Origin of the sequence: Bacillus cereus group sp. Bc010, from assembly GCF_027716745.1 — a bacterium.
Lineage (GTDB): Bacteria > Bacillota > Bacilli > Bacillales > Bacillaceae_G > Bacillus_A > Bacillus_A pacificus.
Genome location: NZ_JAQFUY010000003.1, coordinates 173,015 through 230,685, shown reverse-complemented (window position 1 = coordinate 230,685; position 57,671 = coordinate 173,015). Strand labels below are relative to the sequence as shown.

The following is a 57,671-nucleotide window of genomic DNA, read 5'->3' as shown; positions in this document are numbered from 1 at the left end:
ATAGCTAATAGAAAAAATCCCCTGCTAATTTTAGCAGGGGATTTTTCATTTGAAATAACACATTATTTCATTGGAGGAATAAAATTATTCATTCGTAAAATACCAATTAAATGATTGAAAAACAGTTCTTTTTCTGGGAAAGTTGTGGATGGTTTTACTGTAAAGGTAGTCACTTTTTTTCCAAGTTGTTCTGCTGTTTCTTCAAATAAAAGGACGCGTTTACTTTTTTTATTTTCAAGTACAGGAATGCCTTCACGACATATGTATAATGGTTGGAAATCACCAGTAGTAGTTGGTTTTAATATTACAACAAGTGAGCACACTTTTTTTTCATTTTTAATTGTTTCAAATTGTAACATATGTGTTATACGTTCTTGATTTGCTTTGGCAATTTCGAGTAATTCATATAAATCAGAGTAGCCCTCTCCGAGTTCTATAAAGCGTTGAATCATATCTTTTCCTCCTCTTTCTTTTACTGTACCATCTCACTTTTTAAATGAAAAGTATACAAAGAAAAAAAACCCTGCAAAGCAGGGCCCTTCTTATACTAGCATGTACTAGTAAGAAGGCAAAGGGAGAGGAGAAACCGGAGGAAGAACTTATGGGGAAACGTAAGTCTTCTCCGCGGTTGGCAACAACATCGAAGGTGATGTTGTTATAATTATTTATGTCCAATCTAAATGAAGATATACATGATGAAATTAAATTTTATGTTGGGCTTTTTATTTTTCTTTTTTTTATTTTATGATAGGATAAAAAAGATAAAGTGAAACGAATAGTTCGTGTTAGCGAATGGTGAGATGAATACATAAAAATGCAGAGTGGTTATTTTAAGCTAAGTTCTTCTAGTCTTCGTTGGAAGATGAATGGAATCGTAAAGTTTGGTAGCGGTTACCGAATGGAGAAGGGCTTTCTATAATTGCTCGATAGATTGAAATAAAGGTAGTGACAACAGATGAGAGTAGTTTCAGGAAAATGTAAAGGACACCCACTTAAAGCGGTGCCAGGTAATACAACACGTCCAACGACTGATAAAGTAAAAGAATCCATTTTTAATATGATAGGCCCTTATTTTGATGGGGGTGTCGCTCTTGATTTATTTGGTGGTAGCGGTGGTCTTGGAATCGAAGCTATAAGTAGAGGGATTGATAAAGCGATTTTTGTTGATCGAGACAATAAAGCGATAAAGGTAATCCATCAAAATTTAGAAAGTTGTAGAATACAGGAACAAGCTGAAGTATATCGGAATGATGCAGAACGTGCGATAAAAGCACTTATAAAACGTGAAATGTCATTTGATCTTATATTAATTGATCCTCCATATAAAGATCAAAAAATTGTATCTTTAATTAGTGTAATGGATCAACATGGATTGCTACATAACGATGGTTTAATTATGGCGGAGCATGGTAATGATGTAGTTTTACCTGAGTCTATAGGAAGACTTGTAAAGGTGCGAGCTGAAAATTATGGCATTACAGCGATATCGATTTATAAGTATGAAGGTGAGGGGACGGAATGACAAGTATAGCTATTTCTTCGGGAAGTTTTGATCCAATTACCCTTGGGCATCTGGATATTATTAAAAGGGGAGCAAAAGTATTTGACGAGGTATACGTAGTAGTGTTAAACAACTCGTCAAAAAAACCGTTCTTTTCAGTGGAAGAGCGTTTAGATTTAATTCGAGAAGCAACAAAGGATATTCCTAATGTCAAAGTAGATTCACATAGTGGACTACTAGTTGAGTATGCAAAAATGCGTAATGCGAACGCGATTTTACGTGGATTACGAGCAGTTTCTGATTTTGAATATGAGATGCAAATTACTTCTATGAATCGAAAGTTAGATGAAAACATTGAAACCTTTTTTATTATGACAAACAATCAATACTCATTTTTAAGCTCGAGCATTGTGAAAGAAGTTGCGAGATATGGAGGAAGTGTAGTAGATCTTGTACCTCCTGTTGTAGAACGTGCTTTAAAAGAAAAGTTTCAAACCCCGTTAAAGTGAACGGGGTTTTTCTTTGTTGCTCCGAAAAAATAATAAGATGACATATACATATAAACAAAATAATGTAAATATCGGTCCGTAGTGTACAAAAGATGTCCAAATTTCATGCAGTATAGAAGAATGATTTGATAAAAAGACAGGGATATCTTTTTGCATAGGTGAAAAAGAGCTTACTTTTTCATAAAATGGTTTCCAAAATATAAAAGTAAAAATAGGAGCAAGAATACTTTGGATAATTCGTGCGAAAAAATAGGGCTTAAATCGGATGTCTGTTTCGGCTAATATGCTAGCGACTTGCGCCTGAATAGAAAGGCCGCTAAATGCTAAAATAAAGCTTGTTACCATAGCTTGCTGTAGGAGGGGTGTTTCATTTATTTGACTAATCATTTGGCTTCCGAGTGTCATTTCAAACATGCCAGATAATATTGGGATACTAAATTCGGTAGTTAGTTGGAAGAATGATAAAATATGTTGCATAATAAAAGAGAGGGATGCTGTAATATGAAATACAGTAATCATTTTATTTAAAACAGAGAATAAAATAATGAATCCACCAATCATAAGTAACGTTTGAATAGAAGAAACGATAGCGTCCCCAAGTAATTTTCCTATCGGTCTTTTTTCTTGCATACGTGTCTCGTGTAGGATTGAAAAAGGGTTTTGAAAAGGGCGTTTTTTAGTAGCATGTTTATCATGCGTGGAAATGTTCTTATTGCCATAAAAACGCATCAGTAACCCGACAGCAAAATTACTTACATAATGTGCAGCAGCTAATACGATTCCTAATTTCGGATTATTGAAAAAACCGATAGAAACAGCGCCAAAAATAAAAAGTGGATTGGATGAGTTTGTAAAAGATACGAGGCGCTCTGCTTCAATTTGTGTTAGCTGATTGCTTTTGCGCAGTCTAGCGCTTAATTTGGCGCCAGCGGGAAAGCCTGAAGCCATTCCCATTGCCCAAACAAATCCGCCTATTCCTGGAACGCGGAAAAGTGGTCGCATAAGTGGTTCTAATATAACGCCTATAAATTTTACAACACCAATACTAATGAGAAGTTCGGCAATGATGAAAAACGGTAAAAGTGAAGGGAATACAACTTCCCACCATATATTTAACCCTCGAATGGAAGCTTGTAAAGCAGCTTGGGGGTGGAGTACAAGAGAAAAGGTTAAAAAAAGTGTTGATATGGTAAGGAAAGCCGTTTTCCATTTTTCATACATGTAAGTAAATCCCCCTTTGTCCCAAAAAACGTTCATTTCAGTATACGTGGATACGTAGTGAATTTAGACCATAAGTATGAAAAAGGAACGAAAAAAATTAAAGGGTGAGAAAAGTGAAAGAACCGAAAATTGGCTTAGCTCTTGGATCTGGGGGCGCAAAAGGTTTTGCTCATATTGGTGTTATAAAGGTTTTAAGGGAAAATGATATACCGATTCATATGATTGCAGGAAGTAGTATGGGGGCTTTGGTAGGTACATTTTATGCGGCTAGTTCAAACGTTGAAAGACTGTATAAACTGGCAAATGTTTTTAAGAGGAAATATTATTTAGATTTTACGGTTCCGAAAATGGGATTTATTTCTGGAAAACGTGTCAAAGATATGATTAAAATGTTTACATATAATAAAAATTTAGAAGAATTAGATATCCCGACGGCTGTTGTGGCTACTGATATCTTAAAGGGGGAAAAAGTAGTTTTTACAAGTGGTCCAGTTGCAGAGGCGGTGAGAGCAAGTATTTCTGTACCTGGAGTGTTTGTGCCAGAGAAAATAGATGGACGATTATTGGTAGATGGCGGAGTAATTGATCGCATCCCAGTATCGGTTGTGAAAGAGTTAGGTGCCGATATTGTCATTGCTGTTGATGTATCCCCGATTAAAGTAAATGGAGAGGTTACGTCTATTTATGATGTAATTATGCAGAGTATTGAAATTATGCAACATGAGCTTGTGATAAATCGGCAAATTGCATCTGATTTAATGATGCGCCCAGCTGTAGAACAATTTAGTTCCCGGGCTTTTACAAACATTGAAGACATTATTCGAGTTGGAGAGGTAGAAGCGGAAAAGCATGTTGCAAATATTCATTTATTAATTGAGCAGTGGAAGGAGAAACATAATGTTTAAGCGTTTTCGGTTTATATATGCAATTTTAATAGGGGTTATATTGGCAATGTTACTTGTTTATGTACGCCTGCCGTATTATGTAACGAAACCAGGAATGGCTGCCAAATTAGAGCCTTACGTTCAAGTTGAAGGGGGAACAAAAGAATCTGGTGATTTTATGCTTGTTACGGTTTCAATGGGACCGGCAAATGTAGTGAATTTAATAGCGGCACAGTTTAATAAATATACACATATTTCAAAAGCGGAAGAAATATTGCAAAAAGGTGAAAGTGATGAAGAATATCAATTTCGCCAAAATTATGCAATGAAAGATTCGCAAAATGCAGCGATTTATAATGCCTATAAACGTGCAAATCGTACTGTTTCTTTTGAAAATAAAGGTGTGTTGGTTGCTGGTGTAGCGAAAGGGATGCCTTCAGAAGGAAAGCTTAAACTTGGAGATGTTATCATTGCCGTCGACGGAAAAACATTTGAAAAGACAGAACAATTTATTGAATATATGACAGGGAAAAAAGAAGGAGATACAGTAAATATTGAGTACAAGAGGGATGGGAAACAGTTAAAAGAAAATTTAAATGTAAAGACTATTCCGAATGGAAATGGACGTGTTGGTATAGGTGTTTCTATCGTTACGGAAAGAGAATTAGTGGTAGATCCGAAAGTGAAAATTGACTCTCATGAAATAGGCGGACCATCGGCAGGCCTAATGTTTACATTAGAAATATATAATCAACTGGTGGAAGATGATTTAACAAGAGGGCATGAAATAGCTGGAACAGGGACGATCAATGAAAAGGGAGAAGTTGGCCCGATTGGTGGTATTCAGCAAAAAGTGGTTGCTGCAAGTGATGCTGGTGCTGAAGTGTTCTTTGCACCAAATGAAAAAGGTGCGGAGAAATCGAATTATAAAGATGCACTTGAGGCTGCGAAAGATATTAAAACGAAAATGAAAGTTGTGCCAGTTGATACGTTGGATGATGCATTAATGTATTTGGAAAAAATGGGGAAGAAATAAAAAAATCTCTCTGAAAAGAGAGATTTTTTTATAGGAATTTTGCAGTTGTTTCATCGTAACGAATTGGGTGATGTGTTGCATCTTGTTTTAGTAGTTGTGTTCGTAATGGTTCTTGTATGATGGAGAAATATACAGAATTGGCTTTTCGATCTATGTGTAAAGTAGGATGGTCAAATGTTTTTGTATGGGTAAGGATTGGAAGCTCTATTTTTTTCTTGTTTTTTGAAAGGTACGTTTGTCCTTTTTGTGACATGCCTAATAGACGAATGTATGGTGCATGTTGCTCTATATTTGCGCAATGTATTTCTTCTTTTGTTGTATTTGTTAAAATATGTGTACAAGCTCTTTGTAATCTAGTCCACGTATAACGTTTCGTTTTTAACGCTTCCATGAATGAATGGAAGGAGGAACTGGTTTGTATTTTTGATAAAATACGATGCTCTAACCCTTCCTCAATTTCATATATATGTCGTAAGTCTTCTGGAGACATTGTCATAAGTTTGTATTTAAAAAATGAAAAGTATTGTTCCCAATTATGTAATGTCCCGTAGTTTTGTTTATAACTTGCTAAAAGAGAAGCAGTCGCTTTTGGGATGAAAGGCTCAATTTCTGTAAAGGAACTATTTTCACTAAAAAGTTGTTTGCGAATACTTGTTGCGCTTGCAATATGTTGGTCGTTAAATGTTTCATCATGATAATGAGATGCGAACCTTTTTATCGTTTGTGCTTGCATAGAACTATTTTGCATTAGAATTGCTTTTATGTATTGGAAGCCTAAAATGTTATTTGGTTGTGACATGTCTATATTTTTTTCAGAAGATAAAATGTGTAGGAAAGCTTCAGATGTAGCTTTTGCGTAACTATTACCTGCGTTCATAAATTGCTTTACAAGACGATTAAAAGTCTCTTCTTCATTTTTCTGCACAGAGATGGTGTTATAAAAATTTTCGATTTGTCCATCTTCACTGCCGAAACAAATTTCAGAAACGTGTAGGGCGTTTAAAATAGAAATAGCGCCATTTGCAAAGGTTTCGGCCTTTTGCGTTGAAAAGGCATAAGGAAGCTCTACAACGAGGTCTACACCGCATGCTAAGGCCATTTTGGTACGATACCATTTGGATACGAGTGCTGGCTCACCACGTTGTAAAAAAGGGCCACTCATAACAGCGATTGTAATATCAGAGTGTGTTAACTTTTTTGTTTGTTGCACATGATAAGCATGACCGTTATGAAAAGGGTTATATTCAACAACAATACCACTGGCTTTTATGGTAATCTCTCCTTTCGATGTAGCATCTTTTTGAAAAACGTGATACTCTATATATTATTTACTATGATGACTTCATTATAGTGTAAAGAAAAAACATTGACAAATATAAAATGGCTAGCTATAATTTTGTTTGTTGCCTTGAGGTGATATGATATGAAATGGTCCATCCATCAATTGAATAAATTGAGAAATAAAGGATTGACATTGGATGAGATGGTAGATGTAAGTGAGCTAAAAGAGGTCGAGAAAGATATTCGTGAAATTAATCCTGTTCACGTAACAGGAAGAGTTGATTTTGGCTCCGGTAAGTTTACGTTCCATCTACATATAACTGGAAGCATGGTTTTACCATGTTCTCGCTCTTTAGTAGATGTGACATTACCATTTGACATTAAAACAACTGAGGTGTTCCAAACTTCACAAGAAGAATTTGAAACTGAAGCTGAAATTCATTGTTTAGAAGGAGAAGTACTTGACTTACTGCCCGTAATCAAGGAAAATATACTTTTGGAGATTCCAATGCAAATTTTCAGTGATGATGTTTCTGGTGGAGCACCGACGCAAGGTCAAGACTGGCAAGTGATTTCGGAAGAAGACAAAGAAAAGCCTGTTGATCCAAGATTGGCAGGACTTGCAAAGTTTTTTGACAAATAATCGGAAGACTGGTTCAGGCCTTCATATGAAAATAACTATTTCTTTTAAGGAGGTGGGAAGAATGGCTGTACCTTTTAGAAGAACTTCTAAAACAGTAAAAAGAAAGCGTCGTACGCATTTCAAATTATCAGTACCTGGTATGGTAGAGTGCCCAAGCTGTGGTGAAGCGAAATTAGCTCACCGTGTATGTAAAGCATGCGGTACTTACAAAGGTAAAGAAGTAATCAGCAAGTAATTGCGGGAAAATAAACGTAGAAGATATCTTCTACGTTTATTTTTTTGTCTTATTCTTCATTTGTTGTATTCTATCTTTTCTAGTAACTGCATATGTTTAATAAAAAATGCATAGGGAGGACTAGAGAGATGGCGACAACAAGACAAGATGCTTGGACTGATGATGAAGATTTGCTTCTGGCAGAAGTAGTACTCCGGCATATTCGAGAAGGTGGAACGCAATTATCTGCCTTTAAAGAAGTGGGAAGACATTTATCTCGTACACCAGCAGCATGTGGCTTTAGATGGAATTCTTACGTTAGAAAGCAATACAAAGAACGTATTGAAGAAGCGAAGCAACTGCGTAAAGTGGAAAATTATGAAGTGAAAGAGACGAAGGTATTAGAACCTACGTCAATTACATTGAATGATGTTATTGATTTCTTGCAAAATTATAAAGATGAAAACTCTTTAGTGGTGTTGCAACAGCAAATTGAATCGTTACAAACAGAGAAAGAGAGCCTGTTGGAGCGATTATCAGTATATGAGGAAGAATATAGAACATTGCTTGATTATATCGATCAAAAAAGAAGTGTAATGGTAGCGGAAAGAAATAGCGCTCGTTCGAATGGGAAATTAGAGAAGTTAAAGAAATAAAAAAACAGCTGCTATGTAGCTGTTTTTTTATTTCTTATGCAGACTCTTCGTTTGTAACCGTATTCAAATTTGTTTCTGGGTGCCAAACGTAAAAATCACCATCAGGTACTGACACAGGTTGGAAATTTAATTTATCCCAAAAACCAGCTGAATGGATACGTGCGATCGTTTTAATTGGGAACTGTAGTCCCTTCGCATAATTTACAAGCATTTCTCCGAATCCTTGTTTTTGGAAAGTTGGTAATACTTCAAGTTTATAAAGTTCTAGGTAAGTACCTGTAATTTCGAATGGTTCCCCGCCGTTCCTTTTCATGTATAGACTCATACGTGCAATGAGTGATCCACCATAATAAATACCGTAAAATGGAGATTCACTATTGTTTTCAATAATGTTTGCTTGTAATTCTTCTAACATGGATAGTTCTTGAGCTCCGCAGCCTTTAAATTTTTTAAACTCGTCTAATGTTTTATAATTGATGAGCAAGCGCTCAACTTTTGGGAATCCCATAACATCACATCCTTTTTGTCTCATTGAATGCAGAAAAGTGAAAATATTTATAATAATATTATAACTCATTTTTTTATTTTTATGAAGATGATAGTGTATTTCTTTTATTATTTTTTGAGGATTTGCTAAACTAAGAGTAGAAGCATAGTAATAAGTAGTCTATACATATTGGAAGAAGAGGTGGCATTTGTTCATCTTTAGTTAATTATGATTCCACACGAATCGAATCGAGTGTTTGAGGAATAAAAGGGGAGGGGAAAAAGGGACTTGTGTATCGTGTTCAGATGAGTTCCTTACGTGAAAATGAAAATCGGAGTTGTGGGACCAGGAGCTATTGGTCTATTGTATACATTTTATTTACAAAAAAGTAATCAAGATGTTACGTTGTTTACAAGGACAGCTAAGCAGGCTGACGAATTAAATATAACGGGTGTAACTTGTATTAGGGAGGGGAAACGTGAAACGGTATTCCCGCCAGTATTACCAATAGAAAGTATGCTAGACCAGCAGCTAGATTATATATTTATTGCTGTTAAGCAATATCATATAACTGACATACTACCTTTTGTGCGAGGGAAATCCTCAGTAGTCTTTTTGCAAAACGGAATGTCACACCTTCATGCTATGCAGAAAATAGAGAATGAAAATATTGCAGTTGGAATTGTAGAGCATGGTGCAAAAAAAGAAGAAAGACATACCGTTTATCATACAGGGATAGGTGTAACGAAGTTTGGAATCGTGCGCGGTCGGTCTATACATTTTGAAAAAATATTTAATTGCTTTCCTTTTCCGCATTTTCCAATTCGAATAGAAGATGATTGGAAGGGTGTTATGCACAAAAAATTAGTAGTGAATGTATGTATCAATCCATTGACGGCATTATTACAGGTCAAGAACGGAGAATTGATTACGAACCCGTTTTTTAATCAGATGATGGAGCAAGTATTCCAGGAGGTCGTTTTTCTCGTTAAAGAAGAAAAAGAAATGGTATGGGAAATGGTACGTCATGTATGTGAAAGAACGTCTCATAATACATCATCTATGTTGGCAGATGTAAGGGCGAATAGACAAACAGAGATTGGTGCGATTGTTGGATATGTATTAGAAGAAGCGAAGAAACAGCAACGATCCGTTCCGACACTTCAATTTTTGTTCGATGCAATAAAAGGGTTAGAAGTAAAAGTATAAGTGTAATTCTTTGCTTTTACGTGAAACATTGACTACAATGTGGATTGGTGAGAGAACAGGATACGAAAGGAAGAATTATATGGAGATAAAAGAAATCTCTGTTCCGCAACAAGGTGTTGTAGCGGACTATATGAACGGTAAAAAAGAGATACAGTCGTGTTTTGATTATATGTTAACAGAAGATGCTTTTAAACAGCGTGTACAAGATTTGCGTGAGAGGGAGTTTTTCCGCCAAGATTTAGTAGCGCATTTATTAGAATATAATACAAAATTACAAGCGGGAGAAGCTACAATTCAAAATGTAAAAGCGCTTGGAGATGAAGATACATATGTTGTTATAGCTGGACAACAAGCTGGGTTATTAACTGGACCACTTTATACGATTCATAAAATTATTTCAGTTTTACAGCTTGCGAAGGAAAAGGAAGAAAGTTTAGGCGTTAAAGTTGTTCCTGTTTTCTGGATTGCTGGTGAAGACCATGATATGGATGAAATTAATCATACTTTTGTAACGAAGAATAAAAAAATAAAAAAGACCATTTTTCATGATCGTAATCCGAAAAAGGCGAGTGCTTCAGAGTCTGAGCTTTCTTTGGAAGACTGTAGAAAGTGGATTGAAGAAATTTTTAAAACATACCCTGAAACGAATTTTACAAAGGATGTACTGCAATTTATTGATGATTCTTTAGGGGAATCGAATACGTATGTAGATTTCTTTGGTCACCTTATTATGAAAATGTTCATAAATTCTGGTTTAATTCTTGTCGATTCGCATCATCCTGAATTAAGAAAATTAGAAGTGCCGTTTTTTAAACAAATTATAAGTAAGTATAAAGAAGTGCAAGAGGGGCTTCATAACCAACAGGAAGTAATTAAAGAATTAGGGTATAAGCCAATTATTGAAACAAAGTCTAATGCAGTACATATATTCATGGAAATTGATAATGAGCGAGTGTTGCTTGAAGATAATCAAGGGAAGTTTGTTGGGAAGGATGGGACGTATTCCTTTTCATATGAGGAATTGATTGAAGAGATGGAAAGAAGCCCAGAGCGCTTTAGTAATAATGTTGTAACGCGCCCTCTTATGCAAGAGTATGTATTTCCTACGTTGGCGTTTATTGGAGGTCCAGGGGAATTAGCTTACTGGAGTGAATTACAACAAGTCTTCCATACTATCGGTTTCCGGATGCCGCCTGTCGTTCCTCGTATTACAATCACTTATATTGAGAGGGATATAGCGACAGATTTACATGATTTACAATTGCAAGAGAGTGACCCGTTTTTAAATAACGTAGATAAGTTGCGTGAAAACTGGTTATCTAATCAAATAGAGGAACCGATAGATGAACGATTTGTAGAGGCGAAAAAAGAAATAATTGATATTCATAAGTCATTACAACAGTTTGTGAAGAAAATAGATCCTGGATTAAGTTCGTTTGCGGAGAAAAATGAGTTCAAAATTAATGAACAAATTGAACTGTTGGAAAGAATGTTGAAAAGAAATGTTGAGAAAAAACATGAAGTGGAACTAAATAAATTCCGTCGTATACAATTTGCAATCCGTCCATTGGGAGCGCCACAAGAGCGTGTGTGGAATGTATGTTACTATTTAAATCAGTTCGGTTTGGATTTCGTTGATCGTGTAATGGAAAACCCGTTTTCTTGGAATGGAAAACATCACGTTATAAAACTATAGAATCTTGCTCTTAGGAGCAGGATTTTATTTTTATCCCGTTGAATTTACTGTGAAGTGATTTTTTTCTGAATTATTAATTTTCAAAAAGCTAATATCGTAATTATGCAGGATACTTAAATATATGACAAAATAGCACAAAATGTAAACGTATTATTATCTTTTTCGACAGTTTTTTATTTAAATTCCCGCAAAAGATGATAAAATTTAGTATATAATAAAAGAAAATAGCGATTTGTATAGTATGCTGCCTTTGTAGGCAAGTTAAATGAGTCGTTCTTTCATAGTATTTCGTTCTCTAGTCGTGAAATATACGTTTAGAGGAGGAGATACATTCAACATAATTAATTGGAAAAAGAGTAGGTGCAACAATGTTTAATCACGTAACAGTGCTTTTGAAAGAAACAGTAGATGGCTTAGATATAAAGCCAGGTGGTACATATGTAGATTGTACACTGGGGGGAGGAGGACATAGTTCTTATTTATTATCCCAATTAACTGAAGGCGGAAGATTAATCGCATTTGATCAAGATGAGATAGCAATTCAAAATGCGAAAGAAAAATTCTCTTCATACGGTGAGCAGTTCATAACAGTAAAGAGTAATTTCCGTTATCTATCTGAAAAACTACAGGAATTAGGTATAACAGAAGTAGACGGTATTTTATTTGATTTAGGTGTTTCATCCCCGCAATTAGATACACCAGAGCGTGGCTTTAGTTACCATCATGATGCACCGTTAGATATGCGAATGGATCAAGATGCCCCATTAACAGCCTATGATGTTGTAAATAGTTGGTCATATGAACAACTTGTAAGAATTTTCTTCCAGTATGGCGAAGAGAAATTTTCAAAACAAATAGCAAGAAAAATTGAAGCGTATCGTGAGAATAAAGCTATTGAAACGACAGGGGAATTAGTAGAACTAATTAAAGAGGGTATTCCAGCTCCTGCTCGTAGAACGGGTGGACATCCTGCGAAGCGAGTGTTCCAAGCGATCCGTATTGCGGTAAATGATGAATTGAAAGTATTTGAAGAAGCGTTGGAATCTGCAATTGAGATGGTCAAGCCAGGCGGAAGAGTTAGTGTTATAACATTCCATTCTTTAGAAGACCGTATTTGTAAAACGACGTTTAAGCGAAATAGTACAACGCCACAATTGCCACCAGGATTACCAATTATTCCTGATGAGTTTAAGCCGAAATTAAAGCTTATTACAAGAAAACCGATTTTACCTTCTGATATAGAGTTAGAAGAAAATAATCGAGCGCGTTCTGCGAAATTGAGAATCGCTGAAAAACGATAAAAAGGGGAGAGAGGTATGAGTAACTTAGCTGTAAAGTACAAGCAACAAGCGCAAGAAGAGGTTCAGATTCAAACGCCCCCACAGCAGATGGTTCAGCCAAAAGCTAAAGCGAAGATTACAAGAATCGAAAAACTGTTGTATGTAGCGTTTATTGGCTTTTTATTGTATGCCTGTGTAGCGTTTATTGGAAATAAAGCAGGCCTTTATCAAGTTAATGTAGAAGCTGCGACAATAGAACAAAAAATTGTACAGCAGCAAAAAGAAAATCAAGAATTACAGGCTGAAGTAGAGAAGTTAAGTCGTTATGAACGAATCGCTGAAGTTGCAAAAAAACACGGGCTAGAAATTAATGCGAATAATGTGAAAGGCCTCAAATAAGGCAATAGGTGTGAAGGGAAAATGAAGAGAGATATGACTAAATTTCATACCAATAAGGGAGCAGGGTATTTTATGATTTTATTCCTCCTGCTCTTTTTGCTGTTATTAGCCCGATTTTTTTACATACAAGCGACAGGAACAGTGCATAATCAGGATTTGGATAAACTCGCTCAGCAAAAACATAGTAAAACAGGAGTTCTCGAAGCAAATCGCGGGACGATTTATGATCAAAACGGTCATGTGTTAGCGCAAGATGCAAACTCTTATAAACTTGTAGCGGAACTAAAAGGTGCGAAGCCGGTTGAGAATAAAGAGGATACCGCCAAGAAAATTGTGGGCGTACTCGGAAAAGATGAAAAGAAGATTTTAGATACGTTAAATAAAGAAGGTAGAAGTCAAGTAGAATTTGGGAATTTAGGTAAAGGCTTGACGAAAGAACAGAAGGAACAAATCGAAGCATTGAAATTGCCAGGTATATCTTTTATTACAGAAAATGCAAGAGTGTATCCAAATGGTGATTTCGCATCTTATGTTGTAGGTCATGCGAGACCTGATGATAAAGGAATTGCTATAGGACAATTTGGTTTAGAAAAGAGTTTGGATAAGTATTTAGGTGCTGCTAATGGAAAAGTAGCTTATACAGGTGACCGTAGAGGAGTATCTCTTGACGGTGGAAAAGTGAATGTAAAGGCACCTAAAAATGGAGATAATGTTTATTTAACGCTTGACCAACGTATTCAAAGTTATCTAGAAGACGCAATGAAAGAAGCGAGTAAACATTATGAACCAGAAAGCTTAATAGGAATTGTTGCGGATCCAAAAACAGGGAAAATATTAGCGATGTCTAGTAAACCTAGTTATGATCCGAACCAGGAAAATAATAAGTATTATTATAATGATGCAATTGCAAATGCATTTGAACCTGGATCAACAATGAAAATTTTCACGCTAGCAGCAGCTATAAATGAAGGTGTGTATAAGGGACAAGATTATTATCAGTCTGGTACATATCAAGTCGGGAACCGCAAAATAAAAGATCATAATGGCGGTGCTGGATGGGGATCTATCACATTTGATGAAGGGGTAGAGCGCTCTTCCAACGTAGCGTTTGCTATTTTAGGTGATCAAAAACTTGGTCCAGACCGTTTCAGAAAGTATATCCATGCTTTCGGATTAGATGAAAAAACGAATATTGATTTATCTGGTGAAGGTTCAAATACCATTTTATTCGATCAGCAAATACAGCAAGTAACGACAGCTTTTGGACAAGGCTCCACTGTAACACCAATTCAGCTTGTACAAGCTGCAACTGCTATTGCGAACGATGGAAAAATGATGAAACCTTATACAATTGATAAAATTGTAAATCCGATAACAGGGGAAGTAAAATTAGAACATAAGCCAGAAGAAGTGGGCAAACCGGTGACAAAAGAGACAGCAGCGCAAGTAAGACAGTTATTAGAACGCGTTGTTACATCGCCGAAAGGAACAGGAACTGCTTATAAAGTTGATGGCTATTCAGTTGGTGGTAAAACAGGAACAGCGCAAATTCCGGATGGAAAAGGAGGCTATATGACGGGAAGAGAGAATTATATATTCTCGTTCTTAGGTATGGCACCTATGGATGATCCGCAACTTGTTGTGTATGTAGCTGTTAAACAGCCAAAATTGAAAGATGATGAGAGTGGTGCACAACCTTTAGCTGATATTTTTAAATATGTAACGAAGAATAGTTTAGAGTATTTAAAGATTAAGCCTAATGAAGTGAAAGATCCGAAGAAATATGTGAAAGAGCAGCAAACTGCTGTTCCAGATGTAACGGGAAAAACGATGGAAGAAGCGAAAAAAGCCATTGATAAAGCAAAACTTCGTCCAATCGTATTAGGTGAAGGGAAAGTGCAGCAACAAGTACCGAAAGCAACCGAACAAACATTGAAGGGTGATCGAGTGTTCTTAGTGGGAGATCAACCTACAATGCCGAATATACAAGGCTGGGCACTTCGTGATGTTATGAATTTAGCAAAAACATTAAAGCTTAACCTAAAACCTACTGGTACCGGATATGTAACCGAACAAAGTGTACCAGAAGGAACATTGTTGCAACCTGGTACAGAGTTAGGTGTAACACTTGTACCGCCACTTGAACCACAACAAGAAGCAGAAAAGCCGTAATGGTAAAAGAGAAGAAGTTCTAATTAAATAAGTACAAGCATATATTGGAACAAGCTAGGCGTAAGGGAGGCTTGTTCCAATATGCGTGTATCAAATGTAACAGTTAGAAAACGACTTATTTTTATACTCATATCAGGTATACTTATTTTCACTATCATCGATATTCGTCTTGGATATGTGCAATTTTTTCTTGGGAATATGTTAACGGATCGTGCGAAAGATTCATGGAGTCGTAATATTACTTTTGAACCTGAACGTGGGAAGATTTTAGACCGAAATGGTGTGGAACTTGCTACGAATAAAAGTGCTCCAACTGTCTTTGTTGTACCGAGGCAAATTGAAAAACCAGCAGAGACTGCAGAGAAGTTAGCTGCAGTATTAGGTGTGGAAAAAGATGAGATTTATAAGAGAATTACAAAAAAAGAATCAATTGTAAGGTTAGATAAAGGCGGAAGGAAAATATCACATGATAAAGCGAAAGAGGTAAGAGGATTAAGTTTGAAAGGTGTTTATATCGCAGAGGACTCTATCCGGTACTATCCATTTGGCAACTTTTTATCACACGTATTAGGGTTTGCAGGTAGTGATAACCAAGGTCTTATGGGACTAGAAAAATATTATGATAAAGAACTAAATGGTGATGAAGGTCATGTGCGCTTTTTTGCAGATGCAAAAGGGCAAAGGATGCCTAATGTTGGCGATGATTTCAAAAAACCAGAAGCTGGTTTGAATTTAGGCTTAACAATTGATGCACGTATTAATAGAATTATGGAAAGAGAAATGAATATTGCAGAGTCGACATATAATCCAGATGGTATGATTGCGATTGCGATGAATCCGAAAAATGGTGAAATTTTAGGTATGTCGAGTCGGCCGAGCTTTGATCCAGCAGATTTTCAAAGTGTTTCTCCAGAAGTGTACAATAGAAATTTACCAGTATGGAGTACGTATGAGCCTGGTTCAACATTTAAGATTATTACGTTAGCCGCAGCTTTGAATGAAAATTTAGTAGACTTAGAGAAAGATACGTTTTATGATGATGGAGCAGCTGAAGTTGGTGGAGCTAGATTGAAATGCTGGAAAGCAGGAGGCCATGGTAGCCAAACGTTTTTAGAAGTAGTTCAAAACTCTTGTAACCCAGGATTTATTGAACTGGGTGATCGCCTTGGTAAAGACCGATTATTTAAATACATTCGTAATTTTGGCTTTGGACAAAAAACCGGAATTGACCTGCAAGGTGAAGGTAGTGGGATTTTATTTAATTTAGACAAAGTCGGTCCAGTTGAGCAAGCAACAACTTCATTCGGTCAAGGTGTTTCTGTTACGCCAATCCAACAAGTAGCGGCAGTAGCAGCGGCTGTAAATGGTGGGACATTGTATCAACCGTATATAGCTAAAGAATTTATTGATCCGAAAAACAATCAAGTTGTAAGTAAAAAGACACCTGTAGCAAAAAGAAAAGTTATTTCCAAGGAAACTTCAGAAAAAGTTCGGTATGCATTAGAGAATGTTGTAGCAAAGGGATCTGGTAAAGGTGCTTTCATTGATGGGTATCGTGTAGGTGGAAAAACAGGTACGGCTCAAAAAGTGAAAGATGGTAAATATTTAGAGAATAATTATATTGTATCTTTTATCGGTTTTGCTCCAGCAGATGATCCAGAAATTGTTGTATATGTTGCTGTTGATAATCCGAAAGGTGTAACGCAATTTGGTGGAGTAGTAGCGGCTCCAATTGTTGGGAATATTCTTCGGGATGCACTTCCTGTTATGGGAGTGAAACCGAGAAAAGAACAAGTTGAGAGAGAATATAAATGGGGCGATACACCAACTGTGGAAGTTCCGAATTTAATTGGTATGAAAAAGAAAGACTTACAGACGCAACTCGTCGATTTGAAGCTTGATATAAGCGGAGATGGAGAGAAAGTCATTAAACAGTCCCCAGAAGCAGGAGCTAAAGTGAAAGAAGGCTCAAAAATTAGAATTTACTTCGGGAATTAAAGGTAACCTAGTACGTTTTATGGTACAATTGGTGGAAGTGAGTTCTTTATAGAAGAGTTACTTAATTTGAGACCGCAAGAGTCTCGGTTATAAATAGGTCTATTTATTAGACAGAGTAGCACTTACCTCCTATTTTACATAATTAGGAGGTAACGTGTTGCTTATTAATAAAAGAGATAAATACACAATGTAGAGAGGGTTTAGTGAAATGAAGTTGCATACACTTGTATCATGTTTGCATGATTTTCCAGTTGTTCCAAAAGAAAATCCAGAAATCACATCTATAGAAGCTGATTCACGTAAAGTGAAAGAAGGAAGCTTATTTGTATGTATGAAAGGATATACGGTTGATAGCCATGATTTTGCTAAGCAAGCAGCGGCACAAGGAGCGGCTGCTATTGTTGCGGAAAGACCAATTGATGTTGACGTTCCAGTTGTACTTGTGAAAAATACTTTTCGTTCGTTAGCGGTTTTAGCTGATTATTTTTATGGTCAACCAACACACAAGTTACATTTAATCGGTATTACAGGTACAAATGGAAAGACAACAACATCGCATATTATGGATGAGATTATGCGCGCACATGGTCATAAAACGGGGCTAATTGGAACGATTAATATGAAAATCGGTGATGAAACATTTGAGGTGAAAAATACAACACCAGATGCACTAACACTTCAACAGACGTTTGCAAAAATGGTTGAACACGGTGTGGATAGCACAGTAATGGAAGTTTCGTCACATGCTTTAGATCTTGGCCGTGTACACGGATGTGATTACGATGTAGCAGTGTTTACAAATTTAACACAAGATCATTTAGACTATCATAAAACGATGGAAGAATATAAACATGCAAAAGGGTTGCTATTTGCGCAACTTGGCAATAGTTATAATCATAATCGTGAAAAATACGCGGTATTGAATAACGATGATGCTGTAACAGCGGAATATATGAGAAGTACTGCAGCAACTGTTGTAACGTATGGAATTGATACAACAAGTGATGTTATGGCCAAAGATATCGTTATGACAAGTGGTGGAACTACATTTACGCTTGTAACACCGTATGAGAGTGTAAATGTTACGATGAAATTAATTGGGAAATTTAATGTATATAACGTACTAGCTGCGACAGCGGCAGGACTTGTTTCTGGTGTAAGTTTAGAAACAATCATTGATGTAATAAAGGAACTAGCTGGAGTTCCAGGACGTTTTGAAGTGGTTGATGGTGGACAAAATTATACAGTTATTGTTGATTATGCACATACACCAGATAGCTTAGAAAATGTATTGAAAACAGCAAAACAGTTTGCAAAAGGTGACGTATATTGCATCGTCGGTTGTGGCGGTGATAGAGATAGAACGAAGAGACCAATCATGGCAAGTGTTGCAACACGATATGCAACTCACGCTATTTACACTTCAGATAATCCAAGAAGTGAAGAGCCAGGAGCTATTTTAGATGATATGGTACATGGTGCAAATGGAAATAATTATGAAGTAATTATTGATAGAAAAGAAGCGATATACCATGCAATTGCTAACGCAAAAGCTGAAGATATCATCATTATTGCTGGTAAGGGTCATGAAACATATCAAATTATTGGTAAAGATGTTCATCATTTTGACGATCGTGAAATCGCTAAAGAAGCAATTACAGAGCGTTTAAACAACGAAGAGTAACAACGTGAGAGGAGGACTACATGTGCTTGAGCAAGGTTTATTAGTAACGGCTGGGGTAGCATTCTTAATTTCTGTTGCCCTTTCGCCATTGTTTATTCCATTTTTAAGAAAATTAAAGTTCGGACAGAGTATTCGTGATGAGGGACCAAAATCACATCAAAAAAAATCAGGGACACCGACAATGGGTGGTATCGTCATATACGTATCTATGATGGTAACTTCACTTATTATGGCGATTAAGTTTAATCATTTAGGTGCAGAGGTATCGTTATTACTATTAGTGACATTTGGTTACGGATTGATTGGATTTTTAGATGACTACATAAAGGTAGTTAAGAAGAGAAATCTTGGTTTAACATCAAAACAAAAATTAGTAGGTCAGCTTGTTATTGCTATTGCGTTCTTTTTAATTGGAAAAGGGCAAGCGTTCCACACATACATCATGATTCCGGGAACGGATGTTAAGTTTGAATTAGGTTGGGCGTATTTTGTACTTGTACTATTTATGCTTATTGGTGGATCGAATGCAGTTAACTTAACTGACGGTTTAGATGGTTTATTATCAGGAACAGCTGCTATTGCATTTGGAGCATTTAGTATTATTGCTGTGGCACAAGAGCAATTTGGAGTAGCGATATTCTGTATGGCAGTTGTAGGAGCTGTACTTGGATTTTTAGTATTCAATGCGAATCCAGCAAAAGTGTTTATGGGAGATACAGGTTCATTAGCTTTAGGTGGAGCCATTGCAGCTGTAGCAATTTTATTAAAACAAGAATTGCTACTTGTAATCATTGGCGGAGTATTCGTAATGGAAACTTTATCGGTTATTATTCAGGTTATTTCGTTTAAAACAACAGGGAAACGTGTCTTTAAAATGAGTCCATTACACCATCATTATGAATTATGTGGTTGGTCAGAATGGCGTGTTGTTGTGACGTTTTGGTCTGTAGGATTTTTATTAGCTGTGTTAGGAATTTATATCGGGGTGTGGATGTAATTGAAAACTGTAACTGAATTTCAAAATAAGAATATTCTTGTATTAGGCATTGCAAAAAGTGGTTATGCAGCAGCTACATTGTTACAAAAGTTAGGGGCAAATGTTATTGTAAATGACGGAAAGCCTTTAGCAGAGAATGTACTTGCTGCAGAATTACAAGCAAAAGGAATGGATGTTGTATGCGGTGGTCATCCTTTAGAATTATTAGAGAGAAATATTTCTCTTGTAGTAAAAAATCCAGGAATCCCGTATTCTAATCCAATATTAGTTGCTGCGAAAGAAAAGCAAATTCCAATTGTTACGGAAGTTGAATTAGCATATCGTATTTCAGAAGCACCATTTGTTGGGATTACGGGGTCTAACGGTAAAACGACGACGACAATGCTTACATTTGAAATGCTAAAAGAAGGACAAAAGCATCCCGTAATTGCAGGGAACATTGGAACTGTTGCGTGTGAAGTAGCACAGGATGCAAAAGAAAATGAAGTTGTAGTTACAGAGCTTTCATCGTTCCAATTGATGGGAGTAGAATTGTTCCAACCTAAAATTGCTGCGTTTTTAAATTTATTTGAGGCCCATTTAGATTATCATGGGACGAAAAAAGAATATGGCTTAGCAAAAGCAAATATTTTTAAAAACCAAACAGAAAATGATTATAGTGTAATAAATGCAGATGATGCAGATGTGATGGCTTTATCTGCTTATAGTAAAGGTCAAAAAGTACTGTTCTCAACAACGAAAGAAATTGAAGATGGTGCGTGCATAAAAGATAATGCTCTTTATTTTAAAGGTGAAAAAGTTGTTGAAGTAGGTGATATCGTTTTACCTGGTCAACATAATTTAGAAAATATTTTAGCAGCGATGAGTATCGCAAAATTATTGGGTGTTTCTAATGAAGCGATTACGGCAGTTTTAAAACGTTTTACAGGTGTAAAACATCGTTTAGAATATGTAACAACTATAAACAACCGTAAGTTTTATAATGACTCAAAAGCAACGAATATGTTAGCGACAGAGAAAGCTTTATCTGCGTTTACACAACCGACTGTGTTATTAGCAGGTGGGCTGGATCGTGGAAATGAATTCGATGATTTAATTCCGTATTTCAAAAATGTTAAAGCGATTGTAACATTTGGACAAACAGCTCCAAAATTAGTAAGAGCTGCAGAAAAAGCGGGATTAGATACAATTGAAAGTGTCGATACTTTAGATGAAGCTGTAGTGAAAGCATATGCTCATTCTACAGATGGCGATGTAATTCTTCTTTCTCCAGCATGTGCAAGCTGGGATCAATTTAAAACATTTGAAGAAAGAGGAGACATTTTTATACAAGCTGTGCATAAACTTATATAAAGTAAATCAAAACATCAGTAGGCTAACACCTACTGATGTTTTGTTACATAGGGCAAAAGTTTCTGCCTAAAGAGGTGGTGTTTATGGGTAATGAAGAAAACGCCTGATTTTATTCTCATCATCGTTACACTTGCGTTGTTAACAATCGGAATGATTATGGTTTATAGTGCGAGTGCGGTTTGGGCCTCTTATAAAATGGGGGACTCATTCTTTTTTGCAAAAAGGCAATTGCTATTCGCAGGTCTTGGTGTAGTGGCTATGTTTTTTATTATGAAAATTGATTATTGGGTGTGGCGTACGTATTCAAAAGTAATTTTGCTAGTTTGCTTCATTCTTCTTATTCTCGTTCTTATTCCTGGAGTAGGTCTTGTTCGAGGAGGAGCGCGAAGTTGGATTGGAATCGGGGCATTTTCCATTCAACCGTCCGAATTTATGAAGTTTGCGATGATTATTTTCTTAGCGAAATTTTTAGCGGAACGACAAAAATTAATTACCTCTTTTAAACGTGGTTTACTACCAGCTCTAGGTTTTGTATTTCTTGCTTTCGGAATGATTATGTTACAGCCGGACCTTGGCACAGGAACGGTAATGGTTGGGACATGTATCATTATGATATTTATCTCAGGAGCAAGGGTCTTTCACTTTGCAATGTTTGGTTTGCTTGGTGTAGCAGGATTTGTAGGGCTAATTGCATCAGCACCGTATCGGATGAAACGTATTACATCATATTTAGACCCGTGGTCAGATCCGCTTGGAAGTGGATTTCAAATTATTCAATCGTTACTCGCAATTGGACCAGGTGGATTATTCGGGCTTGGACTTGGACAAAGTAGACAAAAGTTTCTTTATTTACCTGAACCGCAAACAGACTTTATATTTGCAATCTTATCCGAGGAATTAGGTTTTATTGGTGGTTCATTTGTGTTATTATTATTTAGTCTATTATTATGGCGTGGGATTCGTATAGCTTTAGGAGCGCCAGATTTATATGGTACGTTTTTAGCAGTAGGTATTGTGGCGATGATTGCGATTCAAGTAATGATTAATGTTGGTGTTGTAACAGGATTGATGCCTGTTACGGGTATTACTTTGCCGTTTTTAAGTTATGGTGGATCAAGTTTGACATTAATGTTAATGGCAGTAGGTGTATTATTAAATATAAGTCGCCATTCTCGCTACTAAACCCTGTTTTATAAGACAGGGTTTTTCGTATGTGTACGAAGAAACAATATGTATATAGAAATAAATACTGTAATAAGAAAAAGAGAAGCGGAGGAGTTAGTAGTGCGTGTATTAGTAAGTGGTGGGGGCACTGGAGGTCATATTTATCCGGCTCTTGCTTTAATAAGAGAAATAAAAAAATTAAATCCGGAAGCAAGGTTTTTATATATTGGTACGGAGAATGGATTAGAGAGCACAATCGTGCCCAAAGCAGGTATACCGTTTCAATCTATTGTTATAAGTGGATTTAAGCGTAAAATATCGTTAGATAACGTGAAAACGGTGATGCGTTTCCTAAAAGGTGTACAAGATAGTAAACGATATATTCGTCGTTTCAATCCAGATATTGTAATTGGAACAGGTGGATACGTATGTGGACCTGTTGTATATGCTGCGGCAAAATTAGGTATTCCAACTATTGTACATGAACAAAATAGTGTACCTGGTGTAACGAATAAATTTTTAAGCCGCTATGTTGATAAAGTTGCAGTTTGTTTTGAAGCGGCTGCAGAACATTTTCCGCAGTCAAAAGTGGTCATGACAGGAAACCCAAGAGCGTCAGAAGTAATGGATCAAAATGGAATGAAGGGAAAACGTTCAGTAGGTTTATCTCTTCCTAAAAAATCCGTGCTTATTTTTGGTGGCAGCCGTGGGGCTAGACCAATTAACGATGCTTTCGTAGAGGCAATTGAACAGTTTGGAAATAAAAGTTACGAAATATTGTATGTAACAGGTGAAGTTCATTACGACAAAGTGATGGATGCAGTGAAGCAAAAAGGGAATCCGAATAATGTTATTATTAAACCTTTCATTCATAATATGCCAGAAGTACTTACCGGTGTAGACCTGGTTGTCTCAAGGGCTGGAGCAACAACACTTGCAGAATTAACAGCGTTAGGTAAGCCAAGTGTGTTAATTCCGAGTCCTTATGTAACAAATAACCATCAGGAAAAAAATGCACGTTCTGTTGTCGATAAAGGAGCAGCAAAAATGTTGCTTGAAAAAGATTTAACAGCTGAAACACTTATTCGTGATATTGATGAGATTCTATTAGATGCACAAACATTACAAAATATGAAGCTTGCTGCTGGGCAATTAGGTATTCCAGATGCAGCAAATAAGCTGTATGAAGTCATGAATAAGCTTGTAAAAAAATAACGTTAGGTGAACGCCCTGCATACTACTGTAATAAGGATGCTTAGTATGGGGGAGATTGTTTATGGAGCAATTAGTAAATGAGCTTATAGAAGCAAATGTTGGTCGTGTGTTAGTGGATGAACCGTTAGCACGTTATACAACTATGAAAATAGGTGGACCAGCTGATATTTTAATTGTGCCAAAGCATGTTGCCGGTATTGAAAAAACGTTGCAGTTAGTAAAGAAATATAAAACAAAGTGGACTGTAATTGGTCGCGGTTCGAACCTTCTTGTATCTGATCTAGGTATAGAAGGTGTCGTTATTCGTTTAGGAGAAGGATTAGACCACTTAGAAGTCGAAAAACATAGAGTAAGAGTTGGTGGTGGGTATCCCCTGATTAAATTATCAACTTTACTTAGTCGTCAAGGGCTAGCTGGTCTGGAGTTCGCAAGTGGTATTCCAGGAAGTGTTGGCGGTGCAGTGTATATGAATGCAGGAGCACATAAATCGGATATATCAAACATATTCTCAAAAGCTCTTATTTTGTTTGAAGATGGAACAATTGACTGGTTAACGCATGAAGAAATGGAGTTTTCCTATCGTACATCTGTATTGCAAACGAAACGCCCTGGTATTGTTTTGGAAGCTGAGTTTCAATTACAGATAGGAGAGCGTGAGGGAATTGTAAGTGTCATGCAAAAGAATAAAGATTACCGCCGTGAAACACAGCCATGGAATCACCCTTGTGCAGGAAGTGTGTTTCGGAATCCAATTCCATACTTTGCAGGAGATTTAATAGAGAAGGCGGGACTTCGTGGTTATCAAATAGGTGGAGCTCAAATTTCTGAAATGCATGGGAACTTCATTATTAACACTGGTGGAGCTAGCGCGCAAGATGTATTATCTTTAATAGCATTAGTAAAACAAACAATCAAGGATAAATTTAGCGTAGAAATGCATACAGAAGTAGAAATCATTGGAAGATAACGGTTATTCGTTCCGCTCATTATCATTTATGTTATAATAAGAAGATAAGAACGGCATGAGGAACATGCCGTTCTTTATGTTACGTAGGGGGATCGTACATGAAAAATAGTAAAGTGATTAAACTACAGGATCGTGTACCAAAGTTAAAAAATCAACAGAAAAAAAACAAGAAAAATGTTAATCATCGGTTGATTCTATACATATCAATTTTATTTTTATTAGTGCTCTTTTTAATTTATTTTCGGTCTCCGCTTAGCAATATAAAAAAGATAAGCGTGTTTGGAAATCATTATATGACAGATGAACAAGTGATGAAGGAATCAGGTGTGACATATGATACAAGTTATTTCCGAGTGACAGCACATAAAGCAGAAGAAAACTTAACGAAACGAAAAGAAATTAAAGCAGTAAATGTAAAGAAGCGTTTTCCAAATAAAATTGACGTTCATATTGAAGAATATTTAACGATTGGTTATATAAACAAAGATGGGAAATTACAACCGTTATTAGAGAACGGGAAAACACTTGATGTACTCCCGAACGGAAAACTTCCTGTTGCAGCGCCAATTTTTGAACCTTTTAAAGAGGAGAAAATGAAGGAGTTAATTGCTGAGCTTGAAAAATTAACACCAACTATTTTAAGGTCTATTTCTGAAATTCGTTATTCACCGACAAATGCGAATGAAGACCACCTTACTTTATATATGAATGAAGGGTATGAAGTGAGCACTACGATTCAAAATTTCGCAAAACGTATGGAAGCTTATCCACTTATCTTAAAAACAATTGAGCCAGGTAAAAAGGTATTAATTGACTTAGAAGTAGGGGCGTATACGAAAGAATTAGGAGCAGAAGAAAAAAAAGAATAGAATGATAGTTTTCACTACGTTATTGTAGAAAAAACGAAACGAATGTTCTGCTTGGTGCATAGGAATTTACAAGAATGGTTCATTTGATGAAAAATATGTAAAAATTCTTAGATTCATACTAGGATTGGTACAAGTTTCACTTTTCTATGAGTACATCTTAGTGTAGACTTATACTTGGCGGTAATCTTTACACTTGAAATAGAATTATTTCAAGATAAGCAGTTATTCACAGTTTACTGCAATATTCTTAAATGAATGTTAAATAAAAATAAGAAAAATATAGGGTTAAAAAAGGGAAACGTATAAAGACGTTGAATATTTTTCTTATAAATAGTAAAGTTGCGATTGTTGTTCCATATATTGAGTTGTATGGTATAAATAAAGAAGGAGGTGCCAAAGAATGAACAGTAATGAAATATATGTTAGTCTTGACATCGGTACATCCAATGTTAAAGTCATCATTGGTGAAATGGTTAATGACAGCTTAAACATTATTGGTGTTGGAAATGTAAAATCAAATGGTTTAAAGAAAGGATCGATAGTTGATATAGACGAGACTGTTCGATCAATTAAAAAAGCAATTGAACAAGCTGAGCGCATGGTGGGAATCCACATTGAGCAAGTTGTAGTAGGTGTCAATGCAAACCAGGTACAGCTACTTCCGTGTCACGGAGTAGTCGCTGTTTCAAATGAAGATCGTGAAATCGGGAATGAAGATGTCTTACGCGTTCTAGATGCAGCACAAGTTGTGTCAATTGCTCCAGAACGTGAGTTTATTGATGTGGTACCTCGACAGTTCATTGTAGACGGTCTTGACGAGATTAACGATCCGCGCGGGATGATCGGTGTAAGATTAGAAATGGAAGGTACACTTATTACAGGCTCGAGAACTTTACTACATAACCTACTTCGTTGTGTAGAAAAAGCAGGTCTTGAAATTGTTGATATTTGTCTTCAACCTTTAGCGGCTGCAACAGTTGCTATATCTTCAGATGAAAAAAATAGAGGAGTAGCCCTTGTTGATATGGGGGGAGGATCTACAACTTTATCTATTTTTAAAGATGGAGAGTTACAAGCAACGAGCGTATTACCATTAGGTGGAGACCATATAACGAAAGATATTGCGATTGGGTTGAAAACTTCAACAGAAAATGCAGATCAAATTAAGTTGAAATATGGACATGCTTTTTATGATACAGCGTCGGAAGAAGAGATGTTTACAGTTCCTATTATGGGAAGCGATCAAACAGAACAATATTCTCAGTTGGAATTATCGGATATAATAGAGGCTCGTGTAGAGGAAATTTTAATGTTTGTTCAAGATGAAGTGCGTAAGTTAGGAGTAAAGCAAGTAGCTTCTGGTTATGTACTAACTGGTGGAATTGCTTCTATGCCAGGTGTTCTTGATCTTGCATATGATATTTTACATGAAAATGTTCGTATAGCAACTCCTGATTATATTGGCGTGCGTGAGCCCCAATATACAAGTGGAGTAGGATTAATTAAACATTCTTATCAAAAAGCTAAGTTGCGTGGGAAAAATGTGCAGGAAAAACAAGAGCATTTTGAACCAGTACCAGCACCAGCTCCAACGCCGGTACAACAGCAACCTGCGAAACAAAAAACGCGTAATCAAAACAATAATAATCAAAATGATGACCGTATGATGTCAAAAGTAAAACGTGTATTCCGTTATTTATGGGATTAAAATTGGACACGAAAAATGAGGTTCTAGGGGGATTTCGACATGTTAGAGTTTGATACTACTCAAGATCAATTAGCGAATATAAAAGTTATCGGTGTCGGCGGTGGCGGAAACAATGCTGTAAACCGTATGATTGAACACGGTGTACAAGGTGTAGACTTTATCGCTGTAAATACTGATGCACAAGCATTAAATCTATCAAAAGCTGAAACGAAAATGCAAATTGGTGGAAAATTAACACGTGGACTTGGTGCAGGTGCAAACCCTGAAGTAGGGAAAAAAGCAGCAGAAGAAAGTAAAGAACAGATCCAAGAAGCACTTCGTGGTGCTGATATGGTATTCGTAACTGCTGGTATGGGCGGCGGAACTGGAACTGGTGCAGCTCCAGTTGTTGCTCAAGTGGCAAAAGAATTAGGTGCATTAACAGTTGGTGTTGTAACACGACCATTTACATTTGAAGGACGTAAGCGTGCAACACAAGCGGCATCTGGTATTGCGGCATTTAAAGAAAATGTAGATACACTTATTGTAATTCCAAACGATCGCTTATTAGAGATTGTTGATAAAAACACGCCAATGTTAGAGGCATTCCGTGAAGCAGATAACGTATTACGTCAAGGTGTTCAAGGTATTTCTGATTTAATTGCAACACCAGGTTTAATTAACTTAGACTTCGCAGACGTAAAGACAATTATGTCTAATAGAGGTTCTGCTTTAATGGGTATTGGTTCTGGTAATGGAGAAAATCGTGCTGCTGAAGCTGCGAAAAAAGCGATTTCTAGTCCATTATTAGAAACATCTATTGATGGAGCTCAAGGTGTTATCATGAACATTACGGGTGGAGCTAACTTAAGCTTATATGAAGTACAAGAAGCGGCAGACATTGTAGCTTCAGCTTCAGATCCAGAAGTAAATATGATCTTCGGTTCGGTTATTAATGAAGGATTAAAAGATGATATCGTTGTAACTGTAATTGCAACTGGTTTTGATGATACAATTGCAACTCAACCACCAAAACCAATTATCCGTCCGAATGTGAATCACACGCAACAACAGCAACAGCCAGTAGCTCAACCACCAAAACAACGTGAAGTAAAACGTGAAATGAAGCGTGAAGAGCCGGTTGTACATGAGCGTCATTCAGATTCAGATGATATCGATATTCCAGCATTCTTACGTAATCGTCGTAGACGATAAAAGAAAAGGAGCATTTATGCTCCTTTTTTGTTTTATACAGGGAAAAGATCTGCTAAGCAGGTCTTTTTTTATTGTAATTTATTCCGCTTTTTGCTGGGTAGCCCAATTGGTGAGGGCTAATAATCAGTGGGGGGATGAAGAAAACCCCCACTGATTAAAGTTTGAAAAAAAGATAGCATTCTATGAAACATATACTTTTATTTTTTACCGACAGATTATGTCTAGAAAGCACAAAATAACAAAAAAACACCTCCGCAAATTGACACACTTTCCTATTGGATATGCATTATACTAGTCTCAACTTAAAAAAAGAGGTGAATTGTTTGGTTGTTTACGCCGACGTTGTTTGGTTGTTAAACGCCTGCATTGATTTTCTTTTACTTTTATTAACAGCTACCGTGTTAAAAAAGAAGATCAAAAGATGGAGGCTTGTGTTAGGGGCATTGATAGGTTCAACCATTGTTATTTTTGCCTTTACTCCTTTTGCTTCTGTGATGACACATCCAATTATGAAACTACTGTACTCGTTACTTATTGTGTATACAGCATTTGGGTTTACAACATTTAGAAATTATGCACAAACTGTTTTTACTTTTTACTTTGTAACCTTTATGGTTGGCGGAGGGTTAATGGGCACTCATTTCTTTTTGCAAACGAATGAAATGGTAAATGGGTTGGTTCAATCTCAATCAATTTCTTACGGTGACCCAATTAGCTGGTTGTTTGTTATTTTTGGTTTTCCAGTCATTTATTATTTTTCTAAAAAGCGGATTGAAAGCGTAGAGGTTACAAAAATACACTATGATCAAATTGTGAAATTGAAAGTTCAATTAGCTGAAGAGGAGCTAGAACTTGCAGGCTTAATTGATAGTGGAAATCAACTTTACGACCCGTTAACGAAAACACCTGTTATGATTATGCATATTTCATCGTTAGAACATTGTTTGCCGGCTTGGTTAACAGAACAAATTTATTCCAAAACAGAAATTCCTCAAATACCAGAAAATGATTCTGGGTGGGCGACAAAATTACGCTTAATTCCTTTCCGAGCAGTGGGAGTAGAAAGTCAATTTTTATGGGCAATTAAGCCAGATAGTGTACAAATTTATCATGAAGGAAGTTCTATCGTTGTGAACAAAGTATTGATTGGATTAAATACACAACAGTTATCAACCAATGGAGAGTATCAATGTATTGTGCATCCGAAAATGTTAATTTCGCAAAAAATGGTAATTGCTTAATAATGGGAGGCGGGATAATATGATGAAATTAAAATTTTATTTAGTATACCTTTGGTATAAAGTATTGCTGAAATTAGGAATTAAGACCGATGAAATTTATTACATTGGTGGAAGTGAAGCGTTACCACCGCCGTTAACGAAAGAAGAAGAGGAAGTTCTTTTAAATAAATTGCCAAAAGGAGATCAGGCGGCAAGATCGTTACTGATTGAACGCAACTTACGGCTAGTCGTATATATAGCAAGAAAATTTGAAAATACAGGGATAAATATTGAAGATTTGATTAGCATTGGAACAATTGGTCTTATTAAAGCGGTAAATACATTTAATCCAGAAAAGAAAATAAAATTAGCAACATATGCCTCACGTTGTATCGAAAATGAAATTTTAATGCATTTGCGCAGGAATAATAAAAATCGTTCAGAAGTTTCTTTTGATGAACCGCTTAACATCGATTGGGATGGAAACGAACTTTTATTATCAGATGTATTAGGTACAGACGATGATATTATTACAAAAGATTTAGAAGCGACTGTGGATCGTCATCTTCTAATGAAAGCATTACATCAATTAAATGATCGTGAAAAACAAATTATGGAACTTCGGTTTGGGCTTGCTGGAGGAGAGGAAAAGACGCAAAAAGATGTAGCGGATATGCTTGGGATTTCACAGTCATACATTTCGCGTTTAGAAAAAAGAATCATAAAAAGATTACGAAAAGAATTTAATAAAATGGTGTAAAGAGTAAGGCCAGCCGTTATCTAGGCTGGTCTTATTCTATTTAGTTGTATGAGGAAGGACAACTAAAATGAAAAATGAAGAGAAAACCGCATGCATAAAATCCCCTTCAAAGGAAATACTTTACACTGTACAGCAACTCCCGATAGGAGGGAACACTTTGACGAGAAACAAAGTAGAAATTTGCGGTGTTGATACAGCTAAACTTCCCGTACTAAAAAATGATGAAATGCGTAAATTATTTCGTGAAATGCAAAGTGGAGAGATAAGCGCAAGAGAGAAATTAGTGAATGGAAACTTACGTCTTGTACTGAGCGTCATCCAAAGATTTAATAACAGAGGAGAATATGTTGACGATTTATTTCAAGTTGGTTGTATCGGACTTATGAAATCCATTGATAACTTTGATTTAGGCCAAAATGTAAAATTTTCAACGTATGCTGTGCCGATGATTATTGGGGAAATACGCAGATATTTGCGTGATAACAATCCGATTCGCGTATCTCGCTCCTTACGAGATATTGCGTATAAAGCGTTACAAGTAAGAGAAAAGTTGATTGCAGAAAATTCAAAAGAACCGACAGCAATGGATATTGCAAAAGTGCTTGAAGTGACTCATGAAGAAATTGTTTTTGCTTTAGATGCAATTCAAGATCCAGTTTCATTATTTGAGCCGATTTATAACGATGGGGGAGATCCTATCTTTGTTATGGATCAGTTAAGTGATGAAAAACAAAAGGACGAGCAGTGGGTTGAAGAGTTAGCTCTAAAAGAAGGAATGAAGCGTTTAAATGATCGTGAGAAAATGATTATTCGAAAACGTTTCTTCCAAGGAAAAACACAAATGGAAGTTGCAGAAGAAATTGGGATTTCTCAAGCGCAAGTGTCACGTTTAGAGAAATCAGCTATTAAACAAATGAATAAGACGATTCAAGGATAAGGTTTCACCATTTATGGTGAGACCTTTTTATATGTCATATAGTTTGTTTGCGTTCATAGTAGGGGAGCTGTGTTCATATAATGAAAATAATATGAGGTTGGCAAGAGGATGCTTCCTGTTCATTTGAGAAACAATGTTTTTTCGATTCGTCATATATAAGGGAGAGGATGAAAGTGATACGAATTTCGGAATTACAGATGAAAGATATAATAAATGTTTTAGACGGAAAAAGGCTGGGTAATATTGGAGATATCGAAATCGATATGAACACAGGAAAAATCGAGTCTATTATTATTTCCAAACAGGCACGTATGTTAGGGATCTTTGGGAAAGATATAGAAATTGTAATTCCTTGGAAAGAAATTGTGAAAATTGGGGAAGATGTCATACTTGTTAGAGTAAATTCTGTTAATTCTGTAACAGAATCAATACAAACACCGACAATTTCATAAAGAATATTACAAATTCCTCTTTTTTTTCTGTTAGGATTATGAAAAAATAAAAGTATGGTAAAATAGACAGGAAGTACCATGCTTTTTTATGTTATTTTAATTAAAAGGAGCCGCTATTATGAGAGAGCCATTTAAATATGTGGACGGTATACTGTATTTACAAGCGTGGAAAGAACTTGGGAACATTACTGCTGGATTTACGACAAAAGATGGTGGGGTAAGTACGGGCTCCTTTCATGCGATGAATTTAGGATTACATGTGAATGATATTGCGGAGAACGTTCATGAAAATAGACGCATTTTAGCAAATAAGTTACAAAAACCATTAGAAAACTGGATTTGCTCTGAACAAGTTCATGATCATCATGTTGAAAAAGTAGGAGAACAGGAAAAAGGAAGTGGCGTTTATTCATATGAAGACGGCATTTCAAAAACAGATGGCATTTATACGACTAATAATGATGTTCTTCTAACATCTTGTTACGCGGATTGTGTTCCACTCTATTTTTATGCACCATCACATGGTATGATAGGACTTGCGCATGCTGGATGGAAAGGGACTGTAAAAGAGATTGCAAAAGAAATGATTCAAAAATGGAATGCAGAAGGGATTTCAAGTGATGAAATTCATGTTGCGATTGGACCAGCAATTGGATCTTGTTGTTACGTTGTTGATGATCGAGTGCTAACAGCAGCAGAGCAAGTAGTAAACGGTTCTGTCCCTTATAAAAAAATTTCTGACGGACAGTATGCAATTAATTTAAAAGAAATTAATCGTATACTATGTTTACAAGTAGGCATAAAAGAAGAGAATATTGTAATGTCATCTCTTTGTACAAGCTGTGAAGAGCAACTCTTTTTCTCTCATCGTCGTGATCAAGGTAAGACGGGGAGAATGTTGAGTTTCATAGGTTTTAAGGAGGAAGAAAGCAAGTGACAGTACAAACAAATTTAACAACTGTAAATGAATCAATTAAACAATCTTGCGCACGAGCAGGACGTTCGTTGCAAGATATTAAACTCGTTGCGGTTACAAAAACGGTAGGAATTGAAAAAACAAACGAAGTAATTGAAGCAGGAATTATCGATTTAGGTGAAAATAGAAATGAAGGTTTCTTACAGAAGTATGAACATTTCGGTTCAAAAGTGAATTGGCATTTTATTGGATCATTACAAACGAGAAAAGTAAAAGAAATCATTAATGAAATCGATTATTTACATTCATTAGATCGTCTTTCACTTGCAAAAGAAATTCAAAAACGTGCGGATAAGAAAGTGAAATGTTTTATTCAAGTGAAAACATCATCTGAAGAATCAAAGCAAGGGTTGGCAATAGAAGAAACCGTTTCTTTTATTCAAAGTTTGCAAGAATTGGATAAGATTGAAGTGGTTGGACTAATGACAATGGCTCCGTTTACAGAAGAAGAGGAAGAAATCAGACGCTGTTTTAAGACATTACGTATGCTACAAACAGAGGTGCAGGAGTTAGAATTATTACATGCGCCATGTAAAGAATTATCAATGGGAATGTCTAATGATTACACCATTGCAATTGAAGAAGGTGCTACATACATTCGTTTGGGGACGATTTTAGTAGGAAAAGCGTAAAAGGAAGGAGAATCTTATTATGAGTTGGTCAAAAGTAAAATACTTCTTTTTTGATACACCTGAAGAAAAAGAAGCAGCTCAATATAGTTATGAAAAGGAGCAAACGGACATGAAGAAGCAGCAAGATCCGCCAGAACAACAAGATGTTACGTTTCCAAAAGCGCAAACGAAACAAAATGTTGTGAGCATTGAAACAGCGAAGCAATCCTCAAAAGTTGTTTTATTAGAACCACGCACATATTCGGAAGCGCAAGGAATTGCGGACCATTTAAAAGGTAGACGAGCTGTTGTAATTAATTTACAACGAATGTCTACGGATCAAGCTGTACGTATCGTTGACTTTTTAAGTGGTACTGTATACGCTATAGGCGGGGACATTCAAAAAATAGGACCGAAAACATTTATGTGTACGCCTGAAAATGTAGATATAGTTGGTGCAATTTCAGAGTTATTCGGTGAAGAAGAAGACACAAATATAAAGAGGTGGTAATACGCCATGGAAACCGTTTTAAGACTTTTAGTTTATGCTATCGAGATTTACTCGTGGGCACTTATTATTTACATTCTCCTATCATGGTTCCCAGGTGCAAAGGAATCAACTTTCGGAGAGTTTCTTGCGCGTATTTGTGAACCATATTTAGAACCATTTCGCAGATTTATTCCGCCGCTTGGTATGATTGATATTTCGCCACTCGTTGCGATCTTTGCGTTGAGACTTGCGACAAATGGCTTGGTAAGTTTATTCGGCTATTTCTTATAGTAAGAGGTTATATGTATGAGCATCTACGAGCATTTTAGACCTGATGAAGTGGTCTTTGTGGATAAAGTGTTAGAGTGGAAGCGAGCAGCGGAGTACCATCAAGTGAAGTTAACAGACTTTCTTGATCCAAGACAACAACAAATTGTCACTATGGTAATAGGACAAGGAGATGTTGCTGTACAGTTTGATGGTGCAACGTCTCAAGCAGAGCGCAAAAGAGCACTCATTTATCCGGACTATCTAGTAGTAAATGAAGAGGAATTTCAAGTAGAAGTATTGGAAATTGACTATCCTTCCAAGTTTTATACGCTAGAGCATAGGCAAATATTAGGTACATTTATGTCTCTCGGTTTAACGAGAGAAAAATGTGGTGATATTTTGCTTCAAGAAGATCGTGCCCAAATTGTAGTCGCGAAAGAAGTTGTATCTTATATTGAGATGAACTTACAATCTATAGGAAAAGTGAAAGTCTCCTTATCACCAGTGCAAGGGGAAAAAATTCTACAGATACAAGAAACGTGGGGGGAGAAATCCGGAACAGTTTCTTCACTTCGTTTAGATGTTATGTTAGCTGAAATGTTACATATATCTAGGCAAAAAGTACAACCTTTCATAAAAAAGGGTTTAGTAAAAGTGAATTGGAAAACAGTGGAGCAAACCTCTTATGAATGTTATCCAGGAGATGTTTTTTCAGTGAGAGGACATGGACGCAGTAAATTGTTTTCTGTAGAAGGTAGAACAAAGCGCGACAAATGGAGAATTTTGTATGGTATACTAAAATGATTGGTTTTTTAGAAGGGAATCCTCCTATTTTGTCGAAGAAAAGATATAATTGAAAGAGGAAATTTAGATAACTACTTGGAGGTGGCGTTGTGCCGTTAACACCATTAGATATTCATAACAAAGAATTTGGTCGCGGATTCCGTGGCTATGATGAGGATCAAGTAAATGAGTTTCTTGATCAAATTATCAAAGATTATGAATTAGTCATTCGTGAGAAAAAAGCTTTAGAAGAACAAGTTGCGCAATTAGAAGGGAAGTTAGATCATTTCTCTAATATTGAAGATACGTTAAACAAATCTATCGTTGTTGCACAAGAAGCAGCGGAAGAAGTAAAACGTAATGCGCAAAAAGAAGCAAAATTAATTGTACGTGAAGCTGAAAAGAATGCAGACCGTATTATTAACGAAGCTTTAGTAAAATCAAGAAAAGTTGCTTTTGATATTGAAGAGCTAAAGAAACAAGCGAAAGTATTCCGCACTCGTTTCCGTATGTTATTAGAAACACAGCTTGAAATGTTAAACAACGATGATTGGGATAAACTAATTGAGTTAGAAGACGAAGTAGACGAGCTGTTGAAAAAAGAAGAAACAGTGTAAGCTTGACGTTTTTCTCATTATTACATATAATTTTAAACAACATATTTATTAAGAAAAACGAAGATAGGGATAAGTACCTTTTTCATACCTTATATAGCGAACTGAGGATGGTGTAAGCTCAGGATAAGGAGATAATGGGAATATCACCCTGGAGTTCCGCGCTGAACAAATAGAGTAAGCGTAGGCGTATATTCGCGTTAAGAATATAAAGAGGATTGTATACATACGTATAGGATCTACTAGGGTGGTACCGCGGGAGACTTTCTCGTCCCTTTTTGGGATGAGAAAGTCTCTTTTTTATTCCGTTTTTTAGGTCTTTCTTTTATACATGTAAGGAGGAATTGAGCATGGAGTACAAAAATACATTACTAATGCCAAAAACAGAGTTCCCGATGCGTGGGAATTTACCAAAACGTGAGCCTGCAATGCAAGAAAAGTGGGCGGAAATGAATATTTATGAAAAGGTACAAGAACATACGAAAGGTCGTCCTTTATTTGTACTGCATGATGGACCTCCATATGCGAATGGTGACATTCATATGGGACATGCATTAAATAAAGTATTAAAAGACTTTATCGTTCGTTATAAATCAATGACTGGTTTCTGTGCACCATATGTCCCAGGTTGGGATACACACGGTTTACCAATTGAACAAGCTTTAACAAATAAAGGTGTAAAGCGTAAAGAAATGACAGTTGCTGAGTTCCGTAAGTTATGTGCAGAGTATGCATATGAACAAGTAGAACGTCAGCGTGAGCAATTTAAGCGTTTAGGTGTACGTGCTGATTGGGATAACCCATACATTACTTTAGAGCCAGCTTATGAAGCACAACAAATTAAAGTGTTTGGTGATATGGCGAAAAAAGGTTATATCTATAAAGGACAAAAACCAGTTTATTGGTCACCAACGAGTGAATCAGCTTTAGCGGAAGCTGAAATTGAATACCAAGATAAAAAATCTGCATCTATTTACGTAGCATTCCCTGTAAAAGATGGAAAGAACGTATTAGAAGGTGATGAGAAATACATCATCTGGACAACAACGCCTTGGACGTTGCCTGCAAACTTAGGTATTTCTGTTCACCCAGAACTTGAATACGCTATTGTAAAAGTAAATGATGAAAAATATATTATTGCTTCTGAACTATTTGAGACAGTTGCAAAAACGTTAGAGTGGGAAAACGCTGAAGTTGTGAAAACAGTAAAAGGTAGCGAGCTTGAGTATACAGTTGCAAAGCATCCATTCTACGATCGTGATTCATTAGTTATGCTAGGAGATCACGTAACAACAGATGCAGGTACAGGTTGTGTTCATACAGCACCAGGACACGGGGAAGATGACTTTATTGTTGGTAAAAAGTATGGCTTAGAAGTACTTTGCCCAGTTGATGATAAAGGTGTATTAACAGAGGAAGCACCTGGATTTGAAGGCTTATTCTATGATAAAGCTAACAAGCCAATTACAGAAAAATTAGAAGAAGTAGGCGCATTACTGAAACTAACATTCATTACGCATTCATATCCACATGATTGGAGAACGAAAAAACCTATTATTTTCCGTGCGACAGCACAGTGGTTTGCATCTATTGAAGCATTCCGTAAAGAATTATTAGAAGCTGTTGCGGAAACAAAATGGGTACCAGCATGGGGCGAAACTCGTCTTCATAACATGGTTCGTGACCGTGGTGACTGGTGTATTTCTCGTCAACGTGCATGGGGTGTGCCAATTCCTGTATTCTATGCTGAGAATGGTGATCCAATCATTACGGATGAAACAATTAACCATGTAGCTGATTTATTCCGTGAACACGGTTCTAACGTATGGTTTGAGCGTGAAGCGAAAGATCTATTACCAGAAGGATTTACACATCCAGGTAGCCCAAATGGTGAATTCCGTAAAGAAACAGACATCATGGATGTATGGTTCGACTCAGGTTCTTCTCACCAAGCGGTATTAGAAGAGCGCGATGACTTACAACGTCCAGCAGATTTATATTTAGAAGGATCTGACCAATATCGTGGTTGGTTTAACTCTTCATTATCGACAGCAGTTGCTGTAACAGGAAAAGCGCCATATAAAGGCGTACTAAGCCATGGTTTCGTATTAGATGGTGAAGGACGTAAAATGAGTAAGTCGATTGGAAACATCGTCGTACCGAAGAAAATTATGGATCAATTAGGCGGAGATATTTTACGATTATGGGTATCTTCTGTTGACTATCAATCTGATGTACGTATTTCGGATGATATTTTAAAACAAGTAGCAGAAGTGTATCGTAAAATCCGTAACACATTCCGTTTCTTATTAGGAAACTTAGACGACTTTAAGCCAAGTGAAAATACAGTAGCTGTAGCTGAACTTCGTGAAGTAGATCGTTATATGTTAGTGAAATTAAATGACTTAATTACAAAAGTAAAAGAAGCATATGAGACATACGACTTCGCTGCTGTATATCATGCAATTCATAACTTCTGTACAATTGATTTAAGTTCATTCTACTTAGACTTTGCAAAAGACATTTTATACATTGAAGGTGCGAACCATGAAGATCGTCGTGCAATTCAAACTGTATTATATGATGTTCTTGTTGCATTGACGAAACTTGTAACACCAATCTTACCGCATACAGCTGATGAAGTATGGCCATACATTCCGGGTGTAACAGAAGAAAGTGTACAATTAACTGATATGCCAGAAGCTGTACAATTAGATGGTGCAGAAGCATTAAAAACAAAATGGGATGCATTTATGACATTGCGTGATGACGTATTAAAAGCGTTAGAAGTGGCTCGTAATGAAAAGGTAATCGGTAAGTCATTAAATGCAAGCATTACGCTATATCCAACTGCAGAAATGAAAGCTATGTTAGAGTCTATTAACGAAGACTTAAAGCAATTATTCATCGTTTCTGAGTACAAACTTGGTGGCATGATGGAAGAAGCGCCAGCAGATGCACCGAAGTATGAACATACAGCGGTTGTTGTTGCTCAAGCAACTGGTGAAACATGTGAACGCTGTTGGGTAGTTTCAGAAACAATTGGTAAAGATGCTGAACATGAAACATTATGTGAGCGTTGTGCAACGGTTGTTAAAGAAAATTATGTAAAATAATAAGGGGTGACTGCACGTAAAGTGCAGTCATTTTTTGGTTAACAGTATATTGAAATAACTTTCACTCTCTTTCCTATGAAGGAAAAATGTGTGAGAGGTAAGCATATAAATTTCGGACACACTAATCGTACATTGCAACTGGGAGGAATGTACACGTGAATGAAATGTATATGGAAATCAAAGAAGAATTGCAATTGATGCGAAAAGAGTTACAAGAGAGGCTAGCTAAAGAGGTTATGTACAAATATAATACAGAGTTTAGCGAAGAGCTTGGGTATGAAATGAAGGAAGAGATAAAGAAAAAACTATTATTACATGATATAAAAGAGGATTTAAAAGATGTAGAACGTGCATTATTTAAAATGGAAATAGATATGTATGGTATTTGTGAAGACACAGGGAGAGTAATGTCGGTAAAACAAATGAAAACGATGCCGACTGCACGTACCATTCATGAATTTTTCTATGAAAAAGTAAATGTATGAATGGGCACAACGATATTATATTACCTTTTTTTTATTTATTTTATTCTTCTATAAAGGTTCATTGTGAAAAGGTTGCAGCTATGCTAAAATTTTGAGGTACACTGTCTTTGTGGGGGAAATGAAAATGATATATTATGTAATAGCGTTATTTGTCATTGCCATCGATCAAATATCGAAATGGCTAATTGTAAAGAACATGGAATTGGGTACGAGTATTCCGATTATCGATAATGTATTATACATAACATCACATCGAAATAGAGGAGCTGCTTGGGGCATTTTAGAAAATAAAATGTGGTTTTTCTACATTATTACAGTCGTTTTTGTAGCATTTATCGTATTTTATATGAAAAAATATGCAAAAACAGACAAGCTTCTAGGAATTTCATTAGGTCTAATTTTAGGCGGAGCAATTGGTAATTTTATTGATCGTGTATTTAGACAAGAAGTAGTGGATTTCATTCACGTGTATATTTTCTCGTACAACTATCCAGTATTCAATATCGCTGATTCAGCATTATGTATTGGTGTTGTATTAATTATTATTCAAACATTATTAGAAGGCAAGAAAACGAAGGAGTAATTGAATGAGTGAAGTAGTACAAGTAACAGTTGCAGAAGAACAAAAAAATGAGCGAATTGATAAATTCGTTGCAGGAATAAATAATGAATGGTCACGTACACAAGTACAACAATGGATTAAAGATGACGTTGTTACAGTTAATGGAAAAGCTGTAAAAGGGAATTATAAAGTTAGAGAAAATGATGAAATTACAGTGACGATTCCTGAGCCAGAAGAGTTAGATATTCAGCCAGAAGATATGAACTTAGAAATTTATTATGAAGATGCAGATGTACTTGTTGTTAATAAGCCGCGTGGTATGGTTGTACATCCAGCACCAGGTCATACAAGTGGTACACTTGTGAACGGTCTTATGCACCATTGTACAGACTTATCAGGCATTAATGGTGTGATGCGTCCAGGTATCGTGCATCGTATTGATAAGGATACGTCAGGCCTATTAATGGTTGCTAAAAATGATATGGCACACGAATCACTTGTAAATCAACTTGTAGCAAAAACAGTAACGAGACGTTACAAAGCGATTGTACACGGTGTTATTCCGCACGATAAGGGAACGATTGATGCTCCGATTGCTCGTGATAAGAAAGAACGTCAAAGTATGACGGTTGATGAAAATGGTAAGCATGCTGTTACGCATTTCCAAGTGTTAGAGCGATTCAAAGATTTCACACTTGTAGAATGTCGCTTAGAAACAGGGCGTACACATCAAATTCGTGTTCATATGAAATATATTGGCTATCCACTTGCAGGAGATCCAAAGTATGGACCAAAGAAAACGTTAGATATGAACGGACAAGCACTTCATGCAGGTATTTTAGGATTTGATCATCCTCGCACTGGTGAATATATTCAGTTTGAGGCACCGATTCCAGAAGTGTTTGAAGACGCATTAAATATTTTACGAAAATAGTATTGACAAATCATAAGAAAACTGAGATACTGACAACAGTTAAATAATGATCCTTTAACACAGCCCCGTGAGGTTGAGAAGGTAACGGTTTGAAATGCATAGGGTATGCTATACCCTTTTTCAAAAGTCCTCTCGCACACGCTGAGAGGACTTTTTTTATACCATTACTCTCACGCAAGAAAAAAGCTTGGAGGTGTAGAGCATGCAAGAGAAAGCTGTCGTTTTAGATGACCAAATGATTCGCCGCGCTTTAACACGAATTAGTCATGAAATCGTGGAACGAAATAAAGGTGTCGATAATTGTGTTCTTGTCGGAATTAAAACTCGTGGAATTTTTATTGCACAACGTTTGGCAGAACGAATTGGTCAAATTGAAGGAAAAGAAATAGAAGTTGGAGAGCTAGACATTACGTTATATCGTGATGATTTAACGCTACAATCGAAAAATAAAGAACCACTTGTAAAAGGTTCTGATATCCCTGTAGATATTACGAAGAAAAAAGTTATCCTTGTAGATGATGTATTATATACAGGCAGAACAGTTCGAGCAGCAATGGATGCTCTGATGGATTTAGGTAGACCATCACAAATCCAATTGGCGGTTCTTGTTGATAGAGGTCATCGTGAACTACCAATTCGCGCTGATTATGTAGGAAAGAACATTCCAACATCAAGTGAAGAGCGTATCGAAGTTGATTTGCAAGAGACAGATCAACAAGATCGAGTAAGCATATACGATAAGTAAAGCCCTTTTAAATGTAGTCCTGTGAGGCTGCCAAAGGGTCTTGGCTTTCATATGTCAAATTTGGCATACGAAAGTGTAGGACTCTTTGTGCACAGGCACAAAGAGTTTTTTTATTGCAAAGATTTAAACTGAAGGAGGATGTAACAATGGAACAAAAGCCAGTGTTAGACGTTAATGAAGTACCGAAACCGGGAAAATGGTTATTTTTAAGTATACAACATTTGTTCGCGATGTTTGGATCAACAGTGCTTGTTCCGTTTTTAACAGGATTGAATCCGTCAGTAGCATTAATATCAAGTGGATTAGGAACGTTAGCGTTTCTTCTTATAACGAAAGGTCAAGTACCTGCCTATCTAGGATCATCATTCGCCTTTATCGCACCAATTATAACAGCAAAAACGGCAGGTGGACCGGGAGCAGCAATGCTTGGTGGGTTGCTAGCAGGGCTTGTGTATATCTTAATCTCAATCGGAATTAAGAAATCAGGATCAAAGTGGATTATGAAATTACTACCACCAATCGTAGTTGGTCCAGTAGTAATGGTAATCGGTCTAGCTTTAGCACATACAGCAGTTAACATGGCGATGAATGGTGCGGATGGCAAATATAGCTTTACACACTTTTCAGTAGCATTAGTAACATTAGCAATTACAATTATATGCTCAATATTCGGAAGAGGATTTTTCAGTATCATACCAGTGTTACTTGGCATTATCGGCGGATATATTTTCGCTTACTTCCAAGGGCTAGTAGACTTAAAGCCGGTAGCTGAGGCAAAATGGTTTGTTGTACCAGATTTCACAGTACCATTTGTAACATACACACCAGAGTTTTCATGGAAGATCGTACTCTTGATGGTACCAGTTGCACTAGTAACAATTTCAGAACATATCGGACACCAAATTGTACTAGGAAATGTTATTAAAAGAGATTTAATTGAAAAACCTGGTTTACACCGTTCAATCTTCGGTGATGGAGTAGCAACATTAATCGCATCACTAATCGGTGGACCACCGAATACAACGTATGGTGAAAACATCGGTGTGCTAGCAATTACAAGAGCGTACAGTGTATACTTATTCATCGGTTCAGCCGTATTCGCAATCATGTTCGGATTTGTCGGTAAGATTTCTGCACTGATTCATTCGATACCAACACCAGTTATGGGTGGTGTATCAATCTTACTATTCGGTGTAATCGCATCAAGCGGATTACGTATGATGGTAGACGATAAAACAGATTTAAGTGACAAACGAAACTTAATGATTGCATCAGTAATACTAGTAATCGGTATTGGTGGAGCGGTACTTCACGTAGGAGAATCATTCCAAGTAGAAGGAATGGCACTAGCAGCAATTGTAGGTGTACTGCTAAATTTACTACTACCGGAAACGAAACAAATAAAACAATCTAAGCAGATTGCTTCATAATAATAACCTTTTAATTCAGTCCTGTGAGACCGAAAAGGGTGGCTTCTTTCTTGCACCCTAGTCTCACAAGACTAGGGTATTTTTATGCAGAGGTTGTTATAAAAATACAAAAGTGGTAACATAAAAATCAGAAAGATGAGGGATGACGATGAGCCATTTGTTAACGATGAGTGAATTATCGGAAGTAGAAATTTCAGAAATCCTAAAAGACGCAGAAGATTTTGCGAATGGGAAAGAAAGCAAAACGACAGAGCAAACTTTTGTTGCGAACTTGTTCTTTGAGAATAGTACGAGAACAAGATTTAGCTTTGAAGTTGCTGAGAAGAGATTAGGACTTGATGTTTTAAACTTTTCAGCTGATGCATCTAGCGTACAAAAAGGAGAAACATTATACGATACGATAAGAACACTAGAATCAATCGGAACAAAAGCAGTGGTCATCCGCCACGAGCAAGATCGCTACTTCGATGAACTAAAAGATCAGGTGAATATTCCAATCTTAAACGCTGGAGATGGATGTGGGAACCACCCAACGCAGTGCTTACTCGACCTTCTTACCATTAAACAAGAGTTTGGAAGATTTGAAGGATTGAAGATTGCGATAGTAGGAGATGTTCGTCATAGCCGAGTAGCACGTTCGAATGCAGAAGCATTAACGAAACTGGGTGCAACAATTTACTTCGCAAGTCCAGAAGAGTGGAAAGATGAAGACAACACATTTGGAACATACAAACCATTAGATGAGCTTGTTCCAGAAGTGGATGTAATGATGTTACTTCGTGTACAACATGAGCGTCATGATCATTATGAAACAGACATTATGAAAGAGTATCATGAGAAACACGGATTAACAGTGGAAAGAGAACAGCGTATGAAAGAAGGAAGCATTATTATGCATCCAGCTCCTGTAAACCGAGATGTTGAAATTGCAAGTGAACTTGTTGAGTGTGAGCGTTCACGCATATTTAAACAAATGGAAAATGGAGTTTACGTAAGAATGGCTGTACTAAAACGCGCCTTACCAAATGTATTAGGAGGAATGAAACATGAATTACTTGTTTAAAAATGGTCGTTATATGAATGAAGAAGGAAAAATCGTAGCAACGGATCTTCTCGTACAAGACGGTAAAATCGCTAAGGTAGCAGAAAATATTACGGCAGATAATGCTGAAGTAATCGATGTGAACGGAAAGTTAATCGCACCTGGATTAGTAGATGTACACGTACACCTTCGTGAACCAGGTGGTGAACATAAAGAAACAATTGAAACAGGTACACTAGCAGCGGCAAAAGGTGGATTCACTACAATTTGTGCAATGCCAAACACACGCCCAGTACCAGATTGCAGAGAACATATGGAAGACTTACAAAATCGTATTAAAGAAAAAGCGCATGTTAACGTATTACCATATGGAGCAATTACAGTACGTCAAGCGGGTTCTGAAATGACAGATTTCGAAACGTTAAAAGAACTTGGAGCATTTGCTTTCACTGATGACGGTGTAGGCGTACAAGATGCTAGCATGATGTTAGCTGCTATGAAACGTGCAGCGAAATTAAATATGGCAGTAGTTGCGCACTGTGAAGAGAATACTCTTATTAATAAAGGTTGTGTACATGAAGGGAAGTTTTCTGAGAAACACGGATTAAACGGTATCCCATCAGTATGTGAATCTGTACATATTGCAAGGGATATACTGCTTGCTGAAGCGGCAGATTGTCACTATCACGTATGTCACGTAAGTACGAAAGGCTCTGTACGTGTAATCCGTGATGCAAAGCGTGCTGGAATTAAAGTAACAGCAGAAGTAACACCTCATCATCTAGTGTTATGTGAAGATGATATCCCATCAGCTGACCCTAACTTTAAAATGAACCCACCGCTTCGTGGAAAAGAAGATCACGCAGCATTAATTGAAGGTTTATTAGATGGAACAATCGATATGATCGCAACTGATCATGCACCGCATACAGCAGAAGAGAAAGCACAAGGAATTGAAAGAGCACCATTCGGAATTACTGGTTTTGAAACAGCATTCCCGCTTTTATACACAAACCTTGTGAAAAAAGGAATTATTACATTAGAACAATTAATTCAATTCTTAACAGAAAAGCCAGCTGATACATTCGGCTTAGAAGCAGGTCGCCTGAAAGAAGGTAGAGCAGCTGATATTACAATTATTGATTTAGAACAAGAAGAAGAGATTGACCCAACAACATTCTTATCAAAAGGAAAAAATACACCATTCGCAGGTTGGAAATGCCAAGGATGGCCGGTAATGACAATCGTTGGTGGTAAGATCGCATGGCAAAAGGAGAGTGCATTAGTATGAAAAGACAACTTATCTTAGAAGATGGAACAGTATTAATTGGAACAGGTTTCGGAGGAGAAATCGAAAAGTCAGGTGAAGTTGTATTTACAACAGGAATGACTGGATATCAAGAAACATTATCTGATCCATCATATTGCGGTCAAATTGTAACATTCACGTACCCATTAATCGGAAACTACGGCATCAACCGTGACGATTTTGAATCGATTCACCCATCTGTAAATGGTTTAATCGTAAACGAAATTTGTGATCACCCATCAAACTTCCGTAATGAAATTTCGTTAAATGACTACTTAAAAGAAAGAAACATCCCAGGATTAGCAGGGATTGATACGAGAAAATTAACGAGAAAAATTCGTCAATACGGTACATTACGCGGACGCCTTTGTAATATGGATGCAGATGTAGAATACATCGTGAGCCAATTAAAAGCGACAGTATTTACAGATCATGTGAAACGCGTATCAACGAAAGATCCATACCCAAGCCCAGGCCGCGGACATCGCGTTGTACTAGTAGACTTCGGTATGAAACATGGTATTTTAAGAGAATTAAATAAACGTGATTGCGATGTGATTGTAGTTCCTTACAATACAACAGCTGAAGAAATTTTACGCCTTAGCCCAGATGGGATTATGCTAAGTAACGGACCTGGGGATCCAAAAGATGTACCAGAAGCAATTGAAATGTTAAAAGACATTATCGGTAAAGTTCCTTTATTCGGAATTTGTCTAGGACATCAATTGTTCGCTCTAGCATCTGGTGCGAATACAAGTAAGTTAAAATTCGGCCACCGTGGGTTAAACCATCCAGTAAAAAATCTTGCAACTGGAAAAGTAGCAATTACATCTCAAAACCATGGTTACGCAGTAGAAGAAGAATCAGTTGAAAATACAGAACTTGAAATTACACATGTTGCTTTAAATGATGGAACAGTAGAAGGTCTTCGTCATAAGAAGTTCCCAGCATTTACAGTACAATACCATCCAGAAGCTTCAGCGGGACCAGAAGATGCAAATGATTTATTCGAAGATTTCTTAACAATGATTGAAAACTTCAAGAAAGAAGGGGAAGAGTTATGCCAAAACGCCTAGACATTAACACAATTTTAGTAATCGGATCGGGACCAATTGTAATTGGGCAAGCAGCGGAGTTTGACTACTCTGGTACACAAGCTTGTCAATCTCTTAAAGAGGAAGGTTACAAAGTAATCCTTGTTAACTCTAACCCAGCAACAATTATGACCGATACTGCAACAGCAGATAAAGTATACATTGAGCCTTTAACATTAGAATTCGTAAGCCGAATCATTTGTAAAGAACGTCCAGATGCAATCTTACCAACATTAGGTGGTCAAACAGGTTTAAACATGGCTGTTGAACTTGCAAAATCAGGCGTACTTGAAGAGTGCGGAGTTGAAATTTTAGGAACAAAATTGTCAGCAATCGAGCAAGCGGAAGATCGTGATTTGTTCCGTACATTAATGCAAGATTTAAATGAACCAACACCACCAAGTGAAATCATTCATAACCTTGATGAAGCATATAGCTTTGTAAACGAAATTGGTTATCCAGTAATCGTTCGTCCAGCATTCACATTAGGCGGAACGGGCGGCGGAATTTGCCATAACGAAGAAGAGTTAATTGAAATCGTAACAAGTGGTTTAAAACATAGCCCAGTAACACAATGTTTATTAGAGAAAAGTATTGCTGGTTGTAAAGAAATTGAATATGAAGTAATGCGTGATTCAAATGATAACGCGATTGTAGTATGTAACATGGAAAATATCGATCCAGTTGGTGTTCATACAGGTGATTCTATCGTTGTAGCACCGAGCCAAACGCTAAGCGACCGTGAATACCAAATGTTACGTAATACTTCATTACGAATTATTCGTGCACTAGGAATTGAAGGTGGATGTAACGTTCAGCTTGCACTAGATCCATATAGCTTCCAATACTATGTAATCGAAGTAAACCCACGTGTAAGTCGTTCATCTGCATTAGCATCTAAAGCAACTGGATATCCAATTGCGAAATTAGCAGCGAAAATTGCAGTCGGCTTAACATTAGATGAAATCGTAAACCCAGTAACACAAAAAACTTATGCTTGCTTCGAGCCAGCATTAGACTATGTTGTTTCAAAAATTCCACGCTGGCCATTTGATAAGTTTGAATCAGCGAACAGAACACTTGGAACGCAGATGAAAGCAACTGGTGAGGTTATGTCAATCGGACGTAACTTAGAAGAATCATTATTAAAAGCGGTTCGTTCTTTAGAGCTTGGCATTTATCACTTAGAATTAGACCACTTAAAAGAACTTGATAAAGAAACAATGAAAAAACGCATTATTAAAGCAGATGATGAGCGACTGTTTATCGTAGCAGAAGCAATTCGTCAAGGTGTAACGAAAGAAGAGATTAACGAATGGTGTGAAATGGACTTCTTCTTCTTACAAAAAGTTGAAAATATCGTAAATATGGAACGCGAAGTAAAAGCGAATGTAGGAAATATGGAAGTACTACAAACCGCAAAAGAAATGGGCTTCAGCGATCACTACATCGCAGCAGCTTGGAACAAAACGGAGCGCGAAATTTACGATATGCGTAAAGAAAATAATATGACGCCAGTATTCAAAATGGTAGATACTTGTGCGGCAGAGTTTGAATCTGCAACACCGTATTACTACAGCACATACGCTGAGGAGAACGAATCAATTGTAACAGATCGTAAGAGTGTAGTAGTTCTAGGATCTGGTCCGATCCGCATTGGTCAAGGTGTTGAGTTTGACTATGCAACAGTTCACTCAGTATGGGCAATTAAAGAAGCTGGATATGAAGCGATTATCATTAACAATAACCCAGAAACTGTTTCAACAGACTTCAGTATTTCTGACAAATTATACTTTGAACCATTAACGATTGAAGATGTAATGCACATCATCGATTTAGAAAAGCCAGAAGGTGTTATCGTTCAGTTTGGTGGACAAACGGCGATTAACTTAGCGGCGAAATTAGAAGAACATGGTGTGAAGATTTTAGGAACATCACTTGAAGACTTAGACCGTGCAGAAGATCGTGATAAATTCGAAGCTGCTTTAACAAAACTTGGTATCCCACAACCAGTTGGTAAAACAGCAACGACTGTAGAACAAGCGGTAGCAATCGCAGAAGAAATTGGTTACCCAGTATTAGTAAGACCATCTTACGTACTAGGTGGACGTGCGATGGAAATCGTATATCGTCAAGAAGAACTACTGCACTACATGAAAAATGCAGTTAAAGTTCACGCAGATCACCCAGTATTAATCGACCGTTACATGGTCGGTAAAGAAATTGAAGTAGATGCAATTTCAGACGGTGAGAATGTATTCATTCCAGGTATTATGGAACATATTGAACGCGCTGGAGTTCACTCTGGTGACTCAATTGGAGTATATCCACCACAAAGCTTATCTGAAAAATTAAAAGAACAAATTATTGAACATACAATTGCACTTGGAAAAGGATTAAACATTGTTGGATTACTAAATATCCAGTTTGTCGTATTCGAAAATCAAGTGTACGTAATTGAAGTAAATCCACGTGCGAGCCGTACAGTACCATTCTTAAGTAAAATTACAGGTGTACCAATGGCAAACGTTGCAACGAAAGTTATTCTAGGGCAAGACCTAGTAGAGCAAGGATACGGAACGGGCTATCACCCAGAAGAGAAAGAAGTATATGTAAAAGCTCCGGTATTCTCATTCGCGAAATTACGCTCAGTGGATACAACATTAGGACCTGAAATGAAATCAACAGGGGAAGTAATGGGTAAAGATTTAACGCTTGAAAAAGCATTATATAAAGGATTAGTTGCTTCTGGAATTAACATCCCAACGCACGGATCAGTAATCATTACTGTAGCGGATAAAGATAAAGAAGAGGCGATGGAAATTGCAAAACGTTTCCATGAAATCGGCTATAACTTATTAGCAACAGCTGGAACAGCACAATCATTAACAGAGCAAAATATCCTAGTACAAGTTGTAAACAAAATTGATTCTGAGGACTACAACTTACTAGATATTATCCGCCAAGGAAAAGCACAGTTTGTAATCAATACATTAACAAAAGGCAAACAACCAGCGCGTGATGGTTTCCGCATTCGCCGTGAATCAGTAGAAAATGGTGTAGCTTGCTTAACATCACTTGATACAACGAGAGCAATCTTACGAGTATTAGAATCTATGACATTCTCAGCTCATTCAATGAAAGAAATTACGCAAACAAAGCGTCACGAGGTGGTACATGCATGATGCAAAAGCAAAATATGATCGTCGTTAATCAAAAAGAAATCGCAAAGAACATTTACGAATTAGTGCTTCAAGGAACTTTAGTACAGCAAATGAACGAACCAGGGCAGTTTGTACACATTAAGGTAGCAGAGGGCATTGCGCCCCTTCTGCGCCGCCCAATTAGTATTTGTAATGTAGATCAAGAGAAGAACGAATTTACAATGCTATATCGTGCGGAAGGACAAGGGACAAAAACATTAGCAACTAGAAAACAAGGTGAAATGGTAGATGTATTAGGACCATTAGGACACGGTTTTCCTGTAGAAGAAGCAGAAGCTGGTCAAACAGCTTTACTAGTAGGCGGGGGGATTGGTGTACCACCACTTTATGAATTATCACAGCGCCTCGTTGCAAAAGGTGTACGTGTGATTCACATCTTAGGTTTTCAAACGAAAGATGTAGTTTTCTATGAAGAAAAATTTGCAGAACTTGGTGATACGTATGTTGCGACAGTAGACGGTACACACGGTACAAAAGGATTTGTCACAGATGTAATTGATCATTACGGAATTGACTTTGATATTCTTTATTCATGTGGTCCGTTAGCGATGCTTCGTGCATTAGAAGGACGTTACAAAGAGAAAAAAGCCTATATTTCATTAGAAGAACGTATGGGCTGTGGTATTGGAGCTTGTTTCGCATGTGTATGCCACTTACAAGAAGATCCAAGTGGACATTCTTACAAGAAGGTGTGTAGCGACGGACCAGTATTTCCAATCGGGGAGGTTGTACTATGAACAGATTGCAAGTTGAATTACCGGGATTATCATTAAAAAATCCAATTATACCAGCATCTGGATGCTTTGGGTTTGGTCGTGAATATGCACAGTTTTACGATTTAAGTGTACTAGGATCAATCATGATTAAAGCGACGACAGAACAACCACGCTATGGAAATCCTACGCCTCGTGTTGCTGAAACACCGGGCGGCATGTTAAATGCAATCGGACTTCAAAACCCAGGATTAGAAAAAGTAATGAATTCTGAATTACCATGGTTAGAACAATTTGACCTTCCAATCATTGCAAACGTTGCAGGTTCACAAGCTGAGGATTACGTAGCGGTTGCAAAGGAAATTTCTAAAGCGCCTAATGTCCATGCACTGGAATTAAATATTTCTTGTCCAAACGTAAAAACAGGTGGTATCGCCTTTGGTACAAATCCTGAAATTGCTGCTGATTTAACGAAGCGAGTAAAAGAGGTTTCGGAAGTACCTGTATACGTGAAGTTGTCACCGAACGTGGCAAACATTGTGGAAATTGCAAAAGCGATTGAAAATGCAGGTGCAGATGGTTTAACGATGATTAATACATTGCTTGGTATGCGTCTAGATTTAAAAACAGCTAAACCAATTTTAGCAAACCGTACAGGCGGATTATCAGGTCCTGCGATTAAGCCAGTAGCAATTCGTATGGTACATGAAGTAAGCCAAGCGGTTAACATTCCAATTATCGGAATGGGTGGCATTGAAACAGCGGAAGATGTAATCGAATTCTTCTACGCTGGCGCAAGCGCAGTTGCAGTAGGTACAGCGAACTTTATCGATCCGTTCGTATGTCCGACAATTATTGAAGAGTTACCAGCATTACTAGATGAATTAGGATTTGATCACATTTCGGAATGTCAAGGAAGGAGCTGGAAGCAAACATGTCACAGTCGTTAATCGTTGCACTAGATTTTCCAGGGAAACAAGATGTAGAACAATTCTTGCGCCACTTTGAAGGGGAAGAGTTATTTGTCAAAGTTGGTATGGAGTTATTTTACAAAGAAGGCCCTGCAATTATTACGTACTTAAAAGAAAAAGGACATAAGATTTTTCTAGATTTAAAACTTCATGATATTCCAAATACAGTAAAAAGCGCTATGCGTAGCCTAGCTAGTCTAGATGTTGATATGGTAAATGTTCATGCTGCTGGGGGAAGCAGTATGATGAAAGCTGCGATTGAGGGATTAGAGGAAGGTAAGCAAGAAGGAAAAGAGAGACCGATTTGTATTGCAGTTACACAACTAACAAGCACTTCGGAAGCTATGATGAAAAAAGAGATCGGCATTGAGAAAACGTTAGAAGAAGCGGTTGCTCATTATGCAAAACTAACGAAAGAAAGTGGACTTGATGGCGTTGTTTGCTCAACGCTTGAAGTTCCAAAACTACGTGAAGTATGCGGAAATGAATTTGTAACAGTAACACCGGGGATTCGTCTTGCGAGCGATGATATAAATGACCAGGTGCGCGTAGCAACACCGAAACGTGCGAGGGAACTTGGCTCAAGCTATATCGTAGTTGGACGTAGTATTACAAAAGCAGAAAATCCGCTTGAAGCGTATAAAACAGTAAAACAACAGTGGGAAGGTGTAACAGTATGAAAAAAGAAATCGCATCGCATTTATTAGAAATTGGAGCAGTATTTTTACAACCGAATGATCCATTCACATGGTCTTCAGGTATGAAATCACCAATTTATTGTGATAACCGTTTAACTTTATCTTATCCGAAAGTACGTCAAGCAATTGCAGCTGGATTAGAAGAGTTAATTAAAGAGCACTTCCCAACTGTAGAAGTTATTGCAGGAACAGCAACTGCTGGTATTGCGCACGCTGCATGGGTAAGCGATCGTATGGATTTACCAATGTGCTACGTACGTAGTAAAGCAAAAGGTCACGGTAAAGGGAACCAAATTGAAGGAAAAGCTGAAAAAGGTCAAAAAGTAGTAGTAGTAGAAGACTTAATTTCAACTGGCGGTAGTGCAATTACATGTGTAGAAGCACTTCGCGAAGCTGGCTGTGAAGTATTAGGAATCGTATCAATCTTCACATACGAGCTTGAAGCAGGAAAAGAAAAACTAGAAGCAGCTAACGTAGCATCATATTCTTTAAGCGACTACAGTGCATTAACTGAAGTTGCAGCAGAAAAAGGTATGATCGGACAAGCTGAAACGAAAAAATTACAAGAGTGGCGTAAAGATCCAGCTAACGAAGCTTGGATCACAGCGTAACACGAAAAAAGACGACTGCGGGGGAACGCGGTCGTCTTTTTTATATAAATTCAATGTAAAGTTCCATCAATATTAAAGAAAATCATATGACGATCCCCTTGCTAGCAACTATTTAGCGTTTTCCACAACTTCATACCCTCTCACAAACGATAGCGTCATATAAGAAACAATAAATGAGAAGATGCTATACATGCCAACCCAAAAGAAAAACTTCGGAGTAAAGGCGATAACACCTATTATTAAAAAACTAGCAAACGTTACAATCGGCATGACGTAATACGTTTTTGTCTTGCAGGTTCCAACAATAGAAATGATAAAGATAAGTAATGGACAAATTAATAAGACGAAAATCAATTCATTCATAGCTATGTCCCCTTTTCTAATGGAAGTAATCTGTTTCTCGTAAACGTTTTGAAAAAATTACTCTCCTAATATAATTTCGCTAAGTAATAACGAATCCCTCTTGAAAACTGATAATTCATGATGAATTTTACAAGCAAAAAGCGTAAGCAAAAGAAAACTTGCTTACGCTATAGAATAAACATCGCAACGATCGTGGTGACAATTAAGCCAATCCCAACTGGTAAAAAGTTTCGACGTGCAAGTTCAAATGGATCGACTTTACAAATCGCAGCGGCAGGAATAAGTGCCCAAGGAATTAACGTCCCGCCCCCGGTCCATATAGCTGCAATTTGCCCGAGGGCTGTTAATGTAGCTGTTCCATGGCCAAGTGCTGTTCCGAAAAGATTGGCAATGGAACCAGCAAGTGATATACCAGAAAAGCCAGATCCATCTAAGCCGGTAATGACACCAACGATAGTTAATGTCCCTGCCGATACATATTGATTTAAAGGAACAGTTTGAGACAAAGCGATTCCTAAGTCGTTAATGATTCCGTGTGAACCTTTCGGTAAATAGTCTCCGATAATTTTTACAAAACCGCTATCTCCTAAATAAAAGAGTGCAGCAATTGGAATAACTGGACCAAAGATTTTAAAGCCAAATTGGAGCCCTTCTATAAAATAATCGGTCGTTTTATTTAGTCCATTTCCTTTGTAAGCGATGAGAGAAATGATGATAATCATAATAACAGTGGTCCCACCGATAAGTGCAGTTGCGTCGCTTCCTTGTAGTTTAAATTGAATCATGCAAAGGATATCGATGGCATATATGATCGGAATACAAATAGCGAGCCATTTTTTTGTCTGAGGAGATAATGAAGTGAGCGTTTTAGAAGACGCAGTTGATGGAATAGATTCTTGTATAGAAGATAATCCTGTATGAAATTCTTTTCGTAAGAAGAAAAATGCGACGGAAGTTGTCACAATGCCCATAACAATTACGAGAGGAACACTGGCAGAAACAACGCTAGAAACAGGAAGACCAGCAGCGTCCGCTGTTAATTTTGGTGCACCTTGAATAACGAAGTCACCAGATAAGGCGATGCCGTGTCCGAATAAGTTCATAGCGATGGCAACTCCAATTGGCGGAAGGCCAACGCGTACAGCGACGGGTAATAAAATAGCCCCCATTAAGGCGACAGCTGGAGAAGGCCAAAAGAAGAAAGAAATTGTCATCATTAAAAGGCCGATAATCCAGTAGGCGAGGGTAGGGGTACGAATCATCTTTGTAAATGGTGAAATCATCGTATCATTTATGCCGGTATGAACGAGTAGATTGCTCATTGATACGATAATGGAAATGATTAATATAGTTGGTAAAAGTTCAGTAATAGCGTAAATGAAACTTTGAAAAATACCGCTAATGGCAAGAGGGATAGAACTTGTAGCTGTTAATGCTAATAAAAAGATAAAAACGATACAAATAATCGTCGTATCCTTTCGGAAAATAAAAAAGGTAATAATGGTGAGTAAACAAATAACATAGAGAGCGTGTAATAGCGTTAATTCAACTCCCATAACATTCACATCCTTTAGGCATTCGTGTAGTTTATTGTATGAAAGCGGTGAAAGTATGTGAGTATAGGAAAAAGAAAAAGTAAAATTTCATGTACTGTAATGGTAAGAATGATAAATGGATGTTATAATACAATTAATCCTAAAAATGGAATTGAAGGAGGGCTTATGCACAAAAAAATTGGGTATTATGGTGTGCTCGTTTGTTTGCTATTATCAGTTATTTCAGGACAATTTCTTAACAGTGCATGGGTGCCAGTTATATTATGTATAGGGGTGTTGGTTTTTGCTCCTATGTATCGCTGGGACGAGTGGAAAGCATACAGCCGAAAAAAGAAAATTATTTTCAGCATCGAGTTTGTTATTATAATTAGCACGATTCCATTTTTGTTACTGAAGGGAAATGAAATAATAGATGGGATTGTAATGTTTCAAGGCTGGTTATTTATTGCAAAATTACTATATTTAATGTGTGTTTTAATAGTGGTAGCGCTAGTCGCTAAAAAAGTAAATGAAAAGTTATTTGCTAATGAATAAAAAAAGTGCCACCTTATTCGGTGGCACTTTCTCATTTTATTGAATGAGCTTTTTGCATCTTTTTAATTAAACGAATTTGTCCGCGATGATTGATTTCATCTTCAAATACGTGAAACCACTTAAAATAGTTATTTGCTTGTTTGTCATACCAAAAGTCTGTCGTTTTAAACAGCCATTCATCAGGTAACGATTGGAATGTTTCAATTGTTTTGGAACGTACTTCTTGTAATGTATCAATATAAAATTCTATAGAGTTTCCTTTTATTTTCTCACGTCCAAGAGCTTCTAACTCGAGGCCAGGTAACCATCTTTCTAGTTCGGCCTCCGTTGGTTCGCGGTCTTCAAAAGTATGAATCTGGTAATAAAATTCAACAGCAGCCATGTGATATAATAGCATGCCGATTGAATTTGCTTCCTCATTATATAAATAATCAAGTTCTTCCATTGTTAAATCTTCCACCTCTTGCATTGTTGTATAGCGAGCGTAATTCATCATGGAAACTAGTTTGGAAAATTCAGGATGTAAACCATCGATTTTATCTATTACAAAGTTCAATTACAATTCCCCCTCTTTAAACGAATACTCCAGAGAAGGCATTCTATGTGCAGAGAAAAAATCCTGTTGAAAATTTCAAAATATTAACAAGGGATTACAATTAGTTCTCTATTTGATTTTGTAATAACTTCATATCCGTCTTTTGTAATGACAATATCATCTTCAATTCTACAACCGCCCCAGTTAGGTATGTAAATACCTGGTTCAACTGTAACGACCATACCCTCTTCTAAAGTAGCCTTACTTTCTTGGGATAGGCGGAGAGGTTCATGAATTTCTAATCCAAGACCATGACCAGTAGAATGTCCAAAATATTGACCGTATCCATGCTCAGTAATGTAGTTTCTCGTTATATCATCGATACGTTTTGCAGTTTCTCCAGGTTTAATCGCTTCAGTCCCACGTTTTAATGCTTCTCGTACAATATTGTATATCTTTTTAAATTCTTCTGATGGTTCCCCGATTGCTACAGTACGTGTTATATCGGAACAGTATCCGTCGTAAAGTGCACCGAAATCTAATGTAACGATGTCGCTCCGCTCGATTATTTTATTTGATGCAACGCCATGAGGAAGAGAAGAACGAACACCAGAAGCTACAATAATTTGAAATGATGAAGATGTAGCTCCTTTTTTTCGCATGAAAAATTCTAACTCATCTCGTACATCATTTTCACTTATTCCCGGTTTTAGAAACGTAAGAATGTGGTGAAATGCTTCGTCCGCAATATGAGCTGCAATTTTCATTGTTTCTATTTCAGGCGTGTCTTTAATGATACGAATACTTTCGATAATTTCGCACACTTGAATCATTTCCGTATGTACGTATTTTTGCAAGTTTTTATATTGTTGCAATGTCATGTTGTTTTCTTCAATTCCAAGTTTTTGAATGTTTAATTTCGATACTTGATGTGCAATCTCTTTTTCTAAATTTCCTTTATGCATAACAATTTCAGCATCTTGTATTTGTGATTTTGCTTGATCTACATAGCGGAAATCTGTTATGAAAACAGCTTGATCCGCAGAGATTAAGACGACGCCAGCACTACCTGTAAAGCCTGTTGCATATTGACGATTTTCTTTTTTTGTAATAAGTAACCCGTCAATTCCATACTTATGTAGTTGTTTTTGGATATTAGTTATTCTTATATTCATTTTAATGCCTCCTTTTTATATTTAATAAAGCAAAAATTGTGCCAATATACTTATTGACAATAAAAGAGAAGAGGGAGTTTTGTGTCAAAAAAACTAGACAAATATAAAATGAGGATGTAAAAAATTTATACAGTAATGTAAACTTGCATATTATAATCTTTCAATTCTAATATTATATTTTTTGTATAAATAAATGGTGATAATTGGTATAATAAGAGGTCGTTATGTGTTCTTGTAGATAAAGGTGCGTAACGAATAAATAGGAATAAGGAATGTGAGTATATGAAGAAATTAAGTAAAGTCATGTCATTTTGCTTCGCTGCTAGTATGCTAGTTGTAACAGGGTGTGAAAAAAGTGAAATCAAAGCTCAAGCAAATGAAACGATTGAACAGCTTGATGAAGCGCCAGAAGTGACAGAAAAAGAAGCGAAAAAGATTGTAAGAAAGAGTGTAGATGCAATAGCAAATGCATTTAGTGAGATGGAAAAAGAAAATGGATGGAGTCGAAATAATCCTGGAGATTTGGCGACAGCGAAAAAAGGAGTTAAGGGATTAGTTACAGAAAAATTTGTAGAGAACCAGCTTCCTAATTCGCTTGAAACATTTAATAGATCTAGAGAGACAGATATGTTGCCATTCCCTATTAATATTGAACCAGAAATGAGATTAACGTATACACAGAAAGATAAAAATTTAACGATTGAAACGATTATACCTTCAAATGATATGGGAAATGAAGCAGAGATATGGGAATTTATTTTCGTTTATAAAGATGGAAAATGGTTAATGGATAAATGGTCATCGCATACACCGAGAGATTTAAAACTTACGAAGGAAGAAGCTAGTGAGTTTCTGAAAATTCGAGGCTTTAAGAATGTCGATTTTGTTAAAGAAGAAAACAGTGGTGACAAAAAATATATTTTTAAAGAAAATACTAGATCAATAGCTGTGGATGCAAAAACATCGGTTATTACATATAATTTAGATGAGCAAAAGCAGGAAAAAGAAGCGAAAGAAAATAGTAGTCAAGAACACGAAAACATTAAGGAAAATAACATGAGTACGCATGCTACTTCTAAAGAAGAGAAGCAGGCTAAAAAAGAAACTTCGTCAGCAGTAGGTAA

The 57,671-nt window shown here is 36.8% G+C and carries 57 protein-coding genes and 1 other annotated feature (2 of these 58 running past the window's edge); of the genes, 49 read left to right on the top strand and 8 right to left on the bottom strand.

What is annotated here, in order from left to right; all coding sequences use genetic code 11:
• Positions 1-8: the 3' portion of a YlbG family protein gene (locus PDQ68_RS06540; RefSeq protein ID WP_002080814.1), read on the top strand. The gene continues 259 nt to the left of window position 1, outside the view; 8 of the gene's 267 nt are visible here — the last part of the coding sequence; the start codon falls outside the window, past its left edge; it ends in the stop codon at positions 6-8.
• 54 nt (positions 9-62) lie between these two features.
• Here PDQ68_RS06540 and PDQ68_RS06535 read toward each other — a convergent pair whose 3' ends face one another.
• The gene (locus tag PDQ68_RS06535) at positions 63-452 is read right to left on the bottom strand and encodes a DUF7147 family protein (protein ID WP_000616013.1); all 390 of its coding nucleotides are present in this window, start codon (positions 450-452) and stop codon (positions 63-65) included.
• Positions 453-955: 503 nt separating this feature from the next.
• Between PDQ68_RS06535 and rsmD the strand changes: the two genes are divergently transcribed.
• Together rsmD and coaD are read left to right on the top strand one after the other, a co-directional pair.
• A complete protein-coding gene (gene rsmD, locus PDQ68_RS06530) occupies positions 956-1,522 on the top strand; it encodes a 16S rRNA (guanine(966)-N(2))-methyltransferase RsmD (RefSeq protein WP_001266989.1) in 567 nt (188 codons plus the stop codon).
• Complete coding sequence (gene coaD, locus PDQ68_RS06525) at positions 1,519-2,010, top strand: pantetheine-phosphate adenylyltransferase (protein ID WP_000200598.1); 492 nt, start codon at positions 1,519-1,521, stop codon at positions 2,008-2,010. Before rsmD ends, coaD begins: the two co-directional genes overlap by 4 nt.
• Here coaD and ylbJ read toward each other — a convergent pair.
• A complete protein-coding gene (ylbJ, locus tag PDQ68_RS06520; RefSeq protein ID WP_061183953.1) occupies positions 2,002-3,231 on the bottom strand; it encodes a sporulation integral membrane protein YlbJ in 1,230 nt (409 codons plus the stop codon). The two genes, coaD and ylbJ, sit on opposite strands and share 9 nt — an antisense overlap.
• Before the next feature lie 113 nt (positions 3,232-3,344).
• On the opposite strand from ylbJ, the gene PDQ68_RS06515 reads away from it, so the two are divergent.
• Positions 3,345-4,136: a patatin-like phospholipase family protein gene (locus PDQ68_RS06515; protein ID WP_000662598.1), complete on the top strand. Its 792-nt coding sequence runs from the start codon at positions 3,345-3,347 to the stop codon at positions 4,134-4,136.
• A complete protein-coding gene (locus PDQ68_RS06510) occupies positions 4,129-5,151 on the top strand; it encodes a SepM family pheromone-processing serine protease (RefSeq protein ID WP_000476306.1) in 1,023 nt (340 codons plus the stop codon). Before PDQ68_RS06515 ends, PDQ68_RS06510 begins: the two co-directional genes overlap by 8 nt.
• 28 nt (positions 5,152-5,179) lie before the next feature.
• On the opposite strand, the gene PDQ68_RS06505 is transcribed toward PDQ68_RS06510, so the two are convergent.
• Positions 5,180-6,361 carry a nucleotidyltransferase gene (locus tag PDQ68_RS06505; RefSeq protein WP_001187903.1) on the bottom strand — a complete coding sequence of 394 codons (1,182 nt, stop codon included), beginning with the start codon at positions 6,359-6,361 and terminating at the stop codon, positions 5,180-5,182.
• 213 nt (positions 6,362-6,574) lie between these two features.
• Here PDQ68_RS06505 and PDQ68_RS06500 point away from each other — a divergent pair, with 213 nt between their 5' ends.
• The 3 genes from PDQ68_RS06500 to PDQ68_RS06490 all read left to right on the top strand — a co-directional run bounded on the left by PDQ68_RS06500 (position 6,575) and on the right by PDQ68_RS06490 (position 7,945).
• On the top strand, positions 6,575-7,075 hold the full coding sequence (locus tag PDQ68_RS06500; protein WP_000872145.1) for a YceD family protein: 501 nt from the start codon (positions 6,575-6,577) through the stop codon (positions 7,073-7,075).
• A gap of 61 nt (positions 7,076-7,136) precedes the next feature.
• Positions 7,137-7,310 (top strand): 50S ribosomal protein L32, encoded by a 174-nt coding sequence (gene rpmF, locus PDQ68_RS06495; protein WP_001984764.1) that lies wholly within the window; start codon positions 7,137-7,139, stop codon positions 7,308-7,310.
• A gap of 128 nt (positions 7,311-7,438) precedes the next feature.
• The gene (locus PDQ68_RS06490) at positions 7,439-7,945 is read left to right on the top strand and encodes an RsfA family transcriptional regulator (RefSeq protein ID WP_000246478.1); all 507 of its coding nucleotides are present in this window, start codon (positions 7,439-7,441) and stop codon (positions 7,943-7,945) included.
• Positions 7,946-7,979: 34 nt separating this feature from the next.
• Here PDQ68_RS06490 and PDQ68_RS06485 read toward each other — a convergent pair whose 3' ends face one another.
• Positions 7,980-8,453 (bottom strand): N-acetyltransferase, encoded by a 474-nt coding sequence (locus PDQ68_RS06485; RefSeq protein WP_000506708.1) that lies wholly within the window; start codon positions 8,451-8,453, stop codon positions 7,980-7,982.
• A 297-nt stretch (positions 8,454-8,750) separates the two neighbouring features.
• On the opposite strand from PDQ68_RS06485, the gene panE reads away from it, so the two are divergent.
• The 39 genes from panE to pyrE all read left to right on the top strand — a co-directional run bounded on the left by panE (position 8,751) and on the right by pyrE (position 52,384).
• Entirely contained in the window at positions 8,751-9,641 is an 891-nt protein-coding gene (panE, locus tag PDQ68_RS06480) for a 2-dehydropantoate 2-reductase (RefSeq protein ID WP_000782390.1), read from the top strand.
• A gap of 79 nt (positions 9,642-9,720) precedes the next feature.
• Positions 9,721-11,337, top strand: coding sequence for a bacillithiol biosynthesis cysteine-adding enzyme BshC (bshC, locus tag PDQ68_RS06475; RefSeq protein WP_016718324.1), 1,617 nt, complete (start codon positions 9,721-9,723; stop codon positions 11,335-11,337).
• A gap of 368 nt (positions 11,338-11,705) precedes the next feature.
• The gene (gene rsmH, locus PDQ68_RS06470) at positions 11,706-12,638 is read left to right on the top strand and encodes a 16S rRNA (cytosine(1402)-N(4))-methyltransferase RsmH (RefSeq protein WP_000481789.1); all 933 of its coding nucleotides are present in this window, start codon (positions 11,706-11,708) and stop codon (positions 12,636-12,638) included.
• A gap of 15 nt (positions 12,639-12,653) precedes the next feature.
• Entirely contained in the window at positions 12,654-13,016 is a 363-nt protein-coding gene (gene ftsL, locus PDQ68_RS06465) for a cell division protein FtsL (protein ID WP_000067081.1), read from the top strand.
• 21 nt (positions 13,017-13,037) lie between these two features.
• Complete coding sequence (locus PDQ68_RS06460) at positions 13,038-15,188, top strand: penicillin-binding protein (protein ID WP_080444191.1); 2,151 nt, start codon at positions 13,038-13,040, stop codon at positions 15,186-15,188.
• A gap of 81 nt (positions 15,189-15,269) precedes the next feature.
• On the top strand, positions 15,270-17,186 hold the full coding sequence (locus PDQ68_RS06455) for a stage V sporulation protein D (protein ID WP_001266225.1): 1,917 nt from the start codon (positions 15,270-15,272) through the stop codon (positions 17,184-17,186).
• Positions 17,187-17,394: 208 nt separating this feature from the next.
• On the top strand, positions 17,395-18,870 hold the full coding sequence (gene murE, locus PDQ68_RS06450) for a UDP-N-acetylmuramoyl-L-alanyl-D-glutamate--2,6-diaminopimelate ligase (RefSeq protein ID WP_000766300.1): 1,476 nt from the start codon (positions 17,395-17,397) through the stop codon (positions 18,868-18,870).
• Positions 18,871-18,892: 22 nt separating this feature from the next.
• The gene (mraY, locus tag PDQ68_RS06445) at positions 18,893-19,867 is read left to right on the top strand and encodes a phospho-N-acetylmuramoyl-pentapeptide-transferase (protein WP_000893058.1); all 975 of its coding nucleotides are present in this window, start codon (positions 18,893-18,895) and stop codon (positions 19,865-19,867) included.
• Entirely contained in the window at positions 19,868-21,220 is a 1,353-nt protein-coding gene (murD, locus tag PDQ68_RS06440; RefSeq protein WP_000860122.1) for a UDP-N-acetylmuramoyl-L-alanine--D-glutamate ligase, read from the top strand.
• Positions 21,221-21,310: 90 nt separating this feature from the next.
• The gene (gene spoVE, locus PDQ68_RS06435; protein ID WP_000753510.1) at positions 21,311-22,402 is read left to right on the top strand and encodes a stage V sporulation protein E; all 1,092 of its coding nucleotides are present in this window, start codon (positions 21,311-21,313) and stop codon (positions 22,400-22,402) included.
• 102 nt (positions 22,403-22,504) lie between these two features.
• Entirely contained in the window at positions 22,505-23,599 is a 1,095-nt protein-coding gene (gene murG / locus PDQ68_RS06430) for an undecaprenyldiphospho-muramoylpentapeptide beta-N-acetylglucosaminyltransferase (RefSeq protein WP_001265415.1), read from the top strand.
• A 61-nt stretch (positions 23,600-23,660) separates the two neighbouring features.
• Positions 23,661-24,566 (top strand): UDP-N-acetylmuramate dehydrogenase, encoded by a 906-nt coding sequence (murB, locus tag PDQ68_RS06425; protein WP_048550540.1) that lies wholly within the window; start codon positions 23,661-23,663, stop codon positions 24,564-24,566.
• Between the two features lie 98 nt (positions 24,567-24,664).
• Positions 24,665-25,435, top strand: coding sequence for a cell division protein DivIB (gene divIB, locus PDQ68_RS06420; protein WP_000798232.1), 771 nt, complete (start codon positions 24,665-24,667; stop codon positions 25,433-25,435).
• Between the two features lie 400 nt (positions 25,436-25,835).
• Entirely contained in the window at positions 25,836-27,143 is a 1,308-nt protein-coding gene (gene ftsA / locus PDQ68_RS06415; protein ID WP_001087553.1) for a cell division protein FtsA, read from the top strand.
• A gap of 39 nt (positions 27,144-27,182) precedes the next feature.
• On the top strand, positions 27,183-28,337 hold the full coding sequence (gene ftsZ, locus PDQ68_RS06410) for a cell division protein FtsZ (protein ID WP_000888991.1): 1,155 nt from the start codon (positions 27,183-27,185) through the stop codon (positions 28,335-28,337).
• Between the two features lie 323 nt (positions 28,338-28,660).
• On the top strand, positions 28,661-29,578 hold the full coding sequence (spoIIGA, locus tag PDQ68_RS06405) for a sigma-E processing peptidase SpoIIGA (protein WP_000261996.1): 918 nt from the start codon (positions 28,661-28,663) through the stop codon (positions 29,576-29,578).
• Between the two features lie 19 nt (positions 29,579-29,597).
• Positions 29,598-30,317 carry an RNA polymerase sporulation sigma factor SigE gene (gene sigE, locus PDQ68_RS06400; protein ID WP_000976948.1) on the top strand — a complete coding sequence of 240 codons (720 nt, stop codon included), beginning with the start codon at positions 29,598-29,600 and terminating at the stop codon, positions 30,315-30,317.
• 157 nt (positions 30,318-30,474) lie between these two features.
• A complete protein-coding gene (sigG, locus tag PDQ68_RS06395; protein ID WP_000197753.1) occupies positions 30,475-31,254 on the top strand; it encodes an RNA polymerase sporulation sigma factor SigG in 780 nt (259 codons plus the stop codon).
• 167 nt (positions 31,255-31,421) lie between these two features.
• Positions 31,422-31,706 carry a YlmC/YmxH family sporulation protein gene (locus PDQ68_RS06390; protein ID WP_033677969.1) on the top strand — a complete coding sequence of 95 codons (285 nt, stop codon included), beginning with the start codon at positions 31,422-31,424 and terminating at the stop codon, positions 31,704-31,706.
• 118 nt (positions 31,707-31,824) lie between these two features.
• Positions 31,825-32,643: a peptidoglycan editing factor PgeF gene (gene pgeF, locus PDQ68_RS06385; RefSeq protein WP_001209018.1), complete on the top strand. Its 819-nt coding sequence runs from the start codon at positions 31,825-31,827 to the stop codon at positions 32,641-32,643.
• A complete protein-coding gene (locus tag PDQ68_RS06380; RefSeq protein WP_016718318.1) occupies positions 32,640-33,314 on the top strand; it encodes a YggS family pyridoxal phosphate-dependent enzyme in 675 nt (224 codons plus the stop codon). The genes pgeF and PDQ68_RS06380 overlap by 4 nt, the downstream gene beginning before the upstream one ends.
• Before the next feature lie 19 nt (positions 33,315-33,333).
• On the top strand, positions 33,334-33,804 hold the full coding sequence (locus PDQ68_RS06375) for a cell division protein SepF (protein WP_000119138.1): 471 nt from the start codon (positions 33,334-33,336) through the stop codon (positions 33,802-33,804).
• Positions 33,805-33,810: 6 nt separating this feature from the next.
• Positions 33,811-34,074: a YggT family protein gene (locus tag PDQ68_RS06370; protein ID WP_000450921.1), complete on the top strand. Its 264-nt coding sequence runs from the start codon at positions 33,811-33,813 to the stop codon at positions 34,072-34,074.
• A gap of 15 nt (positions 34,075-34,089) precedes the next feature.
• Positions 34,090-34,857 carry a YlmH family RNA-binding protein gene (locus tag PDQ68_RS06365; protein WP_061183955.1) on the top strand — a complete coding sequence of 256 codons (768 nt, stop codon included), beginning with the start codon at positions 34,090-34,092 and terminating at the stop codon, positions 34,855-34,857.
• An 89-nt stretch (positions 34,858-34,946) separates the two neighbouring features.
• Positions 34,947-35,453 carry a septum site-determining protein DivIVA gene (gene divIVA, locus PDQ68_RS06360; RefSeq protein ID WP_001131612.1) on the top strand — a complete coding sequence of 169 codons (507 nt, stop codon included), beginning with the start codon at positions 34,947-34,949 and terminating at the stop codon, positions 35,451-35,453.
• Between the two features lie 51 nt (positions 35,454-35,504).
• Positions 35,505-35,729, top strand: a binding site (T-box leader).
• Between the two features lie 71 nt (positions 35,730-35,800).
• A complete protein-coding gene (gene ileS2 / locus PDQ68_RS06355; RefSeq protein WP_000455925.1) occupies positions 35,801-38,566 on the top strand; it encodes an isoleucine--tRNA ligase in 2,766 nt (921 codons plus the stop codon).
• Positions 38,567-38,721: 155 nt separating this feature from the next.
• Positions 38,722-39,051, top strand: a complete 330-nt coding sequence (locus PDQ68_RS06350; RefSeq protein ID WP_001004666.1) for a TraR/DksA C4-type zinc finger protein — start codon at positions 38,722-38,724, stop codon at positions 39,049-39,051.
• Positions 39,052-39,175: 124 nt separating this feature from the next.
• Positions 39,176-39,634, top strand: a complete 459-nt coding sequence (gene lspA / locus PDQ68_RS06345; protein ID WP_000642177.1) for a lipoprotein signal peptidase LspA — start codon at positions 39,176-39,178, stop codon at positions 39,632-39,634.
• Positions 39,635-39,638: 4 nt separating this feature from the next.
• A complete protein-coding gene (locus tag PDQ68_RS06340; protein WP_000005838.1) occupies positions 39,639-40,547 on the top strand; it encodes an RluA family pseudouridine synthase in 909 nt (302 codons plus the stop codon).
• Between the two features lie 202 nt (positions 40,548-40,749).
• A complete protein-coding gene (gene pyrR / locus PDQ68_RS06335) occupies positions 40,750-41,292 on the top strand; it encodes a bifunctional pyrimidine operon transcriptional regulator/uracil phosphoribosyltransferase (RefSeq protein ID WP_001156487.1) in 543 nt (180 codons plus the stop codon).
• A 146-nt stretch (positions 41,293-41,438) separates the two neighbouring features.
• Entirely contained in the window at positions 41,439-42,722 is a 1,284-nt protein-coding gene (uraA, locus tag PDQ68_RS06330) for a uracil permease (protein WP_061183957.1), read from the top strand.
• Between the two features lie 148 nt (positions 42,723-42,870).
• Positions 42,871-43,785 carry an aspartate carbamoyltransferase gene (pyrB, locus tag PDQ68_RS06325; protein WP_000018853.1) on the top strand — a complete coding sequence of 305 codons (915 nt, stop codon included), beginning with the start codon at positions 42,871-42,873 and terminating at the stop codon, positions 43,783-43,785.
• Positions 43,769-45,055, top strand: a complete 1,287-nt coding sequence (gene pyrC, locus PDQ68_RS06320; protein ID WP_001108372.1) for a dihydroorotase — start codon at positions 43,769-43,771, stop codon at positions 45,053-45,055. Before pyrB ends, pyrC begins: the two co-directional genes overlap by 17 nt.
• Complete coding sequence (locus PDQ68_RS06315) at positions 45,052-46,149, top strand: carbamoyl phosphate synthase small subunit (protein ID WP_000828682.1); 1,098 nt, start codon at positions 45,052-45,054, stop codon at positions 46,147-46,149. The genes pyrC and PDQ68_RS06315 overlap by 4 nt, the downstream gene beginning before the upstream one ends.
• Positions 46,134-49,352 carry a carbamoyl-phosphate synthase large subunit gene (gene carB, locus PDQ68_RS06310; RefSeq protein ID WP_061183958.1) on the top strand — a complete coding sequence of 1,073 codons (3,219 nt, stop codon included), beginning with the start codon at positions 46,134-46,136 and terminating at the stop codon, positions 49,350-49,352. Before PDQ68_RS06315 ends, carB begins: the two co-directional genes overlap by 16 nt.
• Positions 49,349-50,128 (top strand): dihydroorotate oxidase B electron transfer subunit, encoded by a 780-nt coding sequence (gene pyrK, locus PDQ68_RS06305; protein ID WP_000983358.1) that lies wholly within the window; start codon positions 49,349-49,351, stop codon positions 50,126-50,128. Before carB ends, pyrK begins: the two co-directional genes overlap by 4 nt.
• Positions 50,125-51,054: a dihydroorotate oxidase B catalytic subunit gene (gene pyrD, locus PDQ68_RS06300; protein ID WP_001081057.1), complete on the top strand. Its 930-nt coding sequence runs from the start codon at positions 50,125-50,127 to the stop codon at positions 51,052-51,054. The genes pyrK and pyrD overlap by 4 nt, the downstream gene beginning before the upstream one ends.
• A complete protein-coding gene (gene pyrF / locus PDQ68_RS06295) occupies positions 51,039-51,755 on the top strand; it encodes an orotidine-5'-phosphate decarboxylase (RefSeq protein WP_016718316.1) in 717 nt (238 codons plus the stop codon). The genes pyrD and pyrF overlap by 16 nt, the downstream gene beginning before the upstream one ends.
• Positions 51,752-52,384 carry an orotate phosphoribosyltransferase gene (gene pyrE / locus PDQ68_RS06290; protein WP_000711446.1) on the top strand — a complete coding sequence of 211 codons (633 nt, stop codon included), beginning with the start codon at positions 51,752-51,754 and terminating at the stop codon, positions 52,382-52,384. Before pyrF ends, pyrE begins: the two co-directional genes overlap by 4 nt.
• 108 nt (positions 52,385-52,492) lie before the next feature.
• Here pyrE and PDQ68_RS06285 read toward each other — a convergent pair whose 3' ends face one another.
• Together PDQ68_RS06285 and PDQ68_RS06280 are read right to left on the bottom strand one after the other, a co-directional pair.
• A complete protein-coding gene (locus PDQ68_RS06285; protein ID WP_061183959.1) occupies positions 52,493-52,747 on the bottom strand; it encodes a YbeF family protein in 255 nt (84 codons plus the stop codon).
• Positions 52,748-52,914: 167 nt separating this feature from the next.
• Positions 52,915-54,303: a membrane protein gene (locus PDQ68_RS06280; RefSeq protein ID WP_016718315.1), complete on the bottom strand. Its 1,389-nt coding sequence runs from the start codon at positions 54,301-54,303 to the stop codon at positions 52,915-52,917.
• A gap of 165 nt (positions 54,304-54,468) precedes the next feature.
• Between PDQ68_RS06280 and PDQ68_RS06275 the strand changes: the two genes are divergently transcribed.
• Positions 54,469-54,837, top strand: coding sequence for a YoqO family protein (locus tag PDQ68_RS06275; protein ID WP_061183982.1), 369 nt, complete (start codon positions 54,469-54,471; stop codon positions 54,835-54,837).
• Between the two features lie 31 nt (positions 54,838-54,868).
• On the opposite strand, the gene PDQ68_RS06270 is transcribed toward PDQ68_RS06275, so the two are convergent.
• Complete coding sequence (locus PDQ68_RS06270; RefSeq protein ID WP_061183960.1) at positions 54,869-55,393, bottom strand: DinB family protein; 525 nt, start codon at positions 55,391-55,393, stop codon at positions 54,869-54,871.
• Positions 55,394-55,476: 83 nt separating this feature from the next.
• The gene (locus PDQ68_RS06265) at positions 55,477-56,547 is read right to left on the bottom strand and encodes a M24 family metallopeptidase (RefSeq protein WP_001026203.1); all 1,071 of its coding nucleotides are present in this window, start codon (positions 56,545-56,547) and stop codon (positions 55,477-55,479) included.
• A 282-nt stretch (positions 56,548-56,829) separates the two neighbouring features.
• Here PDQ68_RS06265 and PDQ68_RS06260 point away from each other — a divergent pair, with 282 nt between their 5' ends.
• Positions 56,830-57,671, top strand: the 5' portion of a protein-coding gene (locus PDQ68_RS06260; RefSeq protein ID WP_061183961.1) for a lysozyme inhibitor LprI family protein. 340 nt of this gene lie beyond the right edge of the window; the window shows 842 of its 1,182 coding nt (coding positions 1-842); the start codon lies at positions 56,830-56,832; its stop codon lies off the right edge, out of view.

Coding starts and splice junctions, on each gene's coding strand:
- PDQ68_RS06535 (WP_000616013.1), bottom strand. CDS start 452: ATGATTCAACGCTTTATAGAACTCGGAGAGGGCTACTCTGATTTATAT.
- rsmD (WP_001266989.1), top strand. CDS start 956: ATGAGAGTAGTTTCAGGAAAATGTAAAGGACACCCACTTAAAGCGGTG.
- coaD (WP_000200598.1), top strand. CDS start 1,519: ATGACAAGTATAGCTATTTCTTCGGGAAGTTTTGATCCAATTACCCTT.
- ylbJ (WP_061183953.1), bottom strand. CDS start 3,231: ATGTATGAAAAATGGAAAACGGCTTTCCTTACCATATCAACACTTTTT.
- PDQ68_RS06510 (WP_000476306.1), top strand. CDS start 4,129: ATGTTTAAGCGTTTTCGGTTTATATATGCAATTTTAATAGGGGTTATA.
- PDQ68_RS06500 (WP_000872145.1), top strand. CDS start 6,575: ATGAAATGGTCCATCCATCAATTGAATAAATTGAGAAATAAAGGATTG.
- rpmF (WP_001984764.1), top strand. CDS start 7,137: ATGGCTGTACCTTTTAGAAGAACTTCTAAAACAGTAAAAAGAAAGCGT.
- PDQ68_RS06490 (WP_000246478.1), top strand. CDS start 7,439: ATGGCGACAACAAGACAAGATGCTTGGACTGATGATGAAGATTTGCTT.
- PDQ68_RS06485 (WP_000506708.1), bottom strand. CDS start 8,453: ATGGGATTCCCAAAAGTTGAGCGCTTGCTCATCAATTATAAAACATTA.
- bshC (WP_016718324.1), top strand. CDS start 9,721: ATGGAGATAAAAGAAATCTCTGTTCCGCAACAAGGTGTTGTAGCGGAC.
- rsmH (WP_000481789.1), top strand. CDS start 11,706: ATGTTTAATCACGTAACAGTGCTTTTGAAAGAAACAGTAGATGGCTTA.
- ftsL (WP_000067081.1), top strand. CDS start 12,654: ATGAGTAACTTAGCTGTAAAGTACAAGCAACAAGCGCAAGAAGAGGTT.
- PDQ68_RS06460 (WP_080444191.1), top strand. CDS start 13,038: ATGAAGAGAGATATGACTAAATTTCATACCAATAAGGGAGCAGGGTAT.
- PDQ68_RS06455 (WP_001266225.1), top strand. CDS start 15,270: ATGCGTGTATCAAATGTAACAGTTAGAAAACGACTTATTTTTATACTC.
- murE (WP_000766300.1), top strand. CDS start 17,395: ATGAAGTTGCATACACTTGTATCATGTTTGCATGATTTTCCAGTTGTT.
- spoVE (WP_000753510.1), top strand. CDS start 21,311: ATGAAGAAAACGCCTGATTTTATTCTCATCATCGTTACACTTGCGTTG.
- murB (WP_048550540.1), top strand. CDS start 23,661: ATGGAGCAATTAGTAAATGAGCTTATAGAAGCAAATGTTGGTCGTGTG.
- divIB (WP_000798232.1), top strand. CDS start 24,665: ATGAAAAATAGTAAAGTGATTAAACTACAGGATCGTGTACCAAAGTTA.
- ftsA (WP_001087553.1), top strand. CDS start 25,836: ATGAACAGTAATGAAATATATGTTAGTCTTGACATCGGTACATCCAAT.
- ftsZ (WP_000888991.1), top strand. CDS start 27,183: ATGTTAGAGTTTGATACTACTCAAGATCAATTAGCGAATATAAAAGTT.
- sigE (WP_000976948.1), top strand. CDS start 29,598: ATGATGAAATTAAAATTTTATTTAGTATACCTTTGGTATAAAGTATTG.
- PDQ68_RS06390 (WP_033677969.1), top strand. CDS start 31,422: ATGAAAGTGATACGAATTTCGGAATTACAGATGAAAGATATAATAAAT.
- pgeF (WP_001209018.1), top strand. CDS start 31,825: ATGAGAGAGCCATTTAAATATGTGGACGGTATACTGTATTTACAAGCG.
- PDQ68_RS06375 (WP_000119138.1), top strand. CDS start 33,334: ATGAGTTGGTCAAAAGTAAAATACTTCTTTTTTGATACACCTGAAGAA.
- PDQ68_RS06370 (WP_000450921.1), top strand. CDS start 33,811: ATGGAAACCGTTTTAAGACTTTTAGTTTATGCTATCGAGATTTACTCG.
- PDQ68_RS06365 (WP_061183955.1), top strand. CDS start 34,090: ATGAGCATCTACGAGCATTTTAGACCTGATGAAGTGGTCTTTGTGGAT.
- ileS2 (WP_000455925.1), top strand. CDS start 35,801: ATGGAGTACAAAAATACATTACTAATGCCAAAAACAGAGTTCCCGATG.
- lspA (WP_000642177.1), top strand. CDS start 39,176: ATGATATATTATGTAATAGCGTTATTTGTCATTGCCATCGATCAAATA.
- PDQ68_RS06340 (WP_000005838.1), top strand. CDS start 39,639: ATGAGTGAAGTAGTACAAGTAACAGTTGCAGAAGAACAAAAAAATGAG.
- pyrR (WP_001156487.1), top strand. CDS start 40,750: ATGCAAGAGAAAGCTGTCGTTTTAGATGACCAAATGATTCGCCGCGCT.
- uraA (WP_061183957.1), top strand. CDS start 41,439: ATGGAACAAAAGCCAGTGTTAGACGTTAATGAAGTACCGAAACCGGGA.
- pyrB (WP_000018853.1), top strand. CDS start 42,871: ATGAGCCATTTGTTAACGATGAGTGAATTATCGGAAGTAGAAATTTCA.
- pyrC (WP_001108372.1), top strand. CDS start 43,769: ATGAATTACTTGTTTAAAAATGGTCGTTATATGAATGAAGAAGGAAAA.
- PDQ68_RS06315 (WP_000828682.1), top strand. CDS start 45,052: ATGAAAAGACAACTTATCTTAGAAGATGGAACAGTATTAATTGGAACA.
- carB (WP_061183958.1), top strand. CDS start 46,134: ATGCCAAAACGCCTAGACATTAACACAATTTTAGTAATCGGATCGGGA.
- pyrK (WP_000983358.1), top strand. CDS start 49,349: ATGATGCAAAAGCAAAATATGATCGTCGTTAATCAAAAAGAAATCGCA.
- pyrD (WP_001081057.1), top strand. CDS start 50,125: ATGAACAGATTGCAAGTTGAATTACCGGGATTATCATTAAAAAATCCA.
- pyrF (WP_016718316.1), top strand. CDS start 51,039: ATGTCACAGTCGTTAATCGTTGCACTAGATTTTCCAGGGAAACAAGAT.
- pyrE (WP_000711446.1), top strand. CDS start 51,752: ATGAAAAAAGAAATCGCATCGCATTTATTAGAAATTGGAGCAGTATTT.
- PDQ68_RS06285 (WP_061183959.1), bottom strand. CDS start 52,747: ATGAATGAATTGATTTTCGTCTTATTAATTTGTCCATTACTTATCTTT.
- PDQ68_RS06280 (WP_016718315.1), bottom strand. CDS start 54,303: ATGGGAGTTGAATTAACGCTATTACACGCTCTCTATGTTATTTGTTTA.
- PDQ68_RS06275 (WP_061183982.1), top strand. CDS start 54,469: ATGCACAAAAAAATTGGGTATTATGGTGTGCTCGTTTGTTTGCTATTA.
- PDQ68_RS06265 (WP_001026203.1), bottom strand. CDS start 56,547: ATGAATATAAGAATAACTAATATCCAAAAACAACTACATAAGTATGGA.